The sequence below is a fragment of the Moorena bouillonii PNG genome, from assembly GCF_001942495.1.
GTDB lineage: Bacteria > Cyanobacteriota > Cyanobacteriia > Cyanobacteriales > Coleofasciculaceae > Moorena > Moorena bouillonii.
Genome location: NZ_MKZS01000001.1, coordinates 2,742,563 through 2,796,426 on the forward strand (window position 1 = coordinate 2,742,563; position 53,864 = coordinate 2,796,426).

The following is a 53,864-nucleotide window of genomic DNA, read 5'->3' on the forward strand; positions in this document are numbered from 1 at the left end:
TCTTACCTCTTACCTCTTACCTGCTCCCTGCTCCCTGCTCCCTGCTCCCTAAAAACCCATAAATTTGCACCTAATTGAATTGCAAACCGCTGTATTAGCTTAATCAAGTAAAACGTCAATTTTTGTAATTTTACCAACCAATTTATGTATGGAAATGGAAACAAGATTGGAACTAAATAAAGTTGAACCAGCAGCTTATCTAGCCATGAATTATTTGGAAAAATATGTGAATAAAAGTGGGTTAGATAAAACACTGATAAAGTTGATAAAAATTCGTGCTTCTCAACTGAACAAATGTGCGTTTTGTATCGATCTGCATACAAAAGAAGCCAGAAGTAATGGAGAAACAGAACAACGAATTTATGCCCTAAATGCTTGGAAAGAAGCGCCATTTTTTAGCCCGGAAGAGCGGGCTGTATTAGAGCTAACTGAAGCAGTGACTCTGATTTCAGAGAATCAGGTCTCGAATTCAGTTTATGAAGAGGTAAGTCGCTATTTTTCGGAAACCGACATAGCTAAACTTTTGATGGCTATTGTGACTATCAATGCTTGGAATCGTATTGCTATTACTACAAAAATGATTCCAGGTACTTATTAGAGGGTCGTAAGCTATCAGCTATCAGCTATCAGCTATCAGCTATTAGCTATTAGCAAAAGGCCAAAGAAGTTTATTTTAAGCTGTTCGCGTAGCGTGAGCTTTTAGCTCACCGCTGACTGCTGACCGCTGACTGCTTACAGAGGCTGTTTGTCAATAAAATGTGCTTTCTTGTTATTCAAATCTAACTAAAGAGGTAGCTTAAACCATGACTAATAGTACAGCATTGAAAACATCAGTTTGTATTTTAGGTTCAGGTCCAGCTGGGATTGTAGTTGGTAATATCCTGCTACAAAATGGAATTGATTGTATCATTGCGGATAGATACAACCGCGAAGAAATATATACGAAGGCGCGGGCCGGTGTGCTGGAAAGCACCACAGTTGACCTACTCAAAAAACATGGTCTAGCGGATACAATTCTCCAAAATGGCTATACCCATGATACCTGTGAATTTCGTTACCCTGATTACAGCGTTGTCTTTGATTACGGAAAGTTAGCTGATGGGGATGTCCATTACATTTATCCCCAAAGCGATCTCAATGACGATCTGATTCAAAGATATCTGGATGCAGGTGGTAAGTTATTGTTACGCCATGAAGGGAAAAAAATTACTCAAACCGATGACGGCGTCATTGTTGAGTGTTACGATAAAGATGGTGACACCACCATCACGATTCATGCTGATTTTGTAGCAGGGTGTGATGGCTATCATGGAATCTCGCGCCAATCAATTCCAGACGGAGCGGTAGACATCTACACAAAACAGCATCCCTACGGCTGGCTGGCAGTTTTAGCTTACGCACCACCTTCTGCAACACATGTGATCTATGGCTTGCATCATGATGGCTTTGGAGCTCACATGCCGCGCAATAGCAAGATTTCTCGTTATTACTTACAAGTTCCACTCCATGATGAGGTTAAAAATTGGCCTGATCAACGTATCTGGAGTACCTTGGCAAAGCGTTTAGCCAAAAAGGAATGGACTTTGAAAGAAGGGGAAATCTTTGACAAGCGGATTTTATCCATGCGCAGTTATGTTATGGAACCGTTACAGTACCAACGGTTATTGATAGCTGGTGATGCGGGTCACATTATTACACCTTGCGGCGGTAAAGGTTTAAATCTGGCGGTACAGGATGCGGGTGTTCTTGGAGAAGTCTTGGTCAGTTACTACCAGGAAAAACGGGATATGTCTTACCTAAAACGCTACTCGGAAATTCGTTTGCCCTATATTTGGCGTGCTCAAGAATTCTCTTGTTCGATGTTGCATATGCTCCATAAGTCTGAAGACAAGGATGTAGAGAATGTCCGTTTCTTCAATAAGTTGAGTGAATCGAAATTGAAGCAATTGTCTACATCGGTGACATTTGCTAGAGATTTTGCCAGAAACTATGTTGGTATTATCTAGCAAAGGGAGTAGGGAGTAGGGAGTAGGGAGTCGGGAATAGGGAATAGGGAGTAGGGAATAGGAAGTCGGGAATAAAATTATCACAATTAATTGAGGAGCCCTATCTGAGAGGTATACATAATTTTTTTCCTGTCTTGATGAATTGCCTCACTATTATCTCTTCTCTCTTCCCTGTTCCCTGTTCCCTGTTCCCTACTCTCTAAAAACATGTGCCGGGTGCATCTCATTAAAGTTGTTTGACAAGGTGGTGCGTTACGGGGCGGGCTGTCTAAACCCTGGCGCTTGAGCGGAAAATGATGCCCCCCCTAACACACCCTACGCAACTTTTTTACAAATATGAGATGCACCCCATGTGCCTCACCCAATTAAAAAAACTCTACAGGTTATTAAGGAGACCAATCATGAAGATTATCGAAATGCAAAATTATAAGAGTTTCGACTATTACGCTCAGCTGGAAGAACAACTTAAACCAAGCCGTATGGCTCTGATCAATCACCCCCTTTACCAACAGTTAAATGACTTGGTATCTCTACAGATATTTATGGAGTCTCACGTGTTTGCTGTTTGGGATTTCATGTCTCTCATTAAGACTCTTCAACACCGAGTTACTTGCTTGGATGTACCTTGGGTGCCACCGACAGATATTAATTCTGCCAGGATGGTCAATGAGATTGTTTTAGCTGAAGAGACTGATGAAGTCTCACCAGGAAATTACATCAGTCACTATGATCTCTATATGGTGGCCATGACAGAGATTGGGGCTGATACTAATCCAATTAAAACGTTTATATCTTCTCTTAGAAAAGGTATTCCAGCTGACCAAACTATAGCCTCTATTTCGATACCTGAATTAACCAAAACGTTTGTGAAATTTACCTTGGAAACTACGACTAAGTCAACCCATGAAGTAGCTGCAGCTTTTCTACTTGGTCGAGAAGATATCATTCCTGCTATGTTTAGACAGGTTATTGCTACTTTAGATAGTCTTTATGGATTTACTTGGGATTCTTTGCGTCTCTATCTAGACAGGCATAATTTTCTGGATGAGGATCAGCATGTTCCCATGGGTAAAAAACTCTTAAAAAATCTTTGTGGTGATGATCCTGTGAAGTGGGAGCAAGCTTTCAATTCTGCTGAGAATGCTCTCAAAGCACGCTATGCTCTATGGGATGGTGTAGCTGAGTTGATTCAGATCAACAAAGAGAATGATATAGCGCTGCTTGAGGTGTAATACGGCGGTTTGCAATTTAGTTAGGTACAAAGTTCTGGGTTTTTAGGGAACAGGGAACAGGGAACAGGGAACAGGGAAAACAATCCTGTGTACCTAATAGAAAATTTTCCTAGTGGTGCTTCAGGGGGGCCTTCATTTTTCGCCTCGTAGTCAGGGTTATGTTGCTGACCGTAACGCACCACCGTGTCAAACAGCAAAAATGAGATGCACCCACTTCGGATCAGGGAAAGGGTAATCGAAATTTCGTAGTCTTATAGGGCTCAATCGCTCTTTCATACTGTTCCCTTGTCCGAAGTTTTATGTTACTTGTTTATAGTAATATTTTTTTCAGATTAAATCTTTCGATTATCCATTAGAAAAGCAATAAAAAAAACAAATTAATTGTAAATTTAAATCAATTTAAAACGATACTTTATCTGAGGCTATATAATGCTAATCATCCAAAAGTATGGTGGGACGTCGGTTGGGTCAGTTGAAAGAATTAAAGCAGTTGCCCGGCGGGTGAAGCAAACAGTCCAAAATAATAATACTGTGGTGGTAGTGGTTTCGGCGATGGGTAAAACCACTGATGACTTGCTCAGTTTATCGAAGGCAGTCTCGACTAATCCCAGTGCTCGGGAGATGGATATGCTTCTGTCTACTGGAGAACAAGTATCAATTGCTTTGCTGAGTATGGCATTGCAGGAATTGGGACAACCGGCTATTTCTTTAACTGGGGCACAAGTAGGAATTATTACTGATGCTGAACACGGTCGTGCCAGAATTTGGGAAATTCAGCCAAAGCGAATTAAGCACTATCTTAATCAAGGAACAGTGGTAGTTGTAGCTGGATTTCAGGGTATGAGCAGTGGTGATAACTTTGAAATTACTACTCTAGGACGTGGCGGTTCAGATATATCAGCTGTGGCGTTAGGGGCTGCCTTAAAAGCAAATTTGTGCGAAATTTATACTGATGTTCCAGGCATTTTTACAACTGATCCTCGGATTGTACCAGAGGCACAATTAATCCCAGAAATTACTTGTGATGAAATGCTAGAGTTAGCGAGTTTAGGGGCAAAGGTGCTACATCCTAGGGCGGTAGAGATTGCTCGTAATTATGGGGTACCTTTGGTTGTACGTTCAAGCTGGAACAATGCACCAGGAACTAGGATAATTTCTCCGATGCCTAAACCTCGTTCTCTGAAAGGGTTGGAAATTAACAAGGCAGTATATGGAGTGGAATTGGAGACAAATCAAGTAAAAGTAGCCCGATGGCAAGGGCGGGATCGTTTAGGGGTAGCGGCAGGGTTATTTGATGAAATTGCTCGTGACAATCTCGATGTTAATCTGATGATTCAGTCAATTCAGGAGGACGATGGTAAAGATATTGCGTTGACCGTAGTGAACAGAGGTTTTGAACAAGGTGAGACTTTAGGAGCTGCAGCAAGTGAAACTAAACTCAAAGAGTTGATTACTTCTGCTTTATACAGGGATCCTTGGCAAGGGTCACAAGAGGTAGAAATGATGGTAGAGCAGAATATGGCAACAGTGGCAATTACTGGAACTGGTATGATTGGACGTCCTGGGGTTGCAGCTAAAATGTTTTCTACTCTAGCAGAGGCGGGAGTTAATATTGAGATGATTTCTACCTCTGAGTTGAAGATCACCTGTGTGATTAATGCTGAGGTATGCGATCGCGCTGTTGCTGCTTTGTGTCAGGCTTTTGAAATTGATCGTTCTGTAGTGCTCGGAGCTGATTCAATTCAGGAGTTTTCTACCGGTTCAAGCCCATCCCCAGTATGCGGTGCTGTGGTTGATCTCAACCAAGCTTGTATCACAATTCGCCATGTCAGAGATCAAGCGGGAATGGCAGCAAAAGTCTTTGGACGACTGGCACAAGAAAATATTAGTGTTGATATGATTATTCAGTCTCAACGCTGTCATAGCTTTAATGATATCCCCAGCTGTGATATTGCGTTTACGGTGGCTCAAGCTGATGCTGAAGCAGCATCCATGGCTTTAAAAGCGTTAGCACTAAGTATTGGTTGTGGGGAAATTCTAGTGGATACAGAAATCGCTAAAGTTAGTCTAGTTGGGGGTGGTATGGTGGCACAACCAGGGGTTGTTGCTCAGTTTTTTGAGGCATTAGCACAACAGCAAATAACTATTCAGATGATTACAAGTTCGGACACTAAAATTAGTTGTGTGGTTGCTCAAGAAGAAGGAGTTAAGGCTTTAAATGCGGTGCATAAGGGGAGCATCCCGGTGCTTAAAAACTATGCCCAAACCCCCAAGGGTTTGGCTACACCAGCAAAGCATAGCTACGCAGGCTAATAAGTAAGCTAATAAATCCGGCACAATTAAAGCTGACGGCTAAATACTGACAAAAATTAGGCAAAAATCAGGAGAAGACAATTATGATAAAACTTTATGATTACCAGCTATCTGGCAATTGCTACAAAGTGCGGCTAATGCTTTCACTACTTGGGTTAGAACACGAGACTGTCTGGGTTGATCTGGACAATGGTCAACACAAATCTCCAGAGTTTCTGGAATTGAATTCCTTTGGACAAGTGCCAGTTCTCACCGATGGAGATTTAATCTTTCAGGATGCCCAAGCTATTTTAGTATATCTAGCACGGCGCTATGGTAGCGAAGACTGGCTGCCTTTGGAGCCTGAAGCCATGAGTCGAGTGATGCGCTGGTTATCTACAACTGCAGGAGAGATTCGCCAGGGTCCAGAGTTTGCTAGACTTTATTACAAGTTTAATGTAAAAAGCGTTAACATCGAGGTCGCAACACAAAAGTCGGAAACTATCCTGACACTGCTCGACAACCACCTCAGTGATCGGGAATGGCTGGAACTGGGTCACCCCACAATTGCCGATATTGCTTGCTTCCCCTATGTTAGTCTATCACCAGACGCCAAGATTTCGCTAGATGCTTACCCCAATGTGATGTCTTGGATGGAGCGGATTAAGCAATTATCAGGCTACATTGCGATCGCATAATTTCGGGCATTGCTGAATCTTCGAATTAATATGAGTGGGGTGGGCATCCTGCCCGCCCGAAAATTGAAACGGGCAAGATGCCCGTTCCACCAAGATGCCCGTTCCACCAAGATGCCCATTCCACAAAACTATTAAAATCATTCGATTATTAAGCAACGCATAATTTCCTCCCCACCATCAGCCCGTAACTGAATCACGTCGATGGCGCTAGGGTTATCCTTTTCAGGTAGTATGCTGAGTCTAGCGCCATTAATAGTATTTTCAATTACAATTTAGAACAATCGCGCAACACAATACAGTATCGACGAGGACGACTGATTATCCCTTCTTCCTCAAACTGCTTGATCAGCCTGGTGATGGTTACTCGTGTGGTACCAATCATCTCAGCTAGTTCTTGATGGGTCACTGGTATATCAATAAGTTGCCCACTACAGACGGGACGACCGAACTTCCGGGCTAACCAACTCAAAAACTGTTGCAAACGCTGAGAGACTCTTGGGGTTCTAATGATACACAGCAACTCTTCGGTCTGTCGCAGATGGCAAACAATAGCCTCGGATAAGCGGTAAGACTGAGACAAAGAGAGACATTGCGCTTTAACCCTAGTCAAACACTCGATTTCGTACGTTTGCAAGTTAGACAAAGATTTCCCCACTACATCCCCAACTCCCCAATATCCTAATGTAATTACTGTTCCTTCGTCATTCCAGGTCAAGGTTTTCACCACACCCTGTTGAACTACCCATAGTTGATCGGGTTCTAGAGCAATCAAGTCATGGCGCTTAAAGAGATGAACAGATGGCTTGAACCTAGTGATCACAGGGTTCTGAGTCACTAACGACTGCTCTGATACCTTACCAAATCTGCGAATTGTCATGATTCTTAATAAAAATAGGTTTCATTTTCCTTAACCAGTAGTGTAAGCTATTCCAAGTAGCTATTGAATATATTTTGCAATAAAAGCCTAGGAGGTGTAGTATAGTGGCAAACATTGCGGAGAGTTCCCGATTAGTAGAGGGAGAGTATGGTTGGTGGGCAGGAAACGCTCGCCTGACGGAGTTATCCGGGAAATTATTGGGGGCTCATGTTGCCCATGCTGGTCTAATCGTCTTCTGGGCCGGAGCAATAACCCTGTTTGAACTATCCTGCTTCAATCCTGCCAAACCCATGTACGAACAAGGGTTAATCCTGCTGCCCCACTTAGCAGCTCAAGGCTGGGGCGTTGGTGCTGGGGGAGCTATAGTGGATACTTACCCCTACTTTGTGATTGGTGTTTTGCACCTGATCTCTTCAGCATTTCTCGGCTTTGGTGGTATCTTCCACGCCCTCCGAGGTCCGGAAACTTTGGAAGCCAGGTCTGGCTTCTTTGGGTATAGCTGGGCAGATGGGGACAAAATGACCACTATCATTGGCATTCACCTGATTCTACTGGGATTTGGAGCTTTCCTACTGGTGGCTAAAGCTATGGCGTTTGGGGGGTTGTACGATCCAGCAGTGGAGAATGTGCGAGTCATTAACAACCCTACTCTCAATCCAGCAGTGATTTTCGGTTATCTGTTTGGTACTGTGGGCAAGAACTGGATTGCTGGAGTGAGTAACCTAGAGGATGTAGTTGGTGGTCATATTTGGGTTGGTCTACTGTGTATTGGCGGTGGCTTTTGGCACATCAAGACTCAGCCATCTGAGTGGACGCGGGGTCTTTTTATTTGGTCTGGAGAAGCCTATCTTTCCTACAGCTTGGGCGCTTTGGCGCTGATGGGATTTATCGCCGCGTACTTCTGCGCTGTTAACACCGTAGTCTACCCAGAAGTTTTTTATGGACCTGCCTTATCGGTTAAGTTGGGTGTTTTCCCCTACTTTGCCGATCCTAACTCTAGCTCCCTTTCTTGCCGGAGTTGGTTAGCTAATGCTCACTTCTTCCTTGGGTTTTTCTTCCTCCAAGGGCATATTTGGCATGCTTTGCGAGCAGCTGGCTTTGATTTTCGCCGGGGTAAGGTAGTAGCTTCAGAAGCTACTACCTAAATTCAGCTTAATGCAATTAATTCTAATAAAGTGTGTATATAATAGCACTTTATTGACCAAATCAAAATGCAAATAATTCTCAAAGAGGTACATCAATGACAGCAGTAATTGCTGATAGTCCCAACCAAGGCCAAATCTCAAAAGTCGGCTGGTGGGCTGGTAATGCTCGTTTTATTGAATTATCCGGTAAGTTGCTAGGCGCTCATATTGCCCATGCTGGTTTGATAGTCCTGTGGGCGGGAGCAATGACCCTGTTTGAACTATCTCGCTACAACCCTGACGTGCCGATGTATGACCAGGGATTAATCTTGTTGCCCCACCTGGCTTCGTTAGGTTTAGGTGTTGGGTCTGGTGGTCAAATTATCGACACCTATCCCTATTTTGTGGTTGGGGTCTTGCATTTGATTTCCTCAGCAGTGCTCGGAGCTGGAGGACTTTACCATTCCCTGCTTACCCCAGATAAATTAACCAAAGATGGCACCTTTGTTGGTTTCTTTGGTTATGACTGGGAAGACTCCGACAAGATGACCACCATTATCGGGATTCACCTAATCCTTTTGGGGGTTGGTGCTTGGTTGTTGGTAGCTAAAGCCATGTTTTGGGGTGGACTATTTGACCCCTGGGCGAGTGGCGGTGGCAATGTACGAGTGATTACCGATCCCACCCTTAGCCCTGTCAAAATTTTTGGCTACTTAGTTGGTGCATCCGGTTCAGAAGGCATGGCAGCAGTGAATAATTTACAAGATGTGGTTGGCGGTCACATCTGGATGGGTTTGATCTGCATTGGTGGTGGTTTCTGGCATATCTTGACTAAGCCGTTTAACTGGGCACGTGAGGTTTTGGTTTATTCCGGGGAAGCTTATCTCTCCTATAGCTTAGGAGCGATCGCCTACATGGGAATTTTGGCCGCCTACTTTGTCATGGTCAATGACACAGTTTATCCGGAAGTGTTCTATGGTCCAGTAGGCACTTTAGAATCCAGTGATGGCATCGTATCTGCTCGCGGTTGGTTGGCAGCATTCCACTTTGTCTTTGCCGTGTTGTTTCTGTTCGGTCATATCTGGCATGCTATCCGGGCGCGAGGAGCAGAAGCTGGTTTTGACTTCAAAAAAGGTGAGCTGATTAGCCCTCGGAGTAATCCCCAAGTAGGTGACTTAGCAACCCCAATTAACTCCTCAGATCTCAGCCTTAACTTCCTCAAAAACCTACCTATTTACCGTCCCGGTCTTTCTCCCCTGTCCAGGGGTCTAGAAATTGGCATGGCTCATGGGTATTTTATCTTTGGTCCGTTTGCCAAATTAGGACCGTTGCGGGATTCACAGATGGCAAACTTAGCTGGTGTTACAGCAGCCATTGCTCTGATTGTAATCGCGACCATCGGCCTATCAATCTACGGTACAGTCACCTTTAAGAAAGAGCTGCAAACTGTACCTCGACCCACATTCGTTACTAGGGTACCTGAGGTACCAGAAACTATCCAAACTGCTGACGGATGGAGTCAGTTTGCTGGAGCTTTTCTAGTTGGTGGCGCAGGAGGAGCGATTTTTGCCTATCTGCTGGTCAATAACTTCAGTATGATTCAGGGAATGATGGGTTAAAATAGTTGCTAAGAAGTCTCAACAAATGCTAGAGTAATTAATGGAGCATTCTATACGCTTCTTAAAACAGGAGCTGTCTGGGGCTAGGAAGCCATGTCAACCCTAACCCCATTATCTCTTTTCCCTAGCTTAGATATAACTAACCGTTCATCCGTCCCATAGTGACAGCCAGGTTAAGTGCAACTTTGACCTAAACTATTGGAACAGACAATATGCCCTCCTTTTGGTTTCAGTTTATTGATAAAATTTAGTGATAAACTAGAAACGACCTAGAGGGCGTTCATAAAGATGGATGCCATAACCACGATGGATGTCTCCACTAGCAACTAGCATTTACTGCTATTGCTGCCACTGTCGGCAACAGATGCCAATGCTGGAGGAAAGGATACTGACTGACTCTACCTCGGTAACCACTAAGCACAGCAAGCATACTACTTAGTTTCTCAACCATCTAGTAAGTATATGCGCTACGCGCACGCTGCGCGAACAGCTATCAGCACTCAGCAAGATTTTGAATCAAGTAAAACTTAGGGATTGAGTTAAAAATTACTTTCCCTTTAACTAAAGGCTGGTTAAAAATAGCTGAGCGCTGAGCGAGCAATCCTTACACCAAGGAGCATGTCATCTTTGTAATTCTGTACATAGATCCCCCCTAGCCCCCCTTAAAAAAGGGGGGAATTAGATTAAAAAGCCCCCCTTAATAAGGGGTAATTAGATGAAAAAGTCCCCCTTATTAAGGGGGATTTAGGGGGATCTGAATCAGGAATTAATAAAATTAACATGCTGCTATTACACCATCTAATCAAAATCAATCAGGAGTAAATAAAAATGTCAAAAATAGGTCTTTTCGTCGGCTCTCAAACCGGTAAAACAGAGGCGGCAGCTGAGGAAATTCAAGAAGGACTTGGCGGTGATGGTGTCGTCACTATACATAAAATAGAAGAGGCTGAAAATAGCGATTTTGAAAAGTACGACAATATCATCATCGGCTGTCCTACTTGGGATATTGGGGAATTACAAGCTGACTGGGATGGCTACTTTGAAGAGCTAGATAATATCAACTTTAGTGGTAAGAAAGTTGCCTACTTTGGAACTGGAGACCAGGAGGGCTATCCCGATAACTTTATGGATGCCATTGGTATTCTAGAAACGAAAATTTCCGAATTGGGGGGTAGCACCGTTGGAAACTGGCCGAATGAGGGTTACGAATTTAATGAATCAAAAGCTCTCAAAAATGGTAAGTTTATTGGTCTTGCCCTGGATGACGATAACCAGTCTGAACTGACTGAAAAACGGATAAAAACTTGGGTAGCCCAACTCAAACAAGAGTTTGGAGTTTAGTTTTTACAACCGTTGTAAGCTGGTAAGCATTCAGCCGTGAGCTTTTCGCTCACGCTACGCGAACAGCCGTTGGCCGTAGGCCACGCTACGCGAACAGCCGTGAGCTTTTCGCTCACGCTGCTTGAGGTGCTTATTTTATTCAAAAGCAGCTCAAGTAGTGTGCGCTATTGGCATAAACTGTTACCGTAGCCTGGCCATAGGCCTTTGGCTGAATGCTGAATGCTGAATGCTGAATGCTGAATGCTGAATGCTTACACCTGAAAACCGTCTCTATTTTATAAAGCTAGCTACGTTGACCGTTGACTATTGACCACTGAAAGTTGATCGTTAACGGTCAACATTAATGACTTTCAAACATATAATAAAATGCTTCACCCCTATTGAAGATTTGTGATTAGAAAATTGCTATAGGGATCCGTGTAGGAATTATGATAATTTTTTATCCCTACTCCCGTCTTGATGCAGTCGCTCATGGGGGGAACCCCCAAGACCGCGCTGCATCGCTACTCCCTACTCCCTACTCCCTACTCCCTACTCCCTACTCCCTACTCCCGTCTTGATGCAGTCGCTCATGGGGGGAACCCCCAAGACCGCGCTGCATCGCTACTCCCTACTCCCTACTCCCTACTCCCTACTCCCTACTCCCTTTGCTATATGTCTAATTTGCCTGATATCCTTTGGTTGAATGTTAGTCCAAGTTTTCTACGTTTTGATCAGCCTTTAATTCGTTATTTGTCTAAACAAAAGCGAGTTGGCCAGTGGGAGTATCGCCAAAACCAAGATGAACCAACTTCTCTTGATATCGCCCTGACCTTACTTCATGACTATCTCAAAACCTCAGATCATCCTATCCATCTGGTGGGCCACAGCACTGCCGGTTTGGTAGGACTACTGTATAGCCGTAAATATCCTGAAAAAGTCAAGTCTTTAACTCTATTATCAGTAGGTGTTAATCCCGCAGTTGACTGGCAAGCCCACTACTATGTGCAGCTCCAACTTTTACCCTGCACTCGCCAAGTGTTGCTTAGCCAAATGGTTAAGAGCATCTTTGGTCATCAGAATCACCAGATCACTAAAGGTTTAGTAACCATCCTAGAGCAGGATTTAGCTTATTCTCCTTCTCCTCATTCCCTATATAAACGGGTTACTGTACCACCAACAGCAGTGCAAGTGCCATTAATGGTATGTGGTTGCAAGGATGACATTATTGTTGATTCTAATGCTTTGCAAGGATGGAAATCTTGGTTAAAAGAATGCGATCGCTTATGGGAATATCCCGAAGGGGGTCACTTCTGCCACTATTTCCATCCCCATCGAGTAGGACGGCAAATCGTCCGGTTCTGGGAATCCCTATCATCACCAGTCCCTGAGCCATTAGCGATTAGTAGTTAGGTAAGCTATCAGCTATCAGCTATCAGCCCAAGGCCTTTAGCTGATAGCTGATAGCTGATAGCTGAATACTTAAACTATCTGTAGCATCCATAAATTGAAATCTTATTAGTTAGTAGTTAAGCATGTTCGAGATACTTCTTTTTCAGGTTATTCAACATTTGGCAACGTTTCTGTGCTGCATAGCTGCTTGGACATTAATCGGAATAGCTTTATGGCGGATTAGGGTCACCTTTCAAGATGGTGTCGCTCATTTGAGACAATTACATCAAATTCCCTGTAGTCGCTGCGCTTTTTTTACTGGAGATTATCGCCTCAAGTGTACAGTACATCCGTCAAAGGCGCTAACAGAAGAGGCAATCAATTGTTATGACTATGAGGCAACTCTCAATCCTACTAGGGTTAACTCACGACGGTGTAAGTGTACTCATCAAGCTACTTCTAAAGTTGTGTGACGATAATGCGTTCGGCTCTGCCGCGCCTTTGGCGATTGGCCGTAGGCCACGCTACTTGAGGTGCAAGTTCGGTAAGCTATCAGCTTATGCGCTACGCGCACGCTACGCGAACAGTTATCAGCTATCAGCTATCAGTTATCAGTTATCAGCTAATGCGCTATGCGCAAGCTACTTGAGGTGCTTTTAAATAAGCGATGCAGCGCGGTCTTGGGGGAAACCCCAAGACCGCGCTGCATTAAGACAACAACTAAGCATTGGTTTAATCTTTTTTACGTCAGCACCTCAAGTGCGAATGGCTGACCGCTGACCGCTGTTCGGGTAGCGTGAGCTAAAAGCTCACGGCTGACAACAGCTTCAGTTTTCCAGCAGGTTTCTGGTTCCATAAGAATTGGGCTTTTAATAATAAACTTTATTGATAAATAGCTAAAAAATAAAAATCAGATCACCACCCTAGTGATCTGATTGGCTGTTGGTTTACCATAAGGAGGACTAGCTTCCTGTCTAGAGAAGAAACCCTGGCTCTGTGTCTCGTCTAGATGGCAACTTACATTTTTAGTATACCACTTAATGCTAAAAATTAGCAACTAGTTTTTCAAAGAAATTATGACGAAGGCTCTGTCGTTGGATTGTCTTGGGATTTTGACAGTTTATCTAAGTACTTAATCTGAGTACTCATTAATACACTGCCAGAACGGGCTTGGACAGCATGCCACAAGTGCCCCCCTAAGAACAAGAGTCCCAAGAAAAACTGAACATTTGCTGCTACCAGACGGTTAGAACCGTAAAATTCAGTGGGAAAGACCGTAGTGTTGTTAGCAACAAAAGCAGCAGACACAAAAGCCATAAACGCTAGAGACCCTAAACTGTAGGAGAGGATTGCTTCTCCTTCAATCCGGAGCGCACTCCTAGCCCAGTTAAATGGAGTGGAGACAATATGCCAAATGCCGCCACCAATACACATCATCCCAATCCAAATATGACCACCAATGACATCCTCTAAATTATTGACAGCTGCCATTCCAAGAGGATTCCAAGCCCCATCGACAATGCCAAAGAGATAACCAAAGATAGTCACTGGGTTAAGCGTTGGGCTGGTAATGATACGTACATTGCCGACAGCAGCGTCATAAATGCCACCAAAGACCATTGCCTTGGCTACCAGCAACAAGGCACCCACACCTAGGAAAATCAGATGATGCCCTAAAATAAAGCTGAGCTTTTTGGGGTCAGTCCATTCATAGTGGAATTTAGGGGCGCGTCCAGTGCCATCTTTCAAATTTGCAACACCACTAAAAACATGAAATAGACCACCTGCACCCAAAACAGCCGATGCAGCTAGATGCAAAATGCCAATCACAAAATAGGGATAGGTATCTGTGACCACACCACCGGGTGCGACACCCCAGCCTAAAGTGGCTAAGTGGGGTAACAAGGTTAATCCTTGCTCGGACATGGGCTGACCAGGCACAAGCTGGGAAATTTCCGCTATGGTAGTTGCGCCTGCCCAGAACATAATCAAACCAGCGTGAGCAATATGAGCTCCTAATAATTGACCGGATAAGTCCCTAAGACGGGCATTACCAAGCAACCAATCCGGATTAGTTCGTGATGGAATACTATTTGTTGTCATGAAAACTGAGTATATCTCTATCTAAAACATAAATTTGGTAGAGTGCTACTCAGCAGCCCAGGAAATTTTTGGTTTAGTAGGTGTTAGATTGATTGGACAGCAGCTAACACCTACTATCTAGAGAGGGCTGCTTTTTACTAGCTAATTAATTCAACCCTTCCTCAAATTTCTTAAAGTCAACGCCGATGGAACGCAATGCATGCCATAGGTGACCTTGAAGAAAGAAGAAAGCGAGGAAGAAGTGGGCATTGGCCAACCAGCAGCGAGGAGTGTGGGCACCCAAAGGCAACTCAATAGTGTCAGCAAAATATGGCGAAACACCAAGCTTGACCTCTAAGGCAGGACCATAGAATTCGACGGGATAGGCTAGGGTATTAACTGCGCAGAAGTAAGCTGCTACAAATCCTGCCAGAGCAATACCGCCGAGAGAGTAGGAAAGAACCGCTTCTCCCTCGAAGCTTACGAGATTCTTTGCCCACTTCAGTGGTGGGATGAGGATGTGCCAAATACCACCACCAACGAGTAGCAAGCCAACATAGATGTGACCGCCTACCAAGTCTTCTAAGTTATCCACCGAGGCAAAATGGGTTTGATAGCCATAGATTGCCAATGGATTAAGATTTGGGCTGGTAACGAGCCTGACATCATGAATGGTGGCATCGTATAGTCCGCCAAAGTACATGGCTTTCGCGGCCAATAACAGAGCGCCTACTCCTAGAAAAATGAGATGATGCCCAAGAATAAAGCCTAACTTCTTAGGGTCATTCCATTCAAAGTGGAATTTAGCGGCACGACCACCAGCATCTTTCAATTGCGCTGGGCCTTTAGTGGCATGGAACAGAGCACCCGCTCCCAGAACAGCCGAGGAGATCAGGTGTAGAACGCCAATCACAAAATAGGGGTAAGTATCCACTATCTGACCGCCTGAGCCTACACCCCAGCCCAAAGTAGCTAAGTGGGGCAGCAGAATCAGCCCCTGCTCACCCATTGGCAGGGTGGGATCATACCAAGAAATTTCAAACAGAGTAAATGCTCCAGCCCAAAAAACGATCAGGGCTGCTTGGCCGACATGAGCAGCTATAAATGTGCCAGACAAGTTGGCTAGGCGGGCGTTACCAGCCCACCAGTCATATTTAACCTCGGGATTACCGTATGTTTGCATACTCGATCCTTACTCGATCCTTAATTGCTTCATTGTTTCACCACCTCCTGTTTAGGGTTGAGGTGAAATCACATGAATCGATTGTGCAGCATTAGGGAAGCAATTTAAAGTAACTTGCAATATTTTGTAATATTTATTGCGAATTATTAGCATTTCTAGGATTCAAAAATTATCTAAAACTCTTGTCTATAAAAAGTTACAGGGATTTAAGCTAATCCAAAATTACCCAAAATTGTTGTCAACGCCTATCATCAGTTTTTATTTTATAAATAAGTTTTATCATTAGTTTTTCTAATAGTTGGCTAAAATGCTGTTAAAATAGGAATATATACTGCTGTCAGTCAGTTCAAACTTGACTTATAGATCTGAGCTATTATTGAAATCGTACAATTTAACTATGATTTAGTAAAACTTAGGGCTTAGCCACCTTATACACTACAGATAGTAATTTTTTATCCTGTTTAGCGCTATATTTATGGTTTAGTAACGGACGGAAGTGTCAGTGGTCCTTGATCTAATGGCCTATGGGTCTAACCACCCTTATCGGTTTAATGTCATCACAAATTCTATAATAGACCCTTTGGTAACACTTGACAAATTTTAGCAATACGTATAATGTCTATCCTAGACATCTTCTCTTATGTCTGATTACGAGCCATAATCGCGGCAGAGATTATATTTACTACTCTCTGCCGCGCTTTTTGCTTCTCGTTTACCGGAATAGGCATGATCGTCTTAGGCCAATGGTATTAGGCATCAGTAGGATTAAGGGCAAAAACCATTAACTCAAAACCCAACAGCTAACACTGTGCCACCGTGCCACCGTTCCCTAAACTTCGAAACCAACGGGTATTTCTAAAACCTTTGCTGCTTTGACCAACGCTCTGCGGAACCTATAGCCGACGTCCACAATATCTTTTCGCTGACTAATGTCGAGAGAACTATAGGGTTGAGCTGCAACTTCGCCCTGGGTGAAGTAAGGTTTAAGCTTGCCTTTGGCTGCTTTATAAGCTGCCTTAACCTCTTGATCCACACTGGGGTCTTTGTCTGCCACTTTTGCTGAATAGGGAGCATACTGGCTGAAAATTCCGATCCAGTTATCTGAGAAGATTAACAGGCTCTGATCCGACCAAGTTTCTTCTTCGCCACAAATCTTCTTGGCTACTACTTCTGTCGCCAAAGCAATCATCCCCTCAAAGTTCAAGGTGGAATTGAAGTTCTGCCGCTGATCTAAATCTTTGATTAGGGTTTTGACGCTCTCGACTAACTCTTTAGCAAAAGGAAGCGCTGCTTTCACGTTCCCTTCCCGGTACAAGAGAACTTCGATCCGGTGAAATCCCTTAAATTCTGGGTTATCCTCCCCGCCATCAAAACCAGAGGGGCGAGCATCAATATCCCGGTCAGTTTCTTCAAAGCTGGCTGCGTAGGTTTCAATTTGCTCGTAAGGAGGACGGGCTTTGACATAGGCGTCTTTGGCATTTTCCAAATTGCCACTGCGAATTGCTTTCACTAAGTCTTCGACAAGGGGTAGCTGTACTTGAGCTTGTTGTCGGAAATACCTTAAGCCCTGATCAACCTCTGCAGCATAGGGGTCTCTAGCAGCTGCAATTAACTCCTTGCTTGAACCAGGGCGAATTAGACTAGAAGCGGCTACGGTGCCTAAACCACCTACACCAGCAATTTGTAGTATTGTTCGTCGATTAATTGTCATGGGGTTAAACTTGAGAAAGATTCTTTTTTAGCTTCGATTATTATAGTAGACCTTGATCAACTTGATAAAAATATTTCTCGATAAATTAAATCTTAAAGATGTGATCAAGAGATTGTGAAGAGGTGCTGAAGACACAAGTATCCCATACCACCCAAACAAAATGGCAAAAAAAAATTGGCAAGTCAGACTAGTCTTACTGATCCCAATTCTGCAAACTACGGCTACTCATCTATTTATCTCCCCATCTCCTCATCTATTTATCTCCCCATCTCCCCATCTCCCCATCTCCCCATCTCCTCATCTATTTATCTCCCCATCTATTTATCTCCCCATCTATTTATCTCCCCATCTCCCCATCTCCCCATCTCCCCACCCCTCCCACACTCCCCATTTGGCCCTGAGGTAAACAACCTACCCCTGTGGGCTACTCCTGCTCCCTCAAACCAACACCTATCCTAATCAATCAGACGAAACACTTTCTTCTGCTTTTGAGCAGGTTGTTGTGATTGTTCTTGCTTAATTGTTTCTGGGTTGCTAGAAGGCTTCTGAGACTCTTTTGGCTCAGTTGATTCGCTCACTTTTGGTTTTTTCTCAAATACATTAACTCCTGCACCTTCTAACTCAATTACCCCTTCTGGAGAAACCCTGGCTATCTTTCCACTCAAAGCCGCTACCCAATCAGCAAAGCTATCCATCTTTTCTACTTGCTTTTTGAGGGTCTTGCGATTAAGTTCTGCCTGAACGGTTATGCCATTGTCACCAGTGAGGAGTAAAGTAACTTTCTTGCCTTGCTCCGGTAAATTAGGTCTTTCGGTAAACTTGACGGTGATTTCGGGTTTTCTGCCTTGAATCATGATAACTTCATTGGGTTTAGTGTTAGGGCTTGGTTGAGGTTGATAGTCAGTTTTTTCTTCGGAGTAATGTGAATAGAAATTTGAGTCTTCTAGATTTACGTTAACTGGATGAGCTTCCTCTATGTGGAGTTGCTCCCCTACTCGTCTACAAAAAAATTCCCAGAAATCATCCTTTTCTGCTGGTTCTGGCAAAGACCCCTGGAGACTTAACAAAAAAGGCTGCCATGGATAACTTTTGGCTTTTCCTCTAGGAGGCAGGTGATTGCGTTCTACATAAGCCACGACTGCTTCTGGCTTGACATCGTGAATTAAACCACGAACCCGAAACTGATCGACTCTTTCGTCACTGGGAGAATGACGTAGAGTAGTTTTCCCTTCTAGGGGAATAAATTTCTTGATTTGAATTTGAGCGAGTTTTCCTGCCTTGGTGATGCGGAAATATACTCGCCAGAGATAGACTTTTTTCTCACCAAAAGAGGGGTTGGTACTTAATTTCTTCCACAAGGGTTGGTGCATATAGGCACTGAAGCTGATTCCTTGTTTGAGAACAAGAGTTCCTTTAACTGACCTATTAGGCTCTTGAGATGGGTTTGGGTCAAATCGCCCAAACAGATAGCCCAGAGCCGAAAACTCGGTTGGACGACTAGGAGGGGTAAAGGGGACAACAACTTCCATGGGATTGGGAATGAAGGAGCCATTATATTTTAGACTATCAAATCACGGCAATCAGATGGACTTAACTGCTTGTGTCTTACTTCCGATAAGTTCCTACTGCTGTGGAGGTTGTTGACGAAAAAGAGCTTACTCCCTGTTTTCAGCAGGAAAGGGAAACCCTGGAAAGCAAGGGGTCCGAGTGATTGAATCTGTCTAGGAATGGGGGTGACGAGGGTGTGCGATCGCCTTTTTGGTATTCAACCAGGATAACGTTGGCTCTACCAGCTATGCTAGGTTTATGTATAATTTAATACATTTTTTGCCATGGAAGCAAAACTTACAGCACTTTTCAATAACTATTTCTGGTTTAGTCCTATAGTTGAGTAGATTAAAATTGCTAAACTATAAGATAATAATTAATTATATAGCATTTTTAAACCAAGGGATAAATGCAATAACACAAACAAATATAGCAATTATCATAGCTATGAGGTAAACAATTTCTGGATTTTAGGGAACAGGGAACAGGGAACAGGGAACAGAGAAGAGAGAAGAGGGAATAGGGAATAGGGAATAGGGATGGGTTGCATCAAGACAGGGAATCAACGTCAAAGAAGACTGTACCTCATAACTGTGATAAACGCTATAAAACAGTATCATCACCACCCATGATCATAGGATCAGATTAGGTTTGATTCCAACACTTTTATTACTCCCTTCTCAAGGGAATTAATAAGCGCCCATGTCAAGTTTTATCAAGTCAATCACTGTAGAGAGTCCCTCTTTAGTTTTCAAATTCGTAAACACAAAGGGTTTATCTCCTCGCATCTTTTTAGCATCCCGTTCCATCACCCCTAAATCTGCTCCCACCTGAGGTGCCAGATCAATTTTGTTAATCACCAGCAAGTCAGACTTGGTGATTCCTGGTCCTCCTTTACGAGGAATCTTATCCCCAGCAGCGACATCAATAACGTAGATCGTGAAATCTACTAGTTCTGGACTGAAGGTTGCTGCTAGGTTATCCCCTCCACTTTCTAGGAACACCAAGTCTAAATCAGTAAAGCGATTTTCCAGCTGTTCAATGGCTGCCAAGTTCATGGAGGCATCTTCCCGAATGGCAGTATGGGGACAACCCCCCGTTTCCACACCCAGAATGCGATCGCTTTCTAGGGCCTGACTCCTAACTAAAAACTGGGCATCTTCCTGAGTATATATATCATTGGTGACCACAGCGATTTGATAAGAGTCTCGCAGCGCTTTACACAATGCATCTAATAGAGCAGTTTTACCTGAACCAACTGGACCAGCAATACCAACACGAAAAGTACTCATGTTAACTAACATAGAGTTAATTTTAATAGTGTAGTTGATTTATGATCATTAGCCATAAAAAAATTGTTAATTGCTACAAGTTAACAATTAACAAATGGTAATTGGTAAGTTTAGATTTTTATTATAGCCTTTTCTAGTGACGATTAAGGAGTCAAGGCACCGACTTGCTGTAAATCCAAAAGAAAAATTTTCTGAGTAGATGCTTCGTTTGATATAACAGCTGCATGAGATATCATCTCCAGAACACTGGCCTGACGGTAAGACTTCGGGATAGGTTGCATCATGTCTTGGGGTAACTCCACCAAATTAGGCAGATCATCCACAAAAATTCCCCAAAGTTCGGAGTCCCTAGGACGAATAATCACTAAGAACCTTTGGTTAGGGCTTCGGTGAGGTAAACTACCATCCCCCAACTGCTGATGTAAATCCCAAAGTTTAATGGTATGCTTGCCTAGCTGAACTAATCCCATGGTTTTCATATCCCGGCTGATTTCCGTGGTATAATTAACCACTTTCATAACATCCCTAATCGGGAGACATAGGGAATAATCAGCAATTTTAAAAACCATGAATTTTTCTAGTTTTGAATCGTCCATCGCCTTTATTTTATAGTGATTAGTGTTTAGTGATTAGTGTTTAGTGCTGAGTAGTTATAGGGAGATTTTTAGGATTTTTTAAACTACCAATTCACCAGGAGCAATGATCAATTACTAATTACCAAAGAATTGCAGGATATAGCGTTGATCATACTTATGAGCTACAGCCAATTTTATTCCCCCGACTCCCTACTCCCGACTCCCGTTCCCCTCCTGGGAGGGGTTAGGGGTGGGTTCCGACTCCCGACTCCCGACTCCCGACTCCCTACTCCCTTATTAACGGTTAAATGGGCTCAACAACATCGGTTACTGTTGTCAACAATTTGTGTTCCAAATAGGGCTTAGTGATATAAGCCTTTGCCCCCAACTGTGCAGCAATCAAGCGGTGTTTATCGTTACTGCGGGATGTGAGGATGACTACAGGAATATCTACCAAAGCTGGGTCTTGCTGACAGTGTTTGAGAAACTCAAACCCATTCATGCGAGGCATCTCAATATCACAGATCACTAACTGTATGTCTGTCTGATGCTGTAGTTGCTCAATCCCTTCATAACCATCCTGGGCTTGAAACACTTGATAGCCATTTTTCTGTAAGGTCATGGCTAGAGTTTGGCGCAGGGTGATCGAGTCATCTACCAGGAGTACCTTTGGCTTACGTCTGACCCAGAACGGTTCAACCGTTGAAGGTGGAAGCTGCTTTCGCGAAAGGGTTTCCATCGGTTGGGTGGCTTGGTCATAGCTTTTGCTTTCAACTTTCAATGTGCTAACCTGTAACCTTTGACTGCCATCGGTCTGTTGCTCAGACAGGTACTGGATCAATTCAGTCCCATCCAGCACCAATGTCAACCGACCATCGGCCAGAATACTGCCCCCATTGACATAGGGGGGTGGCACAATCATTGTCCCCAAAGGACGAATCACCAACTCCTGGTCTCCCAACAGTTGGTCTACTTCCAGACCCACAAGCTGATCCTGGTAATGAATTAGAATTATTGGTCTGATCGTCTGTTTAGGAACAACAGGCTGATGGGGATGGGTGACCGAGAATGGAGAAGCCACAGAGGAATAATCTAGGACTTGCCCAAGTTGGTAGACTTTAACCAGTTGCTGATCTCTCCCGGTACCCAAGTAGAGAACTTTGCCATCTTCCCAACTTCGGAGCTGGTGTTCCTCAGGAATAATAATTTGGGAGACTTGATCAGTAATCAAACCATAAACTTGCTTCCCAGCCTGGCACAGAAGTAATTTATCTATGGTTAAACTCAAGGGAATTTGTAGTCTAAATCTGCTGCCTTGGTCCGGAGAAGAATCAACCTGGACGGAACCCCTCAGAGCTTTGACCTGGTTTAGGACAACATCAAGACCAACACCACGTCCAGAGAGGTTATTCACCCCAGAGACAGTGGAAAAGCCTGGTTCAAACAACAAATTCCTCAGCTGAGCCTCACTGAGATTATTACTCTGTTCAAAGTCTATCAGTTCACGTTCTACTGCTAGTTGGCGAATCCGTTCAAAATTCAACCCTGGCCCGTCATCAAAAACTTCAATCACCAAATATCTGCCCCGATGGCAAGCACTGATTTCAATTAATCCCTTTTCTGGTTTGCCCTGTTGTTGCCGTAGACCAGGAGTCTCAATGCCGTGGTCAAAAGCATTACGCACAAGATGCAGCATGGGGTCGTACAACTTCTGGGCAACAACTTTATCCACTAAAACATCATTACCAGAGATTTTTAGCTCTACCAGCTTATGGTGGGAAGCTGACAACTGCTTGAGGACAGGGGGGAAACGACTAAATATTTCCCCTAAAGGCAACATCCGGGCGTCCATCAAGACATCACGATGGTTGGTTAACAACCGACGTTGTTGTTCGAGAGTTTTACTGGATTGGGTGCTGAACAGCTCAATGTCTAGGGCAGCTTCTGTTAATTGAATAGCATCTTCTAGAACTGACTGGATCAGAAGCTCGGGTGCGCTATAACGTTTTAGTTCCAGGTCATCGAAATAGTCGGTATGTTGTTCGCGTAGCGTGGCCTTTTGGCCAAGGTTAGTTGGTTGAAAGTTGCTATGTTGAAAGTTGCTATGTTGAAAGTTGCTATGTTGAAAGTTGGCAGGTTGAGAGCGTAGCGTGGCCTTTTGGCCAAGGTTGGCCGTAGGATTGGGGTTGGTAGCAAAGTGTTCCTTTAAACCTTCAACCTTCAACTTGCTAAGCTGCAACGTTTTTTCTGCCCAAGGGTAGGAAGAAAAAGCAAGATTTCGGTCGGTAGCTTTGTTTTTGTTTAAACCTTCAACATTCAACTTGCTAACTTGCAACCTTTGCCTAATCTGCTTTTGTTGGGTCAAAATAAACAGGCGGTCGTACCAATCTTGGAGTTGCTCTAGAACTTGCTGATGTTGGTCGATACGATCAAGGAGTACTCGCACTGCAGCCAGCAGTTGTTCATTTTCGAGCAACTGGCGGTTTTGGTTGGTTAGTAATTCCCCAATTGTGTAATTCAGGTATTCTAGATGCTCAATATTTATCCGCACAGTACCAGATAGATCCCTAGATGATGGCGTGCTGGGATGTTGGTTGGAGGGAGTTATGGCGAGATGGGAAGAGTTTAGAGGGGCATTTTTGGCATTGCCTATGGGCGGGATGATCTCGTCTGTGATAATTTCGGGATCTTGTCGTTGTTCTTTTTTTTGATTATCTGCATCAATCATCCCCATGTTGTGCAAAACAAAATTTTTTTCTGTGGCGATTTCTTGATCAGGTGAGGCTATCTCTCCATCCAAGACATCTATCTCTGTTTGGTTCGACCTCTGCAAGTGTTTACTTTGATCAGAAGTTTGCTGATCTAGTGTAGTTGATCCTCCCCAGATCATTTCCACAAGCTGGGACCGTTTCCTTGTTTTAGATTCTGGATCAGTAACGGAAGAATTATTAACAACACCTTCTACTTCTTCTAGTCCGGGCTCAACTCGATTAAGGTCTTGTTCTTTTCCGTTGCCGAAGACAGAAGATTGATTTTGAATTGTGAATTGTGAATTTTGACTTGAAGACCTAAGGTCAGCTAGTTGTTGCAGAGCTATAGAAGGTTGACCACCTTGAGTCCTATCCCCTTCTAGCACCGCTGCTTGTGCTGCAACGAAATCACACAAAGCGGTCTTGGCAATGGTGACCACCTGATCGGGATGGTTGTCTAGGGCTGCGATCGCATTTTTGGCAATAGCGGCAAACCCTGGTAAATTAAGGGATTCCCCTAACCCCAAGAAAATGTCTGCTTGGTGGCGAACTGTGATGCTGATTTCACTGGGATTGTCATTATTTAGGGCAGCTTGGATTACGTCTAAGCCTTGGCTAACCCCCACTTCAAAAATGGACTGGGTGACGTCGAAGCCCAATTCTAGTGAGGTGGGCAGATGGGATTCGTGACCAAAACAGTCCCCCAGCTTCTCTTGGAGTTGGGCAACAACAGCAGCAGTTCGATTTTTGATTTCGGTGTCATCGATTTGCCCCCCTGTGAGTTCAGCGGTCAGAGGTAGGCGCAGACACTCATAAGCTTGAAACAGTAAGGCTTCAATTTCTGGATCAATGGACAAGTCGGGGTTAAACAGAGCTTTAAAAACATCCTCCAAGGAGTGAGCTACAGTGGCGATTGTTTCCAACCCAATGCTAGCTGCTGCGCCTTTGAGGGTATGGGTAGTCCGCATCAAGTTGTTGACTTTATTGATGCTATAGTTTTCTGACAAACTCAGCAAATCCTCTTCCAAGACTTGCAGCAGTTCCGGTGCTTCCTGGAGAAAGTAGCGATAGCTTTGCTCACGAATTTTCGGGTCATTAGTCATTAGAGCAGTTGTCAATTGGGTGAGGTATTTTATTCTTAGGGAGTAGGGAGTAGGGAGTAGGGAGTAGGGAATCGGGAATCGGGAATCGGGAATCGGGAATCGGGAATCGGGATAAAATAAAAAAAATTATCTCTAACTGATTATACGAAAAAATGCTCGTATTATTAGTGATTTTTTATTAAAACTAGGAAAATTTTTATTCAATAAAATTTTCCTAGTTTTAATAAAAATTTTGTGCATTGAAAATGTCTATAGCCTGAAATCAAATAAAAAAGATATATCCCAGTCCCCTTTAGCATGCATGCTAAAACGCATTTAAAATGGATTTTAGCAAGGCAAATGACTACTCAACCTTGAACTGGTCAGCACTGGCTTGAAGATTCTGAGCCATGGCTAGGAGTTCTTGGAAAGACGTAGAAATTTCCATGGCATCCTCAGAAGTTTTGTTGGCAATTCCTGCAACTTCAGTCATGGTTTGGGTCACGGATTGGAACTCTTCGGTCTGTACCTGGGTGGCTTGGGTAATACCCTCTACAAGCTGGCTGATTTGGCTGGTGGCTTCAACAATGGCATTGAGAGTGAGACGGGTATCTTGTACCATTGCGGTTCCTTGGGCAACCTGTTGAATACCTTTATCCATGGCTGTAGAAACCTCAGCGGTACTCTTCTGGATCTCCTGCACCAACTGCTCGATCTCAGTGGTGGCTTCCGCTGACTGACGGGCTAGAGAACGTACTTCATCGGCAACAACTACAAAACCCCGTCCATACTCACCAGCCCTTGTAGCTTCAATGGCTGCATTCAACGCTAGCAATTGGGTCTGATTCGTAAAGTTGCTAATCAGGTTTACCACCCTCGAAACCTTCTGGGACGATTCGCTCAGGCGCTTGAGCCGTTTGCTGGTTTCTGCCACTGTCTCCCGGATTTCGAGAATTCCATCTACGGTACGGTTCATGGCGGCATCCCCTGCTTGGAGGGTTTGGTTAGCGGTTTGGACTGCTACTTCTACCTGTTGAGCACTCTCACCTACAGCTTCTGTAGAATTAACCATGGTCTGGATGTTCTCTAAGGCTTGACCGAGAGCCATAAATTGCTGCTGGGCTTGGGCTGTGAGCTTGGCAATGGAGGATTCCCTGTCAACAGACGTTTGGGCAACTTTCCTGGAAGCTTGCTGGACTTGAGTCACAATCCGGCGCAGGCTTTGTAAGGTGTTGTTGTAGGCATCAGCAATGGTACCTACTTCATTGTTGGTTACCGGAGCTCGGACGGTGAGGTCTCCTTCTAGAGCTGGTCGCACTGCTGAGAGCAACTGCATTACCTCCCGCTGTACTGCTTCTTTGTCGGCTTTCTCCCGTTGTGCGGCATCGGTCAGCTGCTGGGACTGGTTTTGGATTTGTGCGAGATACTCAGCCTGTTGCAGGGCTGCCCCTACTTGCACCGCAATCTGAGCCAGGGCGTTGAGTTCAAACTCTTGCCAGTCACGAGGACCAGTATTTTGGTAGGTACCCAGTAAACCCCATAAGGTTCCTTGTATAAAAATCGGTGCCAGCATATAAGCCTTAACCTCATATTGCTCTAAGGTTTCTAGGTAACCGTCAGAATAACCAAAGGTGTAAATGTCATCAACGGCCACGCTTTCACGATTGCGATACCGACCTCCCTGGGTGTCTTGTAGATAAGTATCGGGCCAGAAGGCTTTGATATCTGCTCCCACCCATGCTAACCAACCAGTTGCAACTGCCTCAGCCACAAACTGACCAGTCCAATCAGGATTGAAGTGATAGAGGGCTACGCGATCGCATTTGAGCAGCTGCCGGATTTCTTGGGTTGTGATACGATAGATTGTATTTACATCCCGAGACTGAAACAGCTTACCAACTATTTTGGTTACCCCCTGAGCAATTTGAGCCGCTTTGGTGAGTTGGGTAGATTGGGCTCGTAACTGATCTAGGTAATGGGATCGCTGCAAGGCTAATCCCAGGGAATTACTAATTTGGAGCATGAGGGTGACATCGGTATCTTGCCACTGACGGGGTCCCGTATTTTGGTAAGCCGCCAGCAGCCCCCAGAGCTTGTCACTTTGGAAAATTGGCATAATCAGATATGCCCTGGCTTGGTATTGTTCCAGAGTGTTGATGTAGCAGGGAGCGAAACCCATGGCATAGATGTCATCAACCTTCTTGAAGCGGTCACCTCGGGCGAACTCTCCACCCTGGGTTTCTTGCAAGCAGGTATCAACATTAGACAGAGAATTAACACTCAGGGCTGTAACTTGGCAGCGCTCATAAGCCGTTGTATCCACCTTCAGGCGGTCGTCTCTTTCTTGTTCAGTGATTAGGGAAATCCAGCCAGGGGCAACCGATTCAGCCACAAACTCACCACTCCAGTCGGAGTTGAAGCGATAGATTACTACCCGGTCAGCTCCCAACACTTGCCGCAACTCTTTGGTAATACTCTGGAAGATACTATAAACATCTACAGACTGGGACAAATGGTTGCTAAGGCTTGCTACTACTCGCTCCCGCACAGCAGCTTGGGCAAGCTGGTGAGATTTGGCCTCCACTTGATCCAGGTAGCTCAATTGCTGTAGCGCTACCCCAAAGTGCAGGGCAATCTGCTTGGCAAAATCAATCTCATACTCCTGCCATTGACGGGGCTTACTGCATTGGTGAATGCACAACAATCCCCACAAATCAGGTGCAAGAAGTAGGGGCACAACCAGATTAGCCCGGACTTGGAACTGAGCCAGCAGCTCAATATGGCAATCGCTGAAACCCGCATTGTAGACATCAGCAACTGCTTGCACACGTCCTTCGGTGTAGTGAGGGGCATACTGTTCACCAAAGCAGTGGTCGTTAACTTTGATTCCTAGCATGGCATGGTAGCCTGATGCCACATCCTCAGATACCAATTCCCCATCATCAAAGCCAGAGTTAGGGTAAAACTTAAATACACCCACCCGGTCAACCTGAAGAAGCTTGCGCATTTCGATAGCGGTTGTCTTGAAAATGGTATCTAGGTTTCGAGACTGACGGATCTTGTTGATGATTCCAACTACCGCTCGCTCCATCCCTGCGATTTTAGCGACCTGGGTAGATTTGGCCTCGACTTGGGCTAGGTACTCTGTTTGTTGTAGGGCAACTTCAAAGTGTAGGGCAATCTGCTTGGCAAAATCAATCTCATACTCCTGCCATTGACGGGGCTTACTGCATTGGTGAATGCATAAAAATCCCCACAGTTCAGTTCCTTTACGCAATGGCACCACCAGGTTAGCCCGGACTTGAAACTGAGTTAGCAGCTCAATGTAGCAATCGCCAAGATCCCCATTGTAGATATCAGCAACTGCGTGTACTCGCCCTTCGACATAGTGCTGGGAATACTGTTGACTAAAGCAATGGTCGTGAACCTTCTTACCCAGGATCCCATCGTACCCATTGACCACATCTTCAGACACCAACTCTCCATCGTTATAATCGGAGTCAGGGTCAAAGCGAAACAGACCGACCCGGTCAGCCATCAGGAGCTTACGAATTTCTATGGTTGTGGTCTTGAAAATGGTATCCAGTTTCCGAGATTGCCGGATCTTGTTGATGATTTTGACCGCTGATTTTTCTAGGTCTGCAGCCAATAGGAGTTGCTTGGATTTTGCTCGCAGTTGCTCAACATACTCCGTTTGCTGGAGGCCAACCCCAAATTGTCGGCCCATCTGAGCCAGTATACCCACCTCGATTTTCTGCCAGTGACGAGGGCCATTGTTCTGGTAAGCTGCCAGTAAACCCCACAAGGTTTCCCCTTGCAGAATCGGTACAATCACATAAGCTTTAGCCTGAAATTGCTCCAACAGGTCAATGTGACACTGATCGTAATTAACGTTGTAAATGTCATCAACGGCTAAGGTTTCATTGTGGCGATACCTACCGCCTTGGGTTTCCTCCAAATAGGTATCGCGCCAGACTTTTTTAATACTCGATCCAACTAACGGTATCCAACCATGTGCCACATCCTCAGCCACAAACTCACCACTCCAGTCTCGATTGAAGCGATACACAGCGACGCGATCGCACTTGAGCTGCTGCCGGATTTCTTGAGTAGCGGTCTGGAAAACACTGTTGATGTCAGAACTCTTAAGTATTTTATCAAGCAAGCGACTTGCTATTTTTTCTCCCTGAACAGCAATATCCAGTTGCTCCGATTTCTCCTGTAGCTGGGCTGTAATGTCCAATTGTTTGAGAATACTACTGAGACGGTCACTGAGTAATGACAGCAGCATCACCTCACTATCAAGCCAGCGCCGAGGGCGAGAGTTCTGGTAAACGGCGAATAAACCCCAGAGGTGTTCACCATTAAAGATTGGGGCTATAATATAAGCCTTGGTCTGATATTTTTCTAAGGTTTCAATGTAGCACTGAGAAAAACCAGCGGCATAAATGTCGTCAACTCGCTCTACCTGCTGACCTTTGAAATAGCTGCCTCCTTGTGTCTGCTTTAAATAGGTATCGGTAGTAGGGCTGGCCACGGATCCGATTTGCTTGACGGTACAGCGCTTAGAGGACAATATATCGGCTGATGTCAGGTTAGGATTTTGCTTTTGGTCTTCGAGCAGCCTCACCCAAGCATCTGCAACTGACTCAGCCACAAATTCACCACTCCAGTCTCGATTGAACCGATAAACCACTACCCGATCCGCCTTCAAAAACAGGCGCAGTTCGTGGCAAATGTTGCCCAGGGCAATCTCCGGTACATTTGACGGCGCAATTGTGGCCAAGATTTGAGCCAAAACCTTTTCCTGCTTCACCTGCTCTCGCCGTCGGGTACTAAATTCCACTGGCTGTAGACTTAGCCTCAGTTCATTAACAACTTGGTAGAGCAGACTAATGTCAGCTTCCTGCCATTCCCGAGAACCAGAACATTGCTGCACCACTAGTAAGCCCCACAGTTGCCCATCGAGCAAAATCGGTAGACTTAGGCTGGCTTTGACCTGGAATCGTTCTAGCAGTTGGAGTTGAAACGGACTCAAAGCCCGGTCATTAATATCATTAAGGGCTACAAGTTCCTGTTGCTCGTAGGCTGAGCGATTCAATGCTCCAAAAGCAATCACCGGCAGGTACTCCCCCTGGCTGGGAGTATAGCCACCCACCATCGACTCAACTAGCACCGTACCCCGATTCTCGGACTGGAAGCGAAAAATCAAGGCTCGGTCTACCCGTAAACGCTGACTAACCTCAGTCACGGTGGTTCTCAACAGGGCATCACTAGTTTCTGCTTTGCGCATCTGAGTTGCCAGGTGGAATAACCACTGCCGCTCACCCTTGCAGTGTTGCTCAATATCCACGGCTAGGTGAAACTGAACCCCGGTAGGTGTCCCCTTGCCATTGCCATTACTCGATGATTGATTGAGTTGGGACTTAGAACTGAGTATTTCCTCAGATTTATCAAATTGTGGCATAGTTATAGTTTCCTTTCTTGATGCAGTCGCTCCTGGGGAGGGGCTGCGTGCGGAACCTGCGTCCGCACCTTGAAAGCCCCGTGGAAACCCCCTTTGGCCGACTGCATCGCTTTTTTCAACATCTGATAATGGTAAAATTGCCGACCATGATGGCATCTCAGAGGCAATCGAGTCGGTAGTAACCCTGCCAATAGACTGTTCAATGGGCAGAGTGAGTGACGAGCTTGTCAACCAGTCATAATTGATTTGATGGCATTGATTTGGTTGATCAAAACTCCTGATGATTGCCCTGATCAATTGCCAGATCTCGGAGGAGGCTAAGTCGAAAAACCTCAAGACTCTCCTCCCCAAGAGTCCCCTCGTTGATGTGTCTGCCATAGGGGACATTGAGTAATAGCCATGACATCCAAAACTGCACCGCCATCCCCAGGTAGGTACCCCAGGAGAAAAGGCAATAGCTTAGGAGGAAATAAACCAGGAGTCGGTGGCTGGAGTTGCTCCAATTCATGTAACTCAATATCATTAACATGGGATACCACCAGACCCAAAGACTGGTCATTGACCTGAACTACTATTGCCACAGGAGATACCGAAACTTGCCCAAGCTTCGACAGAGGTGGATAGCCAACCAGCTGGTTTAGGTCTACCAACCAGAGCATTTCTGAACGCCAATTACCAATTCCCAAAATGCAACTGGGCATTTCCGGCACCAGCAGAACCTCCGGCAGATTCACCCTGATAATTTCTGTAATCTGCTCTAGGGGCAACAGAACACTGTCATCTTTGCCAAGAGGAAAACGCAGCAACCGCACTCGGGTTTCTGGGGTTAGTGGATCTAAGTTTAGTAGGTCAAGATTTGTTTGTGTTACCGCTGGGTCAAGGGAGTTCAACATTACCTAATACCTAATACCTAATACCTAATGCCTAATGCCTAATGCCTAACAATTGCTGGATTGTTTGTATTAGTTCTTGCTGGTCTATCGGTTTAGATAAATAGGCATCAGCTCCCAGCATCGAACCCCAGAGTTTGTCGGCATCAGTTCCTTTAGTTGAGCAAATCACCACTGGGATGGTTTCGGTGTTGGAATTAGTCTTGAGTTCCCGGCACAGTTCAAACCCGCTTTGTCCTGGCAAAATCACATCGACAATCACTAAATCTGGTTTCTGGGACTGGAGTTTAATCTGGGCATCCTCACTACTGGTGACACTAACTACGTTGAGACCAGCTTCTCTGAGGTAACAACTTAGAATTTCATTTTCCGTCAAACTATCTTCAACCAAAAGGACTGTAGTCATAATTGTTTTTTTTATAAAAGTTATTGATATTTTTTAGTAATTGTAACTTTCATTTTTGTAACCTATTTATTTTAACTAATAATTAGTTAATTAAATTAATAATTATACACAATGAATTGTGATGATTTTTTATCGTAAATTCCCTACTCCCTACTCCCTACTCCCTACTCCCTACTCCCTCCTTCCTGTTCCCTTTACTAAAGTATTAAAGTAAGTAGTCAACTGGACAGGATATTACGACTAACCCCGAGATGCCTCTGGAGAATTGTCAATACCTTTGACCGAGTAATAGGCTTTGCTAAAAAGTCTGTAGAACCGACCATCTTGGCCCGCACTCGGTCTACAATTCCGTCATTACTGGTGACCATAATCACTGGCGTGTCTTGAAACACCGAAACCCGACGAATTTGTGCACAGACTTCATACCCGTTTAAAACTGGCATCACCAAATCCAAGAAGATCAGCTGTGGTTTATGCTTTAGCAAGGTCGGCAAGGCTTTGATAGGGTCTTGAACATTGATAAATCGATAACCAGCATTGGCAAGAATTTGACTCATGGTCAGCCGATCGATTTGGCTGTCTTCGATATAAACTACCAAGGGACTAGCTGGTAATGTCTGAATTGGCCCTCCTTTCCTTCCGGTAGTTTCTGGCATTGGGTTAGTGGCTTTATTAAAGTGAGTATCACAGCGGAAGTCCCCAACCGACACCAGACCCATGACCTGTAATCTGATATAGGGCATGATTGATTGGGTCAGAGGCAAAAGATTCTGTTTCAACCTCACAGCTAAATCCCTCAAAGTGCGATCGCCATCCACCAAGGTAGTCAGGTTATGGTAGGCCAGTAATGAGGTCTGCTGTCGCAATTTGTCAGCATCCCAGATCACCGGAGCCAAAGAAGGGGAAATATTTACCAAACCAGCCTGTTGCCAAGGCTCCCAAACCTGCCTTGCCTGTTGCCAAATTTGATCAGCTCGAATGACTACCAACCTTGAATCAAAGGTTGAATCAGAGGTTGAATCAGAGGTTGAATCAATAGTGTCTTGAGGAATCTGCCTGTAAGTTAATTGCTCTGATGAAGCACAGCGGAGTTGTTCCTGCCGTTGGATGATATCGAAGAGTATTTCCGTACAGTTGCCAGCAACAACCGACCTCATCTGTTTTAGCGGTACTTTCCCCTGTCTGACTAGTTCTGCTAGAGATGGGTAATCCCAATACACCGGCTGAGCCGACGACCCCTGACACACAGGAAATGCTGATAGTTCTGGGCAGTGTACAGACAACTGCCGACACCAACGACGAATGGGATGCATTTTACTAGCACCCCCAGTCAAACGACCCAAGTGAAAAGAAAGACTCCACTGCTGACCTTGGGGATCTTCAATCTCCAACCAACCAGTAAATTGCGCCTTTGCGCAAGCTTGAATCTGTTGTGCCAGTTTGTCGGTGGTCAATACTTTTTGAGTCGTCATTGGTGTCTCTATGGATATATAGCAATGCCACTAGTAATTAGTAACTATTAACTAACAATTAACAATGAATCTTTAACAAGTAATAATCCTAGTTTTTTAGCGCCTATATTAGCACGTATATTGTTAATATTTTCTGTTTAAATTAATCCCTAATATGTAATATTGTGAATTAGAATATTGTGTATAGTTTTCAGAACTTACCCAGCCACTATATTTGTATAGTGTTTACAAAATATCGGGTTTTTAGCCCAGTTTTTCGTAAGTTATGGTTTTGGTGAAATGCACCAAACTCGTAATGTTAGCAGACAATTCAAGCTAGGGTTGTGGAGATGCACCATGATCGAGTTTCACTAACCATCAGCAAAACTCGGTTAGCCGAACTGAAGGTAAATTAGTACCTGACTTTGCTTAACTTTACCTTAATTAAGAAGGGTGATTTAACTAAAATTACCCGAAAATTAACGAAAGTTTGGCTGCCTTAATTCTAACTCTATATTAGCATTAAAATCCGGCTAATTATTAAAATACGCTAATTGTCGTAGTATATAGGGTTTTTATCTAGGTTGTAAACAGACTTCTTGCAAAAAAAGGCATGCAGGCAAGAGGCAAAAGGCAAAAGGGGCAAGAGATACGGAGTTTTATTGTCTAATAAAAAAAGACCATTAAGGTTTACATCTCAAATACAAACGCTATACTTTTATAACATGCAAATGTGGCATATATCGGTAACATCAGCCAAAAAAAACCAGCTAACTTTATTAATCTTTTAAAAAAGAATTAATAAAGTTAGCTAATGCACTAAGCGCACGCTACTTGAGGTGCCATTGGCCTATGGCCACCCTACACCGAACAGCTTTTGAATAAAATAAGCTGACCACTGACCGCTGAGTGCTGAATGCTTACAAATGATTATTAATTTTAAAAAGAATTAACTACGAAATAATCGTGTGTACTGAGTTTCGTGAGCCATACTTGCCAGGGCTAATCCCCAGCCACAACTACTTAATTTTTCATCCGTCAAAGTTAAAACATCTTGGGTGCTCAGAGTAAGTCTATGGTTGAGTCCTAGTAGTAGCTGTTGACCAACGGTTTGACCAAGGGGAATCAATTTGACGCCAGCACCGATGACATTAGATGCCCAGCTATGTAAGTAACCTAAGACTGTGGCTGTAATGTCAATCTGCCAGTTAGCAGCCCCAATCCCAAACGCGATCGCATAATTACAGGGTTGACCCACAGCTGATGCTACATCTTGTAGAGAAATGACATTTTGTTGAGAAGACCTCTGGCCAAAGTAGTTTTCTGATCCTGTTTGGGTGAATTCTTGTCCACTGTTCCCTGTTCCCAGATCCGCTGTTCCCTCTTCTGAAAGAAGTCTAATGGTTTCACTGGGTGGGTGCAAATCCAGCAGTAACCGCATCAACGAGTTACCCATCTGCCAACTTTGCGATCGCAATTCAGAAGTTTCCTTAGCAGCACTTACCCAAGCATTCCAGTAGTCCAAACCCTCTAAATCCCCTTTGCCATAACTTTCGTAAGCTCGAACCATAACATAAGCCTCTAATCGAATGGCTCCATAGCACAGTTGATGCTCTAGCCACTGGTGCAGAGTAGTCTGGTTGTGAATCACACCAATATCAACTAACGTTTCCAAACCCTCGGAATAGCCGTAAGCACCCACTGGTAGTACGGGACTAGCCAGTTGCAAAAGATTCAACAAAGAATTAGGGACTAGGGGATCTAAATGCATTCTTGCTTGTTGCTCATTGCCATAGTGCACTGTCTGTACATCATATAGTGCTACGGGCAATGGCATTGGCAAGAGGCATGCATGCTAAAGTTGACTACAACAGCTTTTGTTGCTTGTATCAATGTCCTTTGAATCCGTAGTGCTATACCTAATCGGCATCCCACGCTCCTTCAGGATTGGATAAGAGACCGAAGAGGGAGAAGAGGTACCAGTAACAACTTATTAACACGTTTCTCCTGATCGAGATCTGCTCGATCCTGTCATCCATTACATCCGTTAAACCATCTCTTGCCCCTCTGGCAGTTAGGAATTACCCACGCTAAATCTATATATAGTGTTTTTTTTTAGATAAACACGCTATATATATGTTTTTTTGGGGCTATTGACATAAGTCCTAAAAATTTCCAAAAAAAGTTTGCCCAAACCCTTGACACCGTTTGTAGTATTTTTGTAGTATACAAACATAGCGGACAGGAAAGAGTCAAAACGCTCGAATCCCAAAGCTTACACGGAACCTTGACAACTAAATATGTAACATACCTTTTGATTCATGTTTGGATATAACTGTGTTTGCTCATCACGTGGGGATGGACCCTTGGGTTGATTCCCCACAGAGTGAACCCAGAGATTTATCTAAAAGATTGATCTAAACTCCAACGGATAAACTGCTCAAGTCCTGGGGCTGTAGCTCAGACGGTCAGAGCGCCTGTCTGTCGAACAGGAAGTCGCGGGTTCGATTCCCGTCAGCCTCGCTCTTTGCAGTCGCTTTTATCGGTTGCAGGTGCAAATCCTGCTCCAATCAGTGACTCCAATCAGTGACCTAGCAGCGTAGCTCAACGGTAGAGCACCTGGCTCATAACCAGGAGAGTGCGGGTTCGAGTCCCGCCGCTGCGACCACATACGGAGATGGTGTAACTGGCAACATGACGGTCTCCAAAACCGTTGATCTGAGTTCAAATCTCAGTCTCCGCGCTCCCGTGCCGTAGGCAAATTTGGTTAAGCCGCGTGCCTTTCAAGCAGGTGATTGCGGGTTCGATCCCCGTCGGCACGATGAATGCCCTGTAGCTCAGTTGGAAGAGCAGCGAGCTGTTAACTCGATGGTCGCGGGTTCGATCCCTGCCAGGGCAGTCAGGAGGGGTTTCATTTTTATCCTTTGTATCCCCCGGTAGCTCAGTTGGGTAGAGCGCTCGCCTGAAAAGCGAGAGGTCGTCGGTTCGATGCCGACCTTGGGGGACTGTCACTTGCTATTGCAAGTGCTAAATGCCGGATGGACGATTGGCAAGTCGCCGTGACTCTGAATCACGGAGAGCGATAACTTAGTTGAGGATTTGCAGTACAATACGGTACTATAAGTATGTCGTTAACTGTAGTTAAGTGACTAAGTATCTCAAGCTAAGAGTTGCTGCGGATTATCTAGGCGTTAACGTCAGAACGCTAGAAAGATGGGAAAATCAAGACATGTGTATGGACTAATAAAATACGAAACTCAAATCAAGAATGACCCAGACTTATGCGACGAGCATATCAAACAAGATTAAAGCTCAATAACAGACAAAAGACCTTGATGGCTCGACACGCGGGCTATTATAGGTGGGTTTGGAATTGGGCTTTAAATATGTGGAATGAAGCCTATAAAGCCGAACTCAAACCTTCGGCTAATAAGCTGAAAAAATTTTATACCCATCATGTTAAACCTCAATACCCCTGGCAGTCTACCTTAAGCTCTAGGGTTTATCAATTTGCCTTCAGGCACTTATCAGAAGCATTTAAACGCTTTTTTAAAGGCGTGGCTAAACATCCGAAGTTTAAGAAAAAAGGTAGAAATGATAGCTTTACCTTAGATAATTGTGGAAAAGTCATGGAGTTTTCAGGAACTCGATTAAAACTACCTTTTATTGGATGGGTTAGCACTTATGAACCACTGCCAGAAATCCAGACGAAGCGGGTGACAATCAGTCGAGTAGCCGATTCTTGGTATATTTCTGTATCCTACGAGTTTGAACCTAAAGCTACTGTGAAATCTAGAGAACACCTGGGTGTTGATGTTGGAGTTAAAGTTCTGGCTACTTGCTCGGATGGAACTGTGTTTCCTAATCCCAGGGCTTATAAACAAGCCCAGAAAAAACTGGCTAGACTTCAACGAGAACTTTCTAGAAGAAAACTAGGTTCTGCTAACAGAAATAAAACCAAGCTAAAGCTTGCGTTAGCTCATCAAAGCATTGTTAACATCCGCAAAGATACAATCCACAAACTTACCTCTTGGCTTTGCAAAAACCACGCAGTCATTGGATTAGAAGATTTAAATGTTTCCGGTCTGTTGAAAAACCACAAGCTAGCGGGTGCGATCGCTGATTCGGCATTCTATGAGATTCGTCGTCAACTCGAATATAAATCCGAGTGGTACGGGTGCCAACTGGTATTTGCAGATAGGTTCTATCCATCAACTAAAACCTGTTCAAGCTGTGGTCACATTCAAGAAATGCCACTGAAAGAACGAGTTTTTAATTGTGAGGCTTGCGGTTACACCGCTGATCGCGATTTGAATGCAAGTCGTAATTTAGAACGATACGCCGGGGGCTACCTGGTTTGAGCCTGTGTTAGTGGGAAGTGCCGACACCCCACGCAATCCCAGTTATCTGGAAGAAAGCAGGAAGGGAACTTTAATACGGTTTGAGCCGTGTTGTGTAAGTTTTCCGTAGCAGGTTGGTTCGAGTCCAACTCCGGCATTCTATTGTTGAAAGTTAACCGGTTGTTCGCCTTTGGCGTTCCCGTAGGGTAGGTTAACCGGTTGAAGGTTAACCGGTTGTTCGCCTTTGGCGTTCCCGTAGGGTAGGTTAACCGGTTGAAAGTTAACTGGTTGTTCGCCTTTGGCGTTCCCGTAGGGTAGGTTAACCGGTTAAAGGTTAATCGGTTGTTCGCCTTTGGCGTTCCCGTAGGGTAGGTTAACCGGTTGTAAGCTTCAACCAAACAACCTAGGCTACTTCGGACGCCAAAGGCGAACAACCTTGGCCAATAGGCCACGCTACGCGAACAACCAAACAACCTTTAACCTTCAACCCAAATGACTTTTGATAGCAACTTGGTATCAAATTATGCTCCTGTAGCCCAATTGGCAGAGGCGACCGTTTTAAAAACGGTCAGTTGTGGGTTCGACTCCCACCAGGAGTACCAACGGGGTGTAGCGCAGTTTGGTAGCGCGCTTGCTTTGGGAGCAAGATGTCGCAGGTTCAAATCCTGTCACCCCGACTTTACCCCTGTGATGGAATTGGTAGACATCACTCCCCCAGAACGAGTGTCTTGCAGGATGAATGCTTCCCCCACCTGCTAAGCGAGGTGTGGGTATCCGTCTTGATTACAAGGGCACTTATCCCTCGCGACAGGCGGCATTCTCGCCGAACAACCAGGACTTTTGCTGGATTGTTCCCCCAAGTCGTTTCCGCTATAGGGCTTATGTTTAGGAACTTTTACCTAGAGTCTGACGTGTATAAACCGACTACAAAGGATTTACAGGCTTGATTTTCCTTTCGTTAAGAGGTCGTGCCTCCAGGTTGCTCAGAATCTTGTTCTGCCCTTTGCCGTACCGCTCAAGATAGATAAATTATATCACAATTTGCCGCTCCTTGAACCCCACCTGCGTTCTCGTGGTGGGGGAATGCGTCGCTCATTTTTGTTCAAATCCTGTCGGGAGTAGCAATTATCCAGATGTGGCGCAGTTTGGTTTAGTCCAGTTGACCAACAGTCAATTGGTCATAAGCGGAAATTCTGCCCCTCGGATCCAAACCCCTGTAGCCCAATTGGCAGAGGCTCTAGGCTTAGAACCTAGGTGTTGCTGGTTCAAATCCAGTCAGGGGTATCGCAGGGATGGAGCAAGAGTAGGCTCGCCAGGTTCATACCCTGGAAATCAGTGAGTGCAACTCTCACCCCTGCCACCAATTTGCAGGCATGATCATATATCATCTCTGCTTGAATACTTATTATTGAAAGGAGTTCGTCAATTTTAAATTGTAAAGTAACAAATTAAAATTAACAATTAATGATTTACATGACTCTAACTATTAGAAGTATATCCTGACTACTATTGCTAGGTTTGAATAATAGTAAAAATCTTCATAACTCTTTCCCACTGTTCCCTGTTCCCTGTTCCCTGTTCCCTTTTTAGATAAATACTATGTTTACCTAATAAGTTAACTAACAGCAGGGTTTACAAGTGATTAGCTAGGAGATACAAATGAAGAGATAAGGAGGGTAAAATGACAACTATGACTGTCACAGATGCTCTAGCAGAGTTAACCTTGCTGCAAAAGCGCATTGACTCAGCCAGAGCAGCTTTGGACAACAACACCTTAATTTCTGTGGTTGAAGTCGGTCAAGTGCCAACAGGCTTCAAATCACGAGAAGATTATGAGATAAAAGCTAAAGCGGCTTTGCAAAAAGTGGATGCCTTGATTGCCAGAAGGCGGACGATCAAGAGAGTAATTGTCTTATCCAATGCTTCTACAATGGTTACGATTGCTGACCAAGAGATGACTGTGGCAGAAGCCATTGAGATGAAGATGTTTATCATGTATTATGAAGCAGTTATCGGTACTATGCAGTCAGCTTATACTAAAACCCTGAATCAGTATAAGATGGCACAAGCACGAGTCAAAGAAAGACTTGATAAACTAGCTTTGGAAGTGTTGGGGCAGAATGCATCGGTTGGTTCACAGAAGTATCAATCCTTGGCAGATAGCTTTCTAGCTAGAGAAGGGGTTGAACTACTCGATCCCACTAACCTGGCTGAAGAGCTTGAAAGACGACAAACCTTTATTGAACAGTTCAAGTCAACAGTTGATCGAGTACTCTCTATTAGCAATGCCAGGACAATGATCGAAATTCCCGATTAAAATAGTGATAGGTGCTGGTCACTCGAAAATCTCTAAATTTATGGTTTTTAAGTAAGATGGATAGCTCATGGTAGGGCACATGATTTTGGTTCATGAAGTGTTGGTTCAAATCCGACTCCATCTTCGGATAAATTTAAAGGTCAAAGGTTAAAATTTAACCCTTAAACCTCAATCATCAAACCTTAGCTTATCAACTTTCAAACCATAAAATTCAACCATCGATAAAATCCAGGGACTATGGTTGTAGGTTCCATAAAACCTTGAGGTTTCCACCTGGCTGAGTGGTCAGCATTCTCACCTTTTTAAACAATGGGTATCAATCGGGAATCGGGAATCGGGAATCGGGAATCGGGAATCGGGAACTAACCCAACTATAGCAATTCTACGACTTGTGAGGTACAAATATCTGGGTTAATGGGAGCAGGGAGCAGGGAGCAGGGAGCAGGTAAGAGAAACCATTCTGTGTACCTCATGAGTCCTAGAAACGCTATATACTTGATATCATTACTTAATTCAGCAACGCAAATTTGCTAGTCTCATTAGTCAGCAACGATTATAGCAATAATAAATCAATTATAAAAAAAATATCGTTTTTTATATTACCCAAAATCTTTCTATACTTGATTAAATCTTGTCTCTTGCCTCTTGCCTCTTGCCTCTTGCCTCTTGCCTCTTGCCTCTTGCCTTTCCTTAAGGGAGTATATTCACAATTGAAATAAAAATACTATATGACAATTTATTTTTACGGTACTCGCCAAAAACCCTATGGTTGTTTTTCCAACTTCTCCCGACATGGCTTTGAGCTAGATGAATTGTGGTGGGCTACTAGTGAGCATTTCTTCCAAGCCCAAAAATTTGTGACTACTGATTCCTCTTGGTATGACAAAATCCGTAACGCAAAAACACCAAAGGAAGCAGCAAAAATGGGACGGGATCGCTCTCATCCTCTTCGTGATGATTGGGAAAAAGTCAAAGATGAGATTATGCAGCGAGGAGTGTTACGAAAATTTGAAACCCATGGTGATCTTCGCCAGTTACTACTTGGTACAGGTGATCAGCTAATTGTTGAGAATTCACCCATAGATTATTACTGGGGTTGTAGTGCTGATGGTAGTGGTAAAAACAAGCTAGGAGAGATTTTAATGACAGTCAGGGCAATATTGCGTGACAAGTAACTTGATGTTAACGATAGCATTTTTATTTGAGTTGTGAACAGAGGATTTATAGAAAAAGGGAGCAGGGAGCAGGGAGCAGGGAGTAGTAGGAAAGAGATCCAAAAAGTTTTGATGTTATGAACAATCTTGCAAAAGTATTTTTATGATACTGTTTGCGTCAATTCTTGTCCACTGTTCCCTATTCCCTGTTCCCTGTTCCCGACTTCTGCAAGAAGTCTAATAATTAGGAATTTGTATTGTTTTAAACAACTTGGTGTCTGAAGCCAAAGTGGTCGCGGCGCTGGTTTGTGGAACCAGTCATAACGGGTTCAAGTCCCGTCAGACACCCTTAGGTGCGACCCGTGATTGCTCGCCATCACGGGTCGCACCTGTTAAAACAGATTCAAAATGTCTTAAACTAATGGCAAATGTATAGTTATAACATCAAAGAAAATTTCTATGCAGCTTGGTCCCGGTTTATTAATAACATTTTTGTACTACTTCACCTGCACAACCCTCATTACCACTGTATTTTCCTCGCAAGTTTTGAGGCTAAGTCTGGTGACAGGGATGCCCTATAGTGTTGGTGTAATTTTTGGCCTAATCGGTGGTTTATTAGGTACCTACTTCAATCGAACCGTTACAGTATCCCTAGAATTCAAGAGTAAGAAAGTTTTTAGCGCTGCTCTCCAGGATGCTCTGACCGAGATGGGGTTTGAGGAAACATCAAAGCTAGAAGATTTTGTAGTTTACCAACGCCCAGCCCTCAGTAATATTTTTTCTGGTAAAGTTTTTGTACAAATTGGTAAAGGGAAAGCTACCATTGCTAGCCGTTCCAGAAATATTAAGCGAATCAGCCGTAAACTATCAAAGAATTAGAGACACTATCCATAATTTTTATAAAACCTATTTTTTAAACAACCTTGCGATAAATAAATATCATGGAAATAGTATGGCTATAGCCAACACACTAGAGAATACACCATAGAACCTAACCGCTTAAATGATTAAGTCTTCGCAAAGCTCCAATGATTACTAACTTACCGTATAATTTAGTTCGGGATCCATAAATTTCTACGTTAATCCTGCTACCATCTTTACACTGACCAGGAAAGGTAAAGTATAGATTTTTACCCTGACCCTGAAGACAATTAGTGATTCGTTCATCGACAAATTTACGCTTGTCTTCTGCCACCACTTGTAGTAATGATTGCCGAGAAATAAGTTCACCAAAGGAATAGCCAAAAATTTCGGCCATTTTGGGATTAACATATAGAAAATTACCTTTACTATAAATTATGTAAATTCCCAGAGAAGAGAAATTATCTGAACTCTCAGTGAGCTTATTTGTTGGGGATAAAACTGGAGATTTCTGAGGAGACTGTTGCCCTAGCTGTTGTTGTTGACTGTGGAGTTGAGCATTCTCTAAGATCAAAGCCATGGACTCAGCAGTCATTTCCATTAAACGGGCAGATTTAGAGCCAAAGTGTCCCGCCTGGGAATGCATTAGGGTGATAATGCCTAATAACCTCTTACCCCTGAGAATAGGTACAGCTAATACTGAGCGTACTTGATAGGGCTGATCAGGTAAGGTAAGCCAGCGGTCATCATCGATAGTGTCCTTTATCAGCCCAACTTCGCGATGGCGGCTAACCCAACCAGCTAAACCTTGGTCTAGAACCTGACCAATGATCTGCTTTTTATATCGTGGGAGGGTTGCACCGCGAGCTAGAATACTCTCAGTGACCACACCATCAGTATTGAGTAAAAACAGGCTACTCTCCTCTGCCTTAGTGAGGCGACCAGCAACGTGGAGTATATCTTGTAACAAAGCTCTAAGCATCAGGGAGCCAGAGGCTGTTTGCATTATGGTGCCATAGGTTTTAAATAGCTGATGTTGAGCACTGAAGACAATTCGTGTAGCTTTAAGTTGATCCACTTGTCGGCGCAGTGCTTTCAATTCCTGAATCAGCTGTTGTTTAGATTTATTCAGATCACTCATAGTTACCTCCATCAATCAGCCTGCGCCAATCCCACATTAGTCTACAGGCTTATAGCAAGTTGCGTTTCTGACGTTTAATTTACCTATGGGATCAGGAGGACTTGGGGGAATTTTCCGCTCTTCCCAATTCCTTTTTGTTTATTCTTTGACTGCAACTTGGTATCAGGTAATTGCGATCGGATAATGGGTATTTTCTCATCAACGGTTAGGTCAAAATAGTAACTGTAACTCGTCTTTCCCTATTTAACCTTGAGTTATCCTCGCTCTTCCCAATCTAAACCAGCTGCTGGTAATCAAACATCCTATGGCACCAACAACCAGCAGAAAAATCTCTTCAACCGCACTCGTGCCAGTTTACAGCAAGCCTTGTCCTGGTACAGCAATTTTCATCGGTCCCAGGGGAATCCTGCTAATGTGGAAATGCAAGCCTTGCTGCAAACTGAATTAGAGGTTTTGCAGTCTAGCCTAGACAAACTTGACCAAGGATTGATTCGCATTGCCGCTTTTGGTTTGGTTAGTCGTGGTAAGTCAGCAGTAATTAATGCATTGCTGGGAGAAAAAATTCTTAAAACTGGTCCGATTCACGGTGTCACTCAATGGCCGAAGTCAGTACAGTGGACACCTAGGTCCGACAGTGAAGTCCTCTTGGAGTTGATTGATACGCCAGGATTGGACGAAATCCATGGGGAAGTCAAGGCGCAGATGGCGCGGGAGGTGGTATCCCAAGCCGATTTAATTTTATTTGTGGTGGCTGGTGATATCACTCGCACTGAATATCAAGCTCTTTGTGAACTGCGGCAAAGCCAAAAGCCTCTAATCTTGGTATTTAACAAAATTGACCTCTATCCAGAACAAGACCGGGAGGCAATTTATCAACAGTTGCAACAACTGGGTACCGGTAGTCCCAAGGATCGGCGTTTACAAAAGATGTTGTCAGCGGATGAGATTGTCCTAGTGGCAGCAGAACCAGCTTCTATGGAAGTACGGGTGGAGTGGCCTGATGGTAGAGTGACCTATGAATGGGAAACTCCACCTCCGAATGTGGATCAGCTTAAACAGAAAATTTTCAGTCTACTTAACCGAGAAGGGCGATCACTTTTAGCCCTCAACGCTCTATTTCAAGCCCGCAATGCTCAGAATACTATTGGCAAAAAAGCCATTGAGTTACACAAAACGGAAGCAGAAGACTTAATCTGGCAGTTTGCCCAGTACAAAGCACTAGCAGTCGCCCTCAATCCGATTGGAATTTTAGATGTTTTAGGGGGTACTGTGACTGACTTGGTGATGATTCGTTCTCTAGCGCGGCTGTATGGTCTACCCATGACTAGCTATGAAGCAGGTAAGCTATGGCAAAAGATTTTGATCAGTTCTGGAGGCTTACTGCTAGGTGAACTGGGTACCAGTGTGCTTTTTGGTGTAGGTAAGAGTGCATCAGTAGTTATCGGTCCGAGTGGCTTGGGTGCCTTTGCTGGGGCAGCAATTACCCAAGCTGGAATTGCGGGTTATGGGGCTTATGCTGTTGGTCAAGCGGCACAGGTTTATCTCGAACAAGGTTGCTCTTTCGGACCACTAGGAGCAAGTACCGTCATTAAAGAAATTCTAGACCGGGTGGAGCCAGACACTATTGTTTTTCGTCTGCGGCAAGAATTGGAAAGACAGCTAGGAGAGTGATAAAACTTAATTCCTTAACCTTTTCCCTAATTTTACCTAAATTTTACACCTGGCAAGTTTTTTACCGGAGTCGTAGATTGGGCATGTGTAGATATTCAACAGAGAAAAATCACTGCCAGCCAATCGGGATTGAGGAGAACACTCATGTTCCAAAGACTAATTCAAGCCGCCATGCTCACTTTATTGCTTCACCTAATTGCAAACCTGACACCACCAGACTCTCAACAGCCTGTCAATTTGTCACCCTCAGACGTGAAACTTGTCTATGTCTTGAGCTAGACCATCGGTCAGTGTTCCAAACCGATTTTTATGGGGGTTATGGGCTGGATAATTATCTATGGTTAATTCTCCATGGTTCATTAGTTTTCATTAGTACTGTTGCAATGAACTATGAACCATGAATCTTAGATTTTACCATAAGAGTAATGGCAGATTTAATGGCAGGTAAACCAAATAATAGGCGGTTTTTCCAGGTCATTCCTATTTGAAAATTTGTAACTAATAATTCTCGATAAAATTTGGTAATATTGCCATATAGATCAACCTACATTTTACCGGTAACAAATTTGATAGTTTTTTGTTTTGTTAATTTTTGGATTTCAAATAAGATTGATATTTGAATTTAATCAATAAAACTCCTAGTTCATAGATATCAATTCTTTGTTCAGTTTGTTATAAAAGTTTTTTTGAAAATAGATTTTATAGTTTTATCCTATACTATAGCCAACCATTTCCTCAAAGTCATCAAAATCTATATCAGTCTTTAGTTCAATCAATGACTATTCTGACACAGCCTGTTGTAGGATGTTTTTGGGTAAGGGAAAATAATTGGTACTTTTCAGGAGAGTTGTTAACGTCGATATCAATGGGATAGCGAAAATTATTAGAGCGATGCCGCAGAATCAGGTAATCACCAGGCTGGATACCTTTTCCTTGTCCTGCCATCTGACCCCTTCGTGATCAATGGAATCAAAGAAATAGTCACGTTGTAAGCATATGCGCGTAGCGCATATGCTTACCAATAATGTGCTGATAGGGAGCCCGGTTAACTTCTTATAAGTCTTGGCTTTTCGTGACTTGAAAGTTGATCATTTTCAATTTTCAATTTTCAATTTTCAATTTTCAAGTCACAGCCATGGGCTCTACAGTATTAGAAGTAATTAACCGGACTTGGGATTAGGTCTTAGAATTTGAATGTAGTTCTCAAAGCACCAATCACGACATCCTCGTTATCACTGTCTCCAAAGGGAGCAGCAATCCAGATTAATCCGGGAGTAATCGAGATATTATCATTTACCTGATACTTGTAGAAGCCTTCAACATGAATGGCGGTATCATCATCACCACCAACATAAGGCTCAGAACCAGCGATTATACCAAGTAAGTTACCTTCTTTGCCAAAGTCTGGTAATGCTAGTCCTAGACCGTAGTACCAAATCTCAGCATCACCATTGCCACCAGAAGCTTGTTCAGCATCGGTGTAGCCACCATAGGCATTAATTACTAAATTGGGAGAGAATCGAAAAGAGGCTTCTACGCCGTAGGAGTTAGTGTTGGCCGTTACATCTCCTCCCTCACCAAAGGGTGCCCTGGCGTTTTCAGTTCCGACACCTGTATCAAAGATAGCGTTGCCATCATCAAAGTCATTGAAGTAGGCACGAACGTAGGTGAAGGCTAACTGGAAGCTGTCGCTAGGGGAAAATGTCAGCTGACCTAAGGCAGAAAACTCACCATTGAATAAACCCTGACCTTCAGAGGGGTCAAAGGAATTGCCACCAAAGTAACCTGCACTCAATACTACCGCATCGGCGAGGCTAAAGTTGATGCCTAGTCCACCACCTGCGCCTAAACCAATTTTATAGATGGGGCTAGATTCAGCATAGCTGGAAAGAACACCACTAGCACCAGTGAAGTCATCCAGGTAGGGGCTGATGGTGGGGACGAAATCTTGCCAAAGGGGAAACGCAGCTGGCAGATAAACATCAATATTATCCCCAATCGGGAAGTAGTAGGCTAGCCAACCAATACCCAGATCGTTGCCGCTGTCAAAGCTGTAAGTAAAGGCACCTTGGTCTGTGCCATCAAAGGTAGCTGCATTACCGGCATCCAGACGGGTGTAGAGCGCATCTTTACCGGTGAAACTGGAGACAAACGCTAAACGTACCCGGTCTTGGAACACGACTTGGTTGTCACTGTCTTCACCAAAGGCGTTGGCAATAGAGAAGACCACTTCCCCTTCTAGCTTGGTGGTGGTAGAAAACTGATGGTCTTCTAAAAATGCCACCCGTCCTTCTAAGTTATCGACTCGTGCACCGAGAGTAGCCAATTCTGATTCAAACTCCTGAATCAGCCGTTGCAGGGTTTCTAAGTCTTCACGAGTGATAAAATCAGCGGTAGACGCAGCAATTAAACGCTCAATTTGGTTCAAGCAAGCATTTAAACCAGCGGCAAATTCATACCGGGTTGTTGCCCGATTCCCACGAAACGTGCGATTGGGGTATCCTGCAATACAACCGTAGCGCTCTACTAAACTCCGTAGCGCTTCATAAGCCCAGTCTCCAGGAGAGACATCACGCAGTTGGGAAACACTGGTGACTTGACCCATAGAAGCTGAGTCTTGTTTACTCTGTTTGATGAGTTTATCAACCGACACCTGCTTTGATTGTGCAGGCATTTGCGACCGGTTTACTGAATCAATGATTTCTGAAACCTCTTGTGCGATCGCTACCTCAGATGCTGCCCATTGGGATACCAACATCAATGGACTCATCAGCAACATCGAGCGTAATTGTTTATTCATTGTTCTCACTCACACCTGTCATCAGTCTAATGGATGAAAGTAACAAAGCTCTGACCAGGTGTTTGTAGTCTTTGATACAAAAGATTACTTATATAGTTGACTGTTGATGGTACGCTGTCAGGACTTAGGTACAACTGCCCAGCAAACCCTATAAGTAATAGGAATTCTTTACTTGTAAGCATATGCGCTACGCGCACGCTGCGCGAACAGCCGTCAGCTATCAGCTAATGGGTTAGGTCAGATTTTATCTGGGCAAACTAATGACAAACTCGGCTCCCTGACCAGGTTCTGAAGCCACCTCAATTTTCCCCCGATGGTGGGTAATAATTTGGTAGCTAATGGCCAGTCCCAAGCCAGTTCCCTTACCTGGGTCTTTGGTAGTGAAAAATGGGTCAAAGATCCGGTCTTTAATTGCTGCGGCAATCCCAGGGCCATTGTCAGCGATTCGGATAACTACCCAGTTTTGGTCAACTAGCTCAGTTTGAATCCGAATGGTGAAGACTGGGGATGGGAAAGATTCGACACTCTTGTGTTCTATAGCATCAAGGGCATTTTCCAAGATACTCATAAATACCTGATTCAGTTGAGCTGGGTAGCAATCCACCAAAGGTAAATCCCCATACTGCTTGATCACCTCAATCCCTGGCTTGAGACGGTTGCTGAGCAGAACGAGGGTATTGTCAATTCCTTCATGGATGTTAACCGGTTTGATCTTGGCTTCATCCAATCGGGAAAAATTCCTCATCGAAAGCACAATTTCACGAATGCGCTCAGCTCCCCCTTTCATGGAAGCGATGATTTTAGGCAAGTCTTGGGCCAAAAATTCCAGATCAATCTCTTCTAGCTGATTTTGAATCTCTGGGTCAGGGTTGGGATAATACTGCTGATAGAGTTCCACCAGAGAGAGTAAATCCTCAATATAATCACTGGCAAAGAACAGATTGCCGTAGATAAAGTTGATCGGATTGTTCATTTCATGGGCAATACCAGCCACCATAGTACCCAAACTGGACATTTTTTCGTTTTGAATCAGCTGGATTTCCGTTTGCTGGAGTTCCTGGGTGTAGTCAGCCATACCGTGAATCAGCTGATTGAGAGAAGTCGCTAAGACACCCACTTCATCTCGGGTCGTGACTGGTGCTTGCAGGGTGAAGTTAGACTCCTGTTTGACCTGTTCGGTGATCTCAGTCAGGCTTTTGATTCGCTGTGCGATCGCATTACTGGTATGAATAGCTAATAGGATTGCGATCGCAACTGAGAGGATCATACTGCTGAAGATGATCCCAAAGCAGCACTGCTCAGCACGGTTGAGGGCACTCAAGGCTTGCTTCTGTTTGACTTGAGCTGCTCTAATCAGCTGGTCTGACTTCTCAAAAAAGCGTTCTAGGGCAGTGGTTAAGTCAGGATTGTTCTGTTCTAACAGTTGCTTTTGGCCAAGTTTAAGCTGATCATCAGCTGCGACCGGTGGCGAATTTAATTCGCCACGGTCAAGGGCACCTAACAACAGGGATTGAATGAGAGTGTTGTAGGAATCAATAATGATCCTGTAGGTCTTCACTAAATCCAGTAACTGATTGGTATTCGTATGAGAACAGGTCTCAAACTCTCTGACAAACCCTTCCCCTTCCAAAAGCAGTTGCTGAGCATGGTCAATTTTCTCTTGAACCAGCTGTAGGTCTTCCATGGGAACAGCAAGCGCACCTAAGTAGGCATAGGAACGTAAGTCTAAAATCGCGATTTGTAAATTTTTCAGGAGATGTTCTTGTTTTTGGGAACGAGTGAGTTCAGCCAGTGCTGCCTTTTGGTAATGCTGGCCAATCCCTAATCCAGTCGTTGTTCCCAAAATGGCCAAACCAATGGAGAGTGCATACCCAACAAAAACTTTCTGCCTAATGCTTGCACTGGCTAGGAATTGATTGATCCAGCTGATTCTGGATGCCCCTGAGTTAGGGTGACATCCAGTGTGAAATCCTTGGAAATTCTCCCCTGACAAAGCTTAAATCTCGCCAAATGTTAGCCGATGAGCCGAAGCGTGTTTATTAATACATCAACCTTATGGTCAATCTGTACACTGAGTTACAAGACAACAGTAAGTTTATAAGTTGAGCAATAAAACATGAATAGATGATGCCTAATGACTTTAACATGCTATTTTTAGGCAAAACTATGCTTTTTTCCAGGTTATTTAACCATAGTAACAGATACTGGCTTCGCTTGCTCTCTCTTGCTTTTGTAAATAAGGTTTTGCTTATCCAGACTGTAAAGAGTTTATTAACAGAATGTGAATAGATAATGCTCACCATGGGTAGATCTGATCCAAAAAAATGTTAAAAAATGTTAAAAAATGTTGATTTTTCATGAACTGATCGAAAGTTTAGGTTTTTTGTATCCTAATTAACAGTTTACTTGCCATTCTAGGTCTAACATCACACCCTAGCTTCGCAATTTTTTCAATGAGGCTACAGCCAAATTTGGTAGAGGATGGTACGAAAGTATGGTAAGTGGATTAGGACGACGTAAATTTCTGCTTTATAGCTCAGCGGCATTGGGAACCAGTCTTCTGTTGAAGGCTTGCGCTGAAGACAGCTCGGGTCCTTCAGAGGCTAGTGCTGGTGGGGAAGATACAATCAAAGTGGGTATTCTCCACTCCCTGACTGGCACCATGGCAATTAGTGAGACCACTGTGGTGGAAGCTGAAAAGCTTGCTATCAAGGAGATTAATGAAGCCGGGGGAGTATTAGGCAAGAAAATTGTGCCTATTGTTGAGGATGGTGCGTCTGACTGGCCAACCTTTGCTGAGAAAGCGGCCAAACTGATTGATAAGGATCAAGTCGTTACTATTTTTGGTTGCTGGACATCCGCTAGCCGTAAGGCTGTGCTACCTGTGTTTGAATCCAAAGACCATATGCTGTGGTATCCTGTGCAGTACGAAGGGCAGGAATGTTCCAAGAATATTTTCTACACAGGTGCTGCACCAAATCAGCAGATTGAGCCAGCGGTAGAGTGGTTGCTGGAAAACAAGGGCAAAAAGTTTTTCTTAGTGGGCTCGGATTATGTTTTCCCTCGCACCGCTAACACAATTATTAAGGAGCAACTCAAAGCTCTGGGTGGAGAGACCGTGGGCGAGGATTACCTTCCCCTTGGTAATACAGAAGTTACCCCGATCATTTCTAAGATTAAAGCCGCACTACCAGATGGTGGCGTCATCTTCAACAGTCTCAACGGGGATAGTAACGTCGCTTTCTTCAAACAACTCAAAGGTGCTGGACTGACTCCAGATAAATATCCCACTATGTCCGTGAGTATTGCGGAAGAGGAAGTCCGGCAGATTGGTCCAGAATTTCTAATTGGTCAGTACGCCGCCTGGAACTATTTCCAATCCGTCGATAGCCTTGATAATAAGCAGTTTGTGGAAGCCTTCAAAGCCGAGTATGGCGAAGACCGGGTAACCAACGACCCCATGGAAGCGGCTTACATTATGGTTTACCTATGGAAGCAGGCGGTAGAGCAAGCTGGAACTACTGACCTAGAGCCTGTGCGCAAAGCTGCTATCGGTCAAAAATTTGGCGCACCAGAAGGACCAGTAGAGATGTATCCGAATCATCACATTTCCAAGACAGTGCGCATTGGTGAAATCCAAGCCGATGGTCAGTTCAAAATTGTCTCATCCACTCCTAAACCCGTTCCTCCCATCCCCTGGAATCAATATGTAGCGGAAACGAAAGGGTATGGGTGTGACTGGACTGATCCCAATAAGGGAGGAAAGTACAAAAAGGAGAAAGCATAAGTTATCAAGGATGAATTATGACCTATGAAGTAAACTACTTAGCATTTAAAATCGAGTTTTGTTAGTTGAGTGTTGAGTGCTTAATGTAAACTTCAAAAACAGAAAAATAAAGTAGTTTTCACCATTCATAATTCATCCTGCATAATTAACCATTCATAATTCATCCTTCATAATTCATAGTTAATTATTAAATTGTGCTGCCACTTTTAGAAGGAATTTTTAACGGGATTAGTATTGGCTCCGTGCTACTGATTGCTGCCCTAGGACTAGCGGTTGTCTTTGGACTGATGGGCGTGATTAATCTTGCTCACGGCGAGTTAATGATGTTGGGCGCTTATACAACTTATGTTGTCCAAAATACCTTTAAAGCCTTTTTGGGCGATTCGTTGTTTAATGTCTATATATTTTTTGCCCTGCCCATAGCTTTTCTGGTGGCAGCGTTGGTAGGACTGGTATTAGAGAGGGGGGTGATTCGTTATCTATATGGGCGACCCTTGGAAACCCTTCTCGCTACTTGGGGAGTAAGTTTGATATTGCGGCAGTTTGTCCGCAGTGTGAATTGGGTATTGGTGATTGGGATTGGGGTATTTTGCCTGCTGTTTTTTGGGTCAAGGTGGGTTCTCAGTCGTCGTTTAGATTGGCAGAGAATTCGCAATTGGGCGATGGCTTTGATGGTATTCTTATCTCTAGGAATTGCCATGGTAACCGGGGTGTTGTTAGGACAAACGGGTCAACGGGGAATTACTCGACCTTGGTTTAGTGCCAGAAATGTAGACGTGACTCCACCAGCATGGCTTCAAGGGGGATTTCCGATTGGTAACTTCCAATTGCCTTATGCCCGGATCTTTATCATTATTTTGACGATTATTTGTCTATTGGGTACCTACTGGTTCTTAAATCGCTCCAGTTGGGGATTACGGATTCGAGCGGTTACCCAAAATCGCAATATGAGTGCTTGCTTAGGTATCCCAACACAAACGGTAGATGCGTTAACATTTGCCCTAGGTTCTGGTTTAGCTGGTGTAGCAGGTTGTGCGATTACATTACTAGGTTCTGTCGGTCCCAATACTGGTCAAAATTATATCGTCGATACCTTTATGGTGGTGGTGGTTGGCGGTGTCGGAAACTTACTGGGAAGCATAATAGCCGCCCTAGCAATTGGTACACTTACCTATCTGCTTGGTTCGGGAAGCATAGCCTTTATGTTGATGCCAGTAGAGTTCCTTAAACCGGTAACGGACTTCTTTACTTTCTTTGCAACTACTAGTATGGCAAAAGTTATGGTCTTTGCTTTAATTATTACCTTTTTACAAGTGAGACCTTCAGGAATATTCCCACAAAAAGGACGCACGGCAGAATTATAGCGTTTATCGTACTTATGAGGTACAGTAAATTGTATTGCCCCGATTCCCGACTCCCGACTCCCGACTCCCGACTCCCGACTCCCGACTCCCGACTCCCGACTCCCGACACCCTACTCCCTTTGCCAACGTACCTCACTAAAATGATAAATGCTATAGTTGTTATTTTCATAAATTATGACGTATGTATCTAGAACACAAGCTATTAAAAAGCAGCGGCGACGAAAGTTAATCATAGAAATAGTAGCAATCGTAGCAATTGCTCTAGTTTTCGCGTTATTAATGCCAGCGATTTTGCCGGATTTTCGCCTCAAGCTGTTGGGGCGTTTTTTGTCATTATCTATTGTCGCGATAGGGATTGACCTGATTTGGGGGTATACCGGACTGCTGAGTCTAGGACATGGTATATTTTTTGCCTTGGGGGGCTATGCCTTTGCTATGCACCTCAAACTGCAATTACCAGAAGGAGAAATACCGGAATTCTTTACCCTCTATGGAGTGAAGGAACTGCCATTCTTCTGGCAGCCATTTTATTCGTTTCCTTTCACCCTAATTGCTATTGTTTTAATTCCCAGTATCGTGGCTGGATTGCTGGGTTATCTCGTATTTCGTAACCGGATTAAAGGGGTTTATTTCTCGATTTTAACCCAAGCCGCACTGCTGGTTTTATTCAATTTTTTCAATGGACAGCAAAAGCTAATTAATGGTACTAATGGGTTGAAAACTGATACAGAAACCCTGTTTGGGATGTTAGTAAGTTCCAAACAAGCTCAGTTAGCTTTCTACGAAATTAGTATCCTGTGTGTGGTTCTGATCTACTTATTGTGCCGTTGGTTAACCAGTGGACGCTTTGGTCGGTTGTTAATTGCTATACGGGATGATGAGAATCGGGTGCGTTTCTCTGGCTACGATCCTACGGGATTCAAAGTCCTGGTATTTGCGGTTTCTGGGGGAATCGCTGGAGTGGCTGGGGCGCTTTATACGGTACAATCAGGGATTGTTACCCCCAGCTATATGGAAGTAGCTTTTTCCATTGAGATGGTGATTTGGGTGGCTGTGGGAGGACGAGGAACTCTAGTCGGAGCAATTCTGGGAACTTTATTAGTCCGACTAGCTCAAACCTTGTTGAGTGAGCAATTTCCTGAAGTTTGGCTATTTTTCCAGGGCGCGCTGTTCCTAATTGTAGTGACAGTACTGCCTAATGGTATTGTCGGCTGGTTGCGAGACGAGGGAATTGAACAAATGCGATCGCTTTTTGGTACCGAAAAACCAGTGATAACAACTTACCCCAGCCTAGAAAAAGACCCAGTAGTCCAACGGGAAAAAGAAGAGGTTGGTCGTTAAACTGGTCTTGATTTACAGCGCTCTTCATTATCGGGAGTCGGGAGTCGGGAGTCGGGAGTCGGGAGTCGGGAGTCGGGAGTCGGGAGGCGGG

The 53,864-nt window shown here is 44.1% G+C and carries 42 protein-coding genes and 12 tRNA genes; 34 read left to right on the forward strand and 20 right to left on the reverse strand.

The annotated features are described in order from the left end of the window. The first annotated feature begins 154 nt into the window (after positions 1-154). The 3 genes from BJP37_RS11245 (at position 155) to BJP37_RS11255 (ending at position 3,238) form a co-directional block, all read left to right on the forward strand. Positions 155-598 (forward strand): carboxymuconolactone decarboxylase family protein, encoded by a 444-nt coding sequence (locus BJP37_RS11245; RefSeq protein ID WP_075905987.1) that lies wholly within the window; start codon positions 155-157, stop codon positions 596-598. Between the two features lie 205 nt (positions 599-803). Then, a complete protein-coding gene (locus BJP37_RS11250; RefSeq protein WP_075898829.1) occupies positions 804-2,006 on the forward strand; it encodes a 4-hydroxybenzoate 3-monooxygenase in 1,203 nt (400 codons plus the stop codon). A gap of 401 nt (positions 2,007-2,407) precedes the next feature. Then, positions 2,408-3,238: a DUF3050 domain-containing protein gene (locus BJP37_RS11255; RefSeq protein WP_081431143.1), complete on the forward strand. Its 831-nt coding sequence runs from the start codon at positions 2,408-2,410 to the stop codon at positions 3,236-3,238. Positions 3,239-3,258: 20 nt separating this feature from the next. On the opposite strand, the gene BJP37_RS38960 is transcribed toward BJP37_RS11255, so the two are convergent. Beyond that, complete coding sequence (locus BJP37_RS38960) at positions 3,259-3,435, reverse strand: hypothetical protein (protein WP_158069531.1); 177 nt, start codon at positions 3,433-3,435, stop codon at positions 3,259-3,261. Between the two features lie 229 nt (positions 3,436-3,664). Here BJP37_RS38960 and BJP37_RS11260 point away from each other — a divergent pair, with 229 nt between their 5' ends. Beyond that, positions 3,665-5,551, forward strand: a complete 1,887-nt coding sequence (locus BJP37_RS11260; protein WP_438941532.1) for an aspartate kinase — start codon at positions 3,665-3,667, stop codon at positions 5,549-5,551. A gap of 83 nt (positions 5,552-5,634) precedes the next feature. Then, a complete protein-coding gene (locus BJP37_RS11265; RefSeq protein WP_075898833.1) occupies positions 5,635-6,228 on the forward strand; it encodes a glutathione S-transferase family protein in 594 nt (197 codons plus the stop codon). Between the two features lie 265 nt (positions 6,229-6,493). On the opposite strand, the gene BJP37_RS11270 is transcribed toward BJP37_RS11265, so the two are convergent. Further along, positions 6,494-7,105 (reverse strand): Crp/Fnr family transcriptional regulator, encoded by a 612-nt coding sequence (locus BJP37_RS11270; RefSeq protein WP_081431144.1) that lies wholly within the window; start codon positions 7,103-7,105, stop codon positions 6,494-6,496. Positions 7,106-7,209: 104 nt separating this feature from the next. Between BJP37_RS11270 and BJP37_RS11275 the strand changes: the two genes are divergently transcribed. The 6 genes from BJP37_RS11275 to BJP37_RS11295 all read left to right on the forward strand — a co-directional run bounded on the left by BJP37_RS11275 (position 7,210) and on the right by BJP37_RS11295 (position 13,033). Next, entirely contained in the window at positions 7,210-8,250 is a 1,041-nt protein-coding gene (locus BJP37_RS11275) for a chlorophyll a/b binding light-harvesting protein (protein ID WP_075898835.1), read from the forward strand. 95 nt (positions 8,251-8,345) lie between these two features. Beyond that, on the forward strand, positions 8,346-9,848 hold the full coding sequence (locus BJP37_RS11280) for a chlorophyll a/b binding light-harvesting protein (protein ID WP_075898837.1): 1,503 nt from the start codon (positions 8,346-8,348) through the stop codon (positions 9,846-9,848). Positions 9,849-10,676: 828 nt separating this feature from the next. Further along, complete coding sequence (fldA, locus tag BJP37_RS11285) at positions 10,677-11,189, forward strand: flavodoxin FldA (protein ID WP_075898839.1); 513 nt, start codon at positions 10,677-10,679, stop codon at positions 11,187-11,189. 428 nt (positions 11,190-11,617) lie between these two features. Next, complete coding sequence (locus BJP37_RS43475; protein ID WP_269086986.1) at positions 11,618-11,749, forward strand: hypothetical protein; 132 nt, start codon at positions 11,618-11,620, stop codon at positions 11,747-11,749. Between the two features lie 94 nt (positions 11,750-11,843). After that, entirely contained in the window at positions 11,844-12,581 is a 738-nt protein-coding gene (locus BJP37_RS11290; protein WP_075905993.1) for an alpha/beta fold hydrolase, read from the forward strand. A gap of 122 nt (positions 12,582-12,703) precedes the next feature. Beyond that, positions 12,704-13,033 carry a hypothetical protein gene (locus tag BJP37_RS11295; RefSeq protein ID WP_075898841.1) on the forward strand — a complete coding sequence of 110 codons (330 nt, stop codon included), beginning with the start codon at positions 12,704-12,706 and terminating at the stop codon, positions 13,031-13,033. Between the two features lie 601 nt (positions 13,034-13,634). Here the strand turns inward: BJP37_RS11295 and BJP37_RS11300 are convergent. The 7 genes from BJP37_RS11300 to BJP37_RS11325 all read right to left on the reverse strand — a co-directional run bounded on the left by BJP37_RS11300 (position 13,635) and on the right by BJP37_RS11325 (position 20,972). Beyond that, positions 13,635-14,663: a chlorophyll a/b binding light-harvesting protein gene (locus tag BJP37_RS11300; protein ID WP_081431145.1), complete on the reverse strand. Its 1,029-nt coding sequence runs from the start codon at positions 14,661-14,663 to the stop codon at positions 13,635-13,637. 145 nt (positions 14,664-14,808) lie between these two features. Beyond that, the gene (locus tag BJP37_RS11305) at positions 14,809-15,825 is read right to left on the reverse strand and encodes a chlorophyll a/b binding light-harvesting protein (protein ID WP_075898843.1); all 1,017 of its coding nucleotides are present in this window, start codon (positions 15,823-15,825) and stop codon (positions 14,809-14,811) included. 829 nt (positions 15,826-16,654) lie between these two features. Continuing rightward, positions 16,655-17,536 carry an EfeM/EfeO family lipoprotein gene (locus tag BJP37_RS11310; RefSeq protein WP_075898845.1) on the reverse strand — a complete coding sequence of 294 codons (882 nt, stop codon included), beginning with the start codon at positions 17,534-17,536 and terminating at the stop codon, positions 16,655-16,657. A gap of 455 nt (positions 17,537-17,991) precedes the next feature. After that, the gene (locus BJP37_RS40950; RefSeq protein ID WP_198954009.1) at positions 17,992-19,065 is read right to left on the reverse strand and encodes a heterocyst master regulator PatR; all 1,074 of its coding nucleotides are present in this window, start codon (positions 19,063-19,065) and stop codon (positions 17,992-17,994) included. A 489-nt stretch (positions 19,066-19,554) separates the two neighbouring features. After that, on the reverse strand, positions 19,555-19,704 hold the full coding sequence (locus BJP37_RS38965; RefSeq protein WP_198954010.1) for a hypothetical protein: 150 nt from the start codon (positions 19,702-19,704) through the stop codon (positions 19,555-19,557). Between the two features lie 69 nt (positions 19,705-19,773). Next, positions 19,774-20,376, reverse strand: coding sequence for an urease accessory protein UreG (ureG, locus tag BJP37_RS11320; protein ID WP_070392530.1), 603 nt, complete (start codon positions 20,374-20,376; stop codon positions 19,774-19,776). A 143-nt stretch (positions 20,377-20,519) separates the two neighbouring features. Then, positions 20,520-20,972: a chemotaxis protein CheW gene (locus BJP37_RS11325; protein ID WP_075898847.1), complete on the reverse strand. Its 453-nt coding sequence runs from the start codon at positions 20,970-20,972 to the stop codon at positions 20,520-20,522. A gap of 156 nt (positions 20,973-21,128) precedes the next feature. Here BJP37_RS11325 and BJP37_RS36260 point away from each other — a divergent pair, with 156 nt between their 5' ends. Then, entirely contained in the window at positions 21,129-21,317 is a 189-nt protein-coding gene (locus BJP37_RS36260; RefSeq protein WP_143727568.1) for a hypothetical protein, read from the forward strand. On the opposite strand, the gene BJP37_RS11330 is transcribed toward BJP37_RS36260, so the two are convergent. From BJP37_RS11330 to BJP37_RS11355, 6 genes are all read right to left on the reverse strand, one after another. Next, the gene (locus tag BJP37_RS11330; RefSeq protein ID WP_229415275.1) at positions 21,256-24,819 is read right to left on the reverse strand and encodes a hybrid sensor histidine kinase/response regulator; all 3,564 of its coding nucleotides are present in this window, start codon (positions 24,817-24,819) and stop codon (positions 21,256-21,258) included. The two genes, BJP37_RS36260 and BJP37_RS11330, sit on opposite strands and share 62 nt — an antisense overlap. Positions 24,820-25,147: 328 nt before the next feature. Then, entirely contained in the window at positions 25,148-30,250 is a 5,103-nt protein-coding gene (locus BJP37_RS11335) for a GAF domain-containing protein (protein WP_075905995.1), read from the reverse strand. 332 nt (positions 30,251-30,582) lie between these two features. Beyond that, complete coding sequence (locus BJP37_RS11340) at positions 30,583-31,143, reverse strand: chemotaxis protein CheW (protein ID WP_075898851.1); 561 nt, start codon at positions 31,141-31,143, stop codon at positions 30,583-30,585. Between the two features lie 31 nt (positions 31,144-31,174). Further along, entirely contained in the window at positions 31,175-31,546 is a 372-nt protein-coding gene (locus tag BJP37_RS11345) for a response regulator transcription factor (RefSeq protein ID WP_075898853.1), read from the reverse strand. Between the two features lie 218 nt (positions 31,547-31,764). Next, entirely contained in the window at positions 31,765-33,018 is a 1,254-nt protein-coding gene (locus BJP37_RS11350; RefSeq protein WP_075898855.1) for a response regulator, read from the reverse strand. A gap of 928 nt (positions 33,019-33,946) precedes the next feature. Next, complete coding sequence (locus BJP37_RS11355) at positions 33,947-34,768, reverse strand: urease accessory protein UreF (RefSeq protein ID WP_075905997.1); 822 nt, start codon at positions 34,766-34,768, stop codon at positions 33,947-33,949. A 678-nt stretch (positions 34,769-35,446) separates the two neighbouring features. On the opposite strand from BJP37_RS11355, the gene BJP37_RS11360 reads away from it, so the two are divergent. The 7 genes from BJP37_RS11360 (at position 35,447) to BJP37_RS11390 (ending at position 37,358) form a co-directional block, all read left to right on the forward strand. After that, positions 35,447-35,520: transfer RNA gene (locus tag BJP37_RS11360), tRNA-Asp, on the forward strand. A gap of 70 nt (positions 35,521-35,590) precedes the next feature. Continuing rightward, positions 35,591-35,665 (forward strand) — tRNA-Met (locus BJP37_RS11365). A 4-nt stretch (positions 35,666-35,669) separates the two neighbouring features. After that, a tRNA-Trp gene (locus BJP37_RS11370) sits at positions 35,670-35,740 on the forward strand. A 4-nt stretch (positions 35,741-35,744) separates the two neighbouring features. Next, positions 35,745-35,819: transfer RNA gene (locus BJP37_RS11375), tRNA-Glu, on the forward strand. Between the two features lie 4 nt (positions 35,820-35,823). Next, positions 35,824-35,896 (forward strand) — tRNA-Asn (locus BJP37_RS11380). A 31-nt stretch (positions 35,897-35,927) separates the two neighbouring features. After that, positions 35,928-36,002, forward strand: a tRNA-Phe gene (locus BJP37_RS11385). Positions 36,003-36,278: 276 nt separating this feature from the next. Further along, positions 36,279-37,358 (forward strand): RNA-guided endonuclease InsQ/TnpB family protein, encoded by a 1,080-nt coding sequence (locus BJP37_RS11390; protein ID WP_075898857.1) that lies wholly within the window; start codon positions 36,279-36,281, stop codon positions 37,356-37,358. On the opposite strand, the gene BJP37_RS38970 is transcribed toward BJP37_RS11390, so the two are convergent. Continuing rightward, positions 37,346-37,789, reverse strand: coding sequence for a hypothetical protein (locus BJP37_RS38970; RefSeq protein ID WP_158069533.1), 444 nt, complete (start codon positions 37,787-37,789; stop codon positions 37,346-37,348). The genes BJP37_RS11390 and BJP37_RS38970 overlap by 13 nt on opposite strands. Before the next feature lie 73 nt (positions 37,790-37,862). Here BJP37_RS38970 and BJP37_RS11395 point away from each other — a divergent pair. The 9 genes from BJP37_RS11395 to BJP37_RS11425 all read left to right on the forward strand — a co-directional run bounded on the left by BJP37_RS11395 (position 37,863) and on the right by BJP37_RS11425 (position 41,687). Further along, positions 37,863-37,939, forward strand: a tRNA-Leu gene (locus tag BJP37_RS11395). Position 37,940: 1 nt separating this feature from the next. Further along, positions 37,941-38,014, forward strand: a tRNA-Pro gene (locus BJP37_RS11400). Positions 38,015-38,547: 533 nt separating this feature from the next. Next, positions 38,548-38,621: transfer RNA gene (locus BJP37_RS11405), tRNA-Leu, on the forward strand. Positions 38,622-38,623: 2 nt separating this feature from the next. Beyond that, positions 38,624-38,700, forward strand: a tRNA-Met gene (locus BJP37_RS38975). Positions 38,701-39,018: 318 nt separating this feature from the next. Next, entirely contained in the window at positions 39,019-39,654 is a 636-nt protein-coding gene (locus tag BJP37_RS11410) for a hypothetical protein (RefSeq protein WP_070392546.1), read from the forward strand. Between the two features lie 54 nt (positions 39,655-39,708). After that, positions 39,709-39,778 (forward strand) — tRNA-Gln (locus BJP37_RS11415). 604 nt (positions 39,779-40,382) lie between these two features. Continuing rightward, positions 40,383-40,829, forward strand: a complete 447-nt coding sequence (gene ybiA, locus BJP37_RS11420; RefSeq protein ID WP_075898859.1) for a riboflavin biosynthesis intermediates N-glycosidase — start codon at positions 40,383-40,385, stop codon at positions 40,827-40,829. A 253-nt stretch (positions 40,830-41,082) separates the two neighbouring features. Next, positions 41,083-41,156: transfer RNA gene (locus BJP37_RS38980), tRNA-His, on the forward strand. A gap of 111 nt (positions 41,157-41,267) precedes the next feature. After that, complete coding sequence (locus BJP37_RS11425; RefSeq protein ID WP_075898861.1) at positions 41,268-41,687, forward strand: hypothetical protein; 420 nt, start codon at positions 41,268-41,270, stop codon at positions 41,685-41,687. Between the two features lie 112 nt (positions 41,688-41,799). Here BJP37_RS11425 and BJP37_RS11430 read toward each other — a convergent pair whose 3' ends face one another. Beyond that, the gene (locus tag BJP37_RS11430; protein WP_075898863.1) at positions 41,800-42,810 is read right to left on the reverse strand and encodes a PAS domain S-box protein; all 1,011 of its coding nucleotides are present in this window, start codon (positions 42,808-42,810) and stop codon (positions 41,800-41,802) included. A gap of 249 nt (positions 42,811-43,059) precedes the next feature. Here BJP37_RS11430 and BJP37_RS11435 point away from each other — a divergent pair, with 249 nt between their 5' ends. Both BJP37_RS11435 and BJP37_RS45315 read left to right on the forward strand, forming a co-directional pair. Continuing rightward, a complete protein-coding gene (locus BJP37_RS11435) occupies positions 43,060-44,481 on the forward strand; it encodes a GTP-binding protein (protein ID WP_075898865.1) in 1,422 nt (473 codons plus the stop codon). Positions 44,482-44,652: 171 nt separating this feature from the next. After that, positions 44,653-44,760, forward strand: coding sequence for a hypothetical protein (locus BJP37_RS45315; RefSeq protein WP_499884373.1), 108 nt, complete (start codon positions 44,653-44,655; stop codon positions 44,758-44,760). Positions 44,761-45,249: 489 nt separating this feature from the next. Here the strand turns inward: BJP37_RS45315 and BJP37_RS38985 are convergent, their stop codons facing one another. The 3 genes from BJP37_RS38985 to BJP37_RS11450 form a co-directional block, all read right to left on the reverse strand. Continuing rightward, on the reverse strand, positions 45,250-45,426 hold the full coding sequence (locus tag BJP37_RS38985) for a hypothetical protein (RefSeq protein WP_158069535.1): 177 nt from the start codon (positions 45,424-45,426) through the stop codon (positions 45,250-45,252). Between the two features lie 238 nt (positions 45,427-45,664). Next, positions 45,665-47,281, reverse strand: a complete 1,617-nt coding sequence (locus BJP37_RS11445; protein WP_075898869.1) for an iron uptake porin — start codon at positions 47,279-47,281, stop codon at positions 45,665-45,667. 244 nt (positions 47,282-47,525) lie between these two features. After that, positions 47,526-49,133, reverse strand: coding sequence for a sensor histidine kinase (locus BJP37_RS11450; RefSeq protein ID WP_214607753.1), 1,608 nt, complete (start codon positions 49,131-49,133; stop codon positions 47,526-47,528). 642 nt (positions 49,134-49,775) lie between these two features. Here BJP37_RS11450 and urtA point away from each other — a divergent pair. From urtA to urtC, 4 genes are all read left to right on the forward strand, one after another. Further along, the gene (gene urtA / locus BJP37_RS11455; protein WP_075898871.1) at positions 49,776-51,068 is read left to right on the forward strand and encodes an urea ABC transporter substrate-binding protein; all 1,293 of its coding nucleotides are present in this window, start codon (positions 49,776-49,778) and stop codon (positions 51,066-51,068) included. A gap of 194 nt (positions 51,069-51,262) precedes the next feature. Then, a complete protein-coding gene (locus tag BJP37_RS11460; RefSeq protein WP_075898873.1) occupies positions 51,263-52,432 on the forward strand; it encodes an ABC transporter permease subunit in 1,170 nt (389 codons plus the stop codon). 14 nt (positions 52,433-52,446) lie between these two features. Further along, entirely contained in the window at positions 52,447-52,623 is a 177-nt protein-coding gene (locus BJP37_RS38990) for a hypothetical protein (RefSeq protein ID WP_158069536.1), read from the forward strand. Continuing rightward, entirely contained in the window at positions 52,607-53,773 is a 1,167-nt protein-coding gene (gene urtC, locus BJP37_RS11465; protein WP_075898875.1) for an urea ABC transporter permease subunit UrtC, read from the forward strand. The genes BJP37_RS38990 and urtC overlap by 17 nt, the downstream gene beginning before the upstream one ends. The last annotated feature ends 91 nt before the right edge of the window (positions 53,774-53,864 follow it).

Bases quoted from the DNA above. Each gene is read 5' to 3' on its own strand.
- BJP37_RS38990 (WP_158069536.1), top strand. From the start codon at position 52,447: ATGAGGTACAGTAAATTGTATTGCCCCGATTCCCGACTCCCGACTCCC.
- BJP37_RS11255 (WP_081431143.1), top strand. From the start codon at position 2,408: ATGAAGATTATCGAAATGCAAAATTATAAGAGTTTCGACTATTACGCT.
- BJP37_RS11310 (WP_075898845.1), bottom strand. From the start codon at position 17,536: ATGACAATTAATCGACGAACAATACTACAAATTGCTGGTGTAGGTGGT.
- BJP37_RS11355 (WP_075905997.1), bottom strand. From the start codon at position 34,768: ATGCATTTAGATCCCCTAGTCCCTAATTCTTTGTTGAATCTTTTGCAA.
- BJP37_RS11305 (WP_075898843.1), bottom strand. From the start codon at position 15,825: ATGCAAACATACGGTAATCCCGAGGTTAAATATGACTGGTGGGCTGGT.
- BJP37_RS36260 (WP_143727568.1), top strand. From the start codon at position 21,129: ATGAGCTACAGCCAATTTTATTCCCCCGACTCCCTACTCCCGACTCCC.
- BJP37_RS11280 (WP_075898837.1), top strand. From the start codon at position 8,346: ATGACAGCAGTAATTGCTGATAGTCCCAACCAAGGCCAAATCTCAAAA.
- BJP37_RS11325 (WP_075898847.1), bottom strand. From the start codon at position 20,972: ATGGACGATTCAAAACTAGAAAAATTCATGGTTTTTAAAATTGCTGAT.
- BJP37_RS45315 (WP_499884373.1), top strand. From the start codon at position 44,653: ATGCTCACTTTATTGCTTCACCTAATTGCAAACCTGACACCACCAGAC.
- BJP37_RS11390 (WP_075898857.1), top strand. From the start codon at position 36,279: ATGCGACGAGCATATCAAACAAGATTAAAGCTCAATAACAGACAAAAG.
- BJP37_RS38985 (WP_158069535.1), bottom strand. From the start codon at position 45,426: ATGGCAGGACAAGGAAAAGGTATCCAGCCTGGTGATTACCTGATTCTG.
- BJP37_RS38965 (WP_198954010.1), bottom strand. From the start codon at position 19,704: ATGATACTGTTTTATAGCGTTTATCACAGTTATGAGGTACAGTCTTCT.
- BJP37_RS43475 (WP_269086986.1), top strand. From the start codon at position 11,618: ATGATAATTTTTTATCCCTACTCCCGTCTTGATGCAGTCGCTCATGGG.
- fldA (WP_075898839.1), top strand. From the start codon at position 10,677: ATGTCAAAAATAGGTCTTTTCGTCGGCTCTCAAACCGGTAAAACAGAG.
- BJP37_RS40950 (WP_198954009.1), bottom strand. From the start codon at position 19,065: ATGGAAGTTGTTGTCCCCTTTACCCCTCCTAGTCGTCCAACCGAGTTT.
- BJP37_RS11300 (WP_081431145.1), bottom strand. From the start codon at position 14,663: ATGACAACAAATAGTATTCCATCACGAACTAATCCGGATTGGTTGCTT.
- urtC (WP_075898875.1), top strand. From the start codon at position 52,607: ATGACGTATGTATCTAGAACACAAGCTATTAAAAAGCAGCGGCGACGA.
- ureG (WP_070392530.1), bottom strand. From the start codon at position 20,376: ATGAGTACTTTTCGTGTTGGTATTGCTGGTCCAGTTGGTTCAGGTAAA.
- ybiA (WP_075898859.1), top strand. From the start codon at position 40,383: ATGACAATTTATTTTTACGGTACTCGCCAAAAACCCTATGGTTGTTTT.
- urtA (WP_075898871.1), top strand. From the start codon at position 49,776: ATGGTAAGTGGATTAGGACGACGTAAATTTCTGCTTTATAGCTCAGCG.
- BJP37_RS11425 (WP_075898861.1), top strand. From the start codon at position 41,268: ATGCAGCTTGGTCCCGGTTTATTAATAACATTTTTGTACTACTTCACC.
- BJP37_RS11265 (WP_075898833.1), top strand. From the start codon at position 5,635: ATGATAAAACTTTATGATTACCAGCTATCTGGCAATTGCTACAAAGTG.
- BJP37_RS11295 (WP_075898841.1), top strand. From the start codon at position 12,704: ATGTTCGAGATACTTCTTTTTCAGGTTATTCAACATTTGGCAACGTTT.
- BJP37_RS11335 (WP_075905995.1), bottom strand. From the start codon at position 30,250: ATGCCACAATTTGATAAATCTGAGGAAATACTCAGTTCTAAGTCCCAA.
- BJP37_RS11250 (WP_075898829.1), top strand. From the start codon at position 804: ATGACTAATAGTACAGCATTGAAAACATCAGTTTGTATTTTAGGTTCA.
- BJP37_RS11340 (WP_075898851.1), bottom strand. From the start codon at position 31,143: ATGTTGAACTCCCTTGACCCAGCGGTAACACAAACAAATCTTGACCTA.
- BJP37_RS11290 (WP_075905993.1), top strand. From the start codon at position 11,844: ATGTCTAATTTGCCTGATATCCTTTGGTTGAATGTTAGTCCAAGTTTT.
- BJP37_RS11410 (WP_070392546.1), top strand. From the start codon at position 39,019: ATGACAACTATGACTGTCACAGATGCTCTAGCAGAGTTAACCTTGCTG.
- BJP37_RS11270 (WP_081431144.1), bottom strand. From the start codon at position 7,105: ATGACAATTCGCAGATTTGGTAAGGTATCAGAGCAGTCGTTAGTGACT.
- BJP37_RS11245 (WP_075905987.1), top strand. From the start codon at position 155: ATGGAAACAAGATTGGAACTAAATAAAGTTGAACCAGCAGCTTATCTA.
- BJP37_RS11350 (WP_075898855.1), bottom strand. From the start codon at position 33,018: ATGACGACTCAAAAAGTATTGACCACCGACAAACTGGCACAACAGATT.
- BJP37_RS11445 (WP_075898869.1), bottom strand. From the start codon at position 47,281: ATGAATAAACAATTACGCTCGATGTTGCTGATGAGTCCATTGATGTTG.
- BJP37_RS11430 (WP_075898863.1), bottom strand. From the start codon at position 42,810: ATGAGTGATCTGAATAAATCTAAACAACAGCTGATTCAGGAATTGAAA.
- BJP37_RS11345 (WP_075898853.1), bottom strand. From the start codon at position 31,546: ATGACTACAGTCCTTTTGGTTGAAGATAGTTTGACGGAAAATGAAATT.